Origin of the sequence: Streptococcus parasanguinis (genome assembly GCF_047465465.1) — a bacterium.
Taxonomy (GTDB): Bacteria; Bacillota; Bacilli; order Lactobacillales; family Streptococcaceae; genus Streptococcus; species Streptococcus parasanguinis_AI.
On the sequence record NZ_JASGZU010000007.1, the window covers coordinates 1 to 51,591 of the forward strand.

Annotated in this window: 51 protein-coding genes, 2 tRNA genes and 1 pseudogene; 3 read left to right on the forward strand and 51 right to left on the reverse strand. The window is 41.8% G+C overall.

Annotation, left to right across the window (positions count from 1 at the left end):
* Nucleotides 1–306: 306 nt before the first annotated feature.
* From QM351_RS09735 to QM351_RS09755, 5 genes are all read right to left on the reverse strand, one after another.
* Nucleotides 307–1,233, reverse strand: a complete 927-nt coding sequence (locus QM351_RS09735; RefSeq protein ID WP_003010296.1) for an ATP-binding cassette domain-containing protein — start codon at nt 1,231–1,233, stop codon at nt 307–309.
* A 10-nt stretch (nt 1,234–1,243) separates the two neighbouring features.
* A complete protein-coding gene (locus QM351_RS09740; RefSeq protein ID WP_003010293.1) occupies nt 1,244–2,311 on the reverse strand; it encodes an ABC transporter ATP-binding protein in 1,068 nt (355 codons plus the stop codon).
* Between the two features lie 11 nt (nt 2,312–2,322).
* Nucleotides 2,323–3,249: an oligopeptide ABC transporter permease OppC gene (oppC, locus tag QM351_RS09745; RefSeq protein ID WP_414327265.1), complete on the reverse strand. Its 927-nt coding sequence runs from the start codon at nt 3,247–3,249 to the stop codon at nt 2,323–2,325.
* Nucleotides 3,249–4,748 carry an ABC transporter permease gene (locus QM351_RS09750; RefSeq protein WP_155169260.1) on the reverse strand — a complete coding sequence of 500 codons (1,500 nt, stop codon included), beginning with the start codon at nt 4,746–4,748 and terminating at the stop codon, nt 3,249–3,251. Before QM351_RS09750 ends, oppC begins: the two co-directional genes overlap by 1 nt.
* A gap of 73 nt (nt 4,749–4,821) precedes the next feature.
* On the reverse strand, nt 4,822–6,813 hold the full coding sequence (locus QM351_RS09755) for a peptide ABC transporter substrate-binding protein (RefSeq protein ID WP_155169262.1): 1,992 nt from the start codon (nt 6,811–6,813) through the stop codon (nt 4,822–4,824).
* A 205-nt stretch (nt 6,814–7,018) separates the two neighbouring features.
* Here QM351_RS09755 and QM351_RS09760 point away from each other — a divergent pair, with 205 nt between their 5' ends.
* On the forward strand, nt 7,019–8,260 hold the full coding sequence (locus tag QM351_RS09760) for a serine hydrolase (protein WP_414327266.1): 1,242 nt from the start codon (nt 7,019–7,021) through the stop codon (nt 8,258–8,260).
* Between the two features lie 58 nt (nt 8,261–8,318).
* On the opposite strand, the gene sufB is transcribed toward QM351_RS09760, so the two are convergent.
* The 9 genes from sufB to QM351_RS09805 all read right to left on the reverse strand — a co-directional run bounded on the left by sufB (nt 8,319) and on the right by QM351_RS09805 (nt 18,534).
* Nucleotides 8,319–9,731 carry a Fe-S cluster assembly protein SufB gene (gene sufB / locus QM351_RS09765; RefSeq protein WP_118397432.1) on the reverse strand — a complete coding sequence of 471 codons (1,413 nt, stop codon included), beginning with the start codon at nt 9,729–9,731 and terminating at the stop codon, nt 8,319–8,321.
* Nucleotides 9,732–9,763: 32 nt separating this feature from the next.
* Entirely contained in the window at nt 9,764–10,198 is a 435-nt protein-coding gene (gene sufU / locus QM351_RS09770; protein ID WP_414327267.1) for a Fe-S cluster assembly sulfur transfer protein SufU, read from the reverse strand.
* Nucleotides 10,185–11,411, reverse strand: a complete 1,227-nt coding sequence (locus QM351_RS09775) for a cysteine desulfurase (protein ID WP_024056228.1) — start codon at nt 11,409–11,411, stop codon at nt 10,185–10,187. The genes sufU and QM351_RS09775 overlap by 14 nt, the downstream gene beginning before the upstream one ends.
* A gap of 9 nt (nt 11,412–11,420) precedes the next feature.
* Nucleotides 11,421–12,683: a Fe-S cluster assembly protein SufD gene (sufD, locus tag QM351_RS09780; protein ID WP_277839336.1), complete on the reverse strand. Its 1,263-nt coding sequence runs from the start codon at nt 12,681–12,683 to the stop codon at nt 11,421–11,423.
* Nucleotides 12,684–12,749: 66 nt separating this feature from the next.
* Nucleotides 12,750–13,520: a Fe-S cluster assembly ATPase SufC gene (gene sufC / locus QM351_RS09785; protein ID WP_003004238.1), complete on the reverse strand. Its 771-nt coding sequence runs from the start codon at nt 13,518–13,520 to the stop codon at nt 12,750–12,752.
* Between the two features lie 134 nt (nt 13,521–13,654).
* Nucleotides 13,655–14,812, reverse strand: coding sequence for a glycosyltransferase family 4 protein (locus tag QM351_RS09790; protein ID WP_125826532.1), 1,158 nt, complete (start codon nt 14,810–14,812; stop codon nt 13,655–13,657).
* Nucleotides 14,809–15,546, reverse strand: a complete 738-nt coding sequence (gene mecA / locus QM351_RS09795) for an adaptor protein MecA (protein WP_003004768.1) — start codon at nt 15,544–15,546, stop codon at nt 14,809–14,811. Before mecA ends, QM351_RS09790 begins: the two co-directional genes overlap by 4 nt.
* A 135-nt stretch (nt 15,547–15,681) precedes the next feature.
* A complete protein-coding gene (locus QM351_RS09800) occupies nt 15,682–16,518 on the reverse strand; it encodes an undecaprenyl-diphosphate phosphatase (RefSeq protein WP_003010265.1) in 837 nt (278 codons plus the stop codon).
* Between the two features lie 108 nt (nt 16,519–16,626).
* Nucleotides 16,627–18,534 carry a DUF2207 family protein gene (locus tag QM351_RS09805; protein ID WP_414327268.1) on the reverse strand — a complete coding sequence of 636 codons (1,908 nt, stop codon included), beginning with the start codon at nt 18,532–18,534 and terminating at the stop codon, nt 16,627–16,629.
* 117 nt (nt 18,535–18,651) lie between these two features.
* Between QM351_RS09805 and QM351_RS09810 the strand changes: the two genes are divergently transcribed.
* On the forward strand, nt 18,652–20,214 hold the full coding sequence (locus QM351_RS09810) for an ABC transporter substrate-binding protein/permease (protein ID WP_414327269.1): 1,563 nt from the start codon (nt 18,652–18,654) through the stop codon (nt 20,212–20,214).
* A complete protein-coding gene (locus tag QM351_RS09815; protein ID WP_049473270.1) occupies nt 20,214–20,954 on the forward strand; it encodes an amino acid ABC transporter ATP-binding protein in 741 nt (246 codons plus the stop codon). The genes QM351_RS09810 and QM351_RS09815 overlap by 1 nt, the downstream gene beginning before the upstream one ends.
* A gap of 119 nt (nt 20,955–21,073) precedes the next feature.
* Here the strand turns inward: QM351_RS09815 and QM351_RS09820 are convergent, their stop codons facing one another.
* The 37 genes and pseudogenes from QM351_RS09820 to truA form a co-directional block, all read right to left on the reverse strand.
* The gene (locus QM351_RS09820) at nt 21,074–21,289 is read right to left on the reverse strand and encodes a hypothetical protein (protein WP_003004771.1); all 216 of its coding nucleotides are present in this window, start codon (nt 21,287–21,289) and stop codon (nt 21,074–21,076) included.
* A gap of 108 nt (nt 21,290–21,397) precedes the next feature.
* On the reverse strand, nt 21,398–22,291 hold the full coding sequence (locus tag QM351_RS09825; protein ID WP_414327270.1) for an SPFH domain-containing protein: 894 nt from the start codon (nt 22,289–22,291) through the stop codon (nt 21,398–21,400).
* A 110-nt stretch (nt 22,292–22,401) separates the two neighbouring features.
* Nucleotides 22,402–23,652, reverse strand: a complete 1,251-nt coding sequence (gene ilvA / locus QM351_RS09830) for a threonine ammonia-lyase IlvA (protein ID WP_414327271.1) — start codon at nt 23,650–23,652, stop codon at nt 22,402–22,404.
* 76 nt (nt 23,653–23,728) lie between these two features.
* Nucleotides 23,729–24,751, reverse strand: coding sequence for a ketol-acid reductoisomerase (ilvC, locus tag QM351_RS09835; protein WP_003010246.1), 1,023 nt, complete (start codon nt 24,749–24,751; stop codon nt 23,729–23,731).
* A 68-nt stretch (nt 24,752–24,819) separates the two neighbouring features.
* Nucleotides 24,820–25,296 (reverse strand): acetolactate synthase small subunit, encoded by a 477-nt coding sequence (gene ilvN, locus QM351_RS09840; protein ID WP_003010242.1) that lies wholly within the window; start codon nt 25,294–25,296, stop codon nt 24,820–24,822.
* On the reverse strand, nt 25,289–26,989 hold the full coding sequence (locus tag QM351_RS09845) for an acetolactate synthase large subunit (RefSeq protein ID WP_414327272.1): 1,701 nt from the start codon (nt 26,987–26,989) through the stop codon (nt 25,289–25,291). Before QM351_RS09845 ends, ilvN begins: the two co-directional genes overlap by 8 nt.
* A 186-nt stretch (nt 26,990–27,175) precedes the next feature.
* Nucleotides 27,176–27,775 carry a response regulator transcription factor gene (locus tag QM351_RS09850; RefSeq protein WP_126403787.1) on the reverse strand — a complete coding sequence of 200 codons (600 nt, stop codon included), beginning with the start codon at nt 27,773–27,775 and terminating at the stop codon, nt 27,176–27,178.
* Nucleotide 27,776: 1 nt separating this feature from the next.
* A complete protein-coding gene (locus tag QM351_RS09855) occupies nt 27,777–28,874 on the reverse strand; it encodes a sensor histidine kinase (RefSeq protein WP_048714776.1) in 1,098 nt (365 codons plus the stop codon).
* Complete coding sequence (locus QM351_RS09860) at nt 28,871–29,611, reverse strand: ABC transporter permease (RefSeq protein WP_031576461.1); 741 nt, start codon at nt 29,609–29,611, stop codon at nt 28,871–28,873. The genes QM351_RS09855 and QM351_RS09860 overlap by 4 nt, the downstream gene beginning before the upstream one ends.
* On the reverse strand, nt 29,580–30,497 hold the full coding sequence (locus QM351_RS09865; protein WP_414327273.1) for an ABC transporter ATP-binding protein: 918 nt from the start codon (nt 30,495–30,497) through the stop codon (nt 29,580–29,582). Before QM351_RS09865 ends, QM351_RS09860 begins: the two co-directional genes overlap by 32 nt.
* On the reverse strand, nt 30,484–30,681 hold the full coding sequence (locus QM351_RS09870; RefSeq protein ID WP_031576466.1) for a hypothetical protein: 198 nt from the start codon (nt 30,679–30,681) through the stop codon (nt 30,484–30,486). Before QM351_RS09870 ends, QM351_RS09865 begins: the two co-directional genes overlap by 14 nt.
* Complete coding sequence (locus QM351_RS09875) at nt 30,678–30,869, reverse strand: hypothetical protein (RefSeq protein ID WP_414327274.1); 192 nt, start codon at nt 30,867–30,869, stop codon at nt 30,678–30,680. Before QM351_RS09875 ends, QM351_RS09870 begins: the two co-directional genes overlap by 4 nt.
* 134 nt (nt 30,870–31,003) lie before the next feature.
* Nucleotides 31,004–31,558, reverse strand: a complete 555-nt coding sequence (locus tag QM351_RS09880) for an SP0191 family lipoprotein (protein WP_003013879.1) — start codon at nt 31,556–31,558, stop codon at nt 31,004–31,006.
* A 285-nt stretch (nt 31,559–31,843) separates the two neighbouring features.
* The gene (locus QM351_RS09885) at nt 31,844–33,508 is read right to left on the reverse strand and encodes a DAK2 domain-containing protein (protein WP_414327275.1); all 1,665 of its coding nucleotides are present in this window, start codon (nt 33,506–33,508) and stop codon (nt 31,844–31,846) included.
* 2 nt (nt 33,509–33,510) lie between these two features.
* The gene (locus QM351_RS09890) at nt 33,511–33,876 is read right to left on the reverse strand and encodes an Asp23/Gls24 family envelope stress response protein (RefSeq protein ID WP_003004393.1); all 366 of its coding nucleotides are present in this window, start codon (nt 33,874–33,876) and stop codon (nt 33,511–33,513) included.
* Nucleotides 33,877–34,186: 310 nt separating this feature from the next.
* The gene (gene rpmB / locus QM351_RS09895) at nt 34,187–34,375 is read right to left on the reverse strand and encodes a 50S ribosomal protein L28 (protein WP_001140948.1); all 189 of its coding nucleotides are present in this window, start codon (nt 34,373–34,375) and stop codon (nt 34,187–34,189) included.
* 118 nt (nt 34,376–34,493) lie between these two features.
* Nucleotides 34,494–35,189: a LiaF transmembrane domain-containing protein gene (locus QM351_RS09900; RefSeq protein ID WP_049503954.1), complete on the reverse strand. Its 696-nt coding sequence runs from the start codon at nt 35,187–35,189 to the stop codon at nt 34,494–34,496.
* Between the two features lie 4 nt (nt 35,190–35,193).
* Nucleotides 35,194–35,640, reverse strand: coding sequence for a LytTR family DNA-binding domain-containing protein (locus QM351_RS09905; protein ID WP_003004160.1), 447 nt, complete (start codon nt 35,638–35,640; stop codon nt 35,194–35,196).
* A gap of 143 nt (nt 35,641–35,783) precedes the next feature.
* Nucleotides 35,784–36,095 carry a LiaF transmembrane domain-containing protein gene (locus QM351_RS09910; RefSeq protein WP_155127034.1) on the reverse strand — a complete coding sequence of 104 codons (312 nt, stop codon included), beginning with the start codon at nt 36,093–36,095 and terminating at the stop codon, nt 35,784–35,786.
* Nucleotides 36,096–36,292: 197 nt separating this feature from the next.
* Nucleotides 36,293–36,365: transfer RNA gene (locus tag QM351_RS09915), tRNA-Thr, on the reverse strand.
* 46 nt (nt 36,366–36,411) lie between these two features.
* Nucleotides 36,412–36,873 (reverse strand): annotated as a pseudogene (locus tag QM351_RS09920) (GNAT family N-acetyltransferase).
* A gap of 38 nt (nt 36,874–36,911) precedes the next feature.
* Nucleotides 36,912–37,697 (reverse strand): ABC transporter permease, encoded by a 786-nt coding sequence (locus tag QM351_RS09925; protein WP_003017328.1) that lies wholly within the window; start codon nt 37,695–37,697, stop codon nt 36,912–36,914.
* Between the two features lies 1 nt (nt 37,698).
* On the reverse strand, nt 37,699–38,517 hold the full coding sequence (locus QM351_RS09930) for an ABC transporter permease (RefSeq protein ID WP_350012214.1): 819 nt from the start codon (nt 38,515–38,517) through the stop codon (nt 37,699–37,701).
* A gap of 1 nt (nt 38,518) precedes the next feature.
* Nucleotides 38,519–39,511, reverse strand: coding sequence for an ATP-binding cassette domain-containing protein (locus QM351_RS09935; RefSeq protein ID WP_013904684.1), 993 nt, complete (start codon nt 39,509–39,511; stop codon nt 38,519–38,521).
* A 360-nt stretch (nt 39,512–39,871) separates the two neighbouring features.
* Nucleotides 39,872–40,804, reverse strand: coding sequence for an alpha/beta fold hydrolase (locus QM351_RS09940; RefSeq protein WP_414327276.1), 933 nt, complete (start codon nt 40,802–40,804; stop codon nt 39,872–39,874).
* A gap of 142 nt (nt 40,805–40,946) precedes the next feature.
* Nucleotides 40,947–41,732: a hypothetical protein gene (locus QM351_RS09945; protein ID WP_065426829.1), complete on the reverse strand. Its 786-nt coding sequence runs from the start codon at nt 41,730–41,732 to the stop codon at nt 40,947–40,949.
* Between the two features lie 345 nt (nt 41,733–42,077).
* Complete coding sequence (locus tag QM351_RS09950) at nt 42,078–42,959, reverse strand: class II fructose-bisphosphate aldolase (protein ID WP_003004573.1); 882 nt, start codon at nt 42,957–42,959, stop codon at nt 42,078–42,080.
* Between the two features lie 191 nt (nt 42,960–43,150).
* Nucleotides 43,151–43,603, reverse strand: a complete 453-nt coding sequence (locus QM351_RS09955) for a hypothetical protein (protein WP_049490439.1) — start codon at nt 43,601–43,603, stop codon at nt 43,151–43,153.
* Nucleotides 43,604–43,683: 80 nt separating this feature from the next.
* A tRNA-Leu gene (locus QM351_RS09960) sits at nt 43,684–43,769 on the reverse strand.
* Between the two features lie 124 nt (nt 43,770–43,893).
* Complete coding sequence (locus QM351_RS09965; RefSeq protein WP_003004055.1) at nt 43,894–45,507, reverse strand: CTP synthase; 1,614 nt, start codon at nt 45,505–45,507, stop codon at nt 43,894–43,896.
* A 173-nt stretch (nt 45,508–45,680) separates the two neighbouring features.
* Nucleotides 45,681–46,376 (reverse strand): B3/4 domain-containing protein, encoded by a 696-nt coding sequence (locus tag QM351_RS09970; RefSeq protein WP_414327277.1) that lies wholly within the window; start codon nt 46,374–46,376, stop codon nt 45,681–45,683.
* Nucleotides 46,377–46,637: 261 nt separating this feature from the next.
* Entirely contained in the window at nt 46,638–47,222 is a 585-nt protein-coding gene (gene rpoE / locus QM351_RS09975; protein ID WP_024054894.1) for a DNA-directed RNA polymerase subunit delta, read from the reverse strand.
* 225 nt (nt 47,223–47,447) lie between these two features.
* Nucleotides 47,448–48,731, reverse strand: coding sequence for a trigger factor (gene tig, locus QM351_RS09980; protein WP_003004508.1), 1,284 nt, complete (start codon nt 48,729–48,731; stop codon nt 47,448–47,450).
* A 128-nt stretch (nt 48,732–48,859) separates the two neighbouring features.
* Nucleotides 48,860–49,423 carry a TIGR01440 family protein gene (locus QM351_RS09985; RefSeq protein ID WP_049491358.1) on the reverse strand — a complete coding sequence of 188 codons (564 nt, stop codon included), beginning with the start codon at nt 49,421–49,423 and terminating at the stop codon, nt 48,860–48,862.
* Nucleotides 49,424–49,426: 3 nt separating this feature from the next.
* Complete coding sequence (locus tag QM351_RS09990) at nt 49,427–49,897, reverse strand: ECF transporter S component (RefSeq protein ID WP_049491359.1); 471 nt, start codon at nt 49,895–49,897, stop codon at nt 49,427–49,429.
* Entirely contained in the window at nt 49,887–50,648 is a 762-nt protein-coding gene (locus tag QM351_RS09995) for a bifunctional hydroxymethylpyrimidine kinase/phosphomethylpyrimidine kinase (protein ID WP_049491361.1), read from the reverse strand. Before QM351_RS09995 ends, QM351_RS09990 begins: the two co-directional genes overlap by 11 nt.
* Nucleotides 50,641–51,387, reverse strand: coding sequence for a tRNA pseudouridine(38-40) synthase TruA (gene truA / locus QM351_RS10000; RefSeq protein ID WP_414327278.1), 747 nt, complete (start codon nt 51,385–51,387; stop codon nt 50,641–50,643). Before truA ends, QM351_RS09995 begins: the two co-directional genes overlap by 8 nt.
* Nucleotides 51,388–51,591: the final 204 nt, after the last annotated feature.

The window sequence follows — 51,591 nt, forward strand, 5'->3', positions numbered from 1 at the left end:
ATGTATTAGGCACGCCGCCAGCGTTCATCCTGAGCCAGGATCAAACTCTCATTAAAATAATTGTTTGTCTTAAACTCATTCTGTCACTGACAGATTTATTGTTTTTTTATTGTTCAGTTACTATAACCTTAGTTATAGCGCCCTGCACATTGGTTCGTCTTGTTCAGTTTTCAAAGGTCTTTGTCGCTCTCGCGCGACAACTATATTAGTATATCATGACCTCTCCTTACTGTCAACACTTTTTTCCAAAAAATTTTATTTTTTTGAAAGTTTTTTTAAATAAAGAAAATAGAGAGGGAATCCTCTCTATTTATATTCTTGTCTGTATTTGTTTTCTTCAGCTTTGTTAGCCCATACATAATGACCTGGTTTAATTTCAACCATTTGTGGTTTATCTTCAGAGTAATCATGTTGTTCTGGATCGTAGATTTTTAGAACTTTTTTACGTTCTAGAATTGGATCTGGAATTGGGACCGCTGAAAGTAGGGATTGTGTGTACGGATGGATTGGGTGGTTAAATAGCTCTTCAGTTTCTGCCACTTCTACAATAACCCCTTTATAGATAACTGCAATACGGTCAGAAATGAAGCGCACAACTGACAAGTCATGGGCGATAAAGAGGTAGGTCAAGCCTAATTCTCTTTGGAATTTTTTCAACAGGTTCAAGACCTGCGCACGTACTGAAACGTCAAGGGCTGAGATTGGTTCATCCGCAATGACAAATTCTGGTTCCATGACAAGTGCACGTGCAATACCGATCCGTTGACGTTGACCACCTGAGAATTCGTGAGGATAACGTGTCAAATGTTCTGCAAGAAGCCCGACTTCATGCATAATATTTTTTACTTTTTCCTGACGTTCTTCTTCGCTGTTAAACAAATGGTGATTGATCAAACCTTCAGAGATAATATAATCAACTGTTGCACGTTCATTCAAACTCGCTGCTGGGTCTTGGAAGATCATTTGAATTTTACGGATCAACTCTGATTTTTCACTATGAGAGTTTTTTCCGTTGATCTTGCGACCGTCATAAATAATTTCTCCAGCACTTGTATCATTCAGACCGATGATCGCACGTCCAATTGTTGTCTTCCCACTTCCTGATTCACCAACAAGAGAGAACGTTTCTCCCTTATTAATGAAGAAGTTGGCGTTCTTTACAGCAACGAATTTTTTACTTCCTTCACCGAAGGAAATTTCTAAATCTTTAATTTCAACTAATTTTTCAGTCATTTCCTTCCTCCTATTCTGTAATGTGAGTGAAGCCCATTTTTGAGCCAATCTTTTCGTGAAGGTTTTCGATTACTTCTGGTTTATGAACTGTTGGTGCATCTGGATGGAGCAACCATGTCTTAGCCCAGTGAGTATCGGTCACTTTGAAAGCGGGTGCCTCTTCTTCAAAATCAATCTGCATCGCATAATCTGAACGAAGTGCGAAGGCATCTCCTTTGATTGGAGCATACAATGATGGCGGAGTCCCTGGAATAGAGTAAAGATCACCATCTGAGGTTGACAATTGAGGCAAGCTTGAAAGCAAGCTCCATGTGTATGGATGTTTTGGATCGTAGAAAATTTCTTCTACTTTACCAAACTCAACAATTTCTCCAGCATACATAACGGCTACTTTATCTGCAATACTTGCAACCACACCTAAGTCGTGGGTGATAAAGATAACTGTAAATTGGTATTCTTTTTGAAGGGATTTCAACAAATCAATGATTTGCGCTTGAATGGTTACGTCAAGGGCTGTTGTTGGTTCGTCACAGATTAAAATATCTGGACGGCAGGCCAAGGCGATGGCAATAACGATCCGTTGACGCATCCCACCTGAATATTGGAATGGATACTCATCAAAACGACGTTCAGCATCTGGAATTCCAACTTTCTCCATATAGTCCAAAGCCATTTCTTTGGCTTCTTTAGCTGTTTTCCCTTGGTGTTTGATAATGACTTCTGTAATTTGTGAACCAATTGTGTTGATTGGGTCCAAACTTGTCATTGGGTCTTGGAAAATTGTAGCGATCTTAGATCCACGAATATTTTCCCAATCTTTATTCGATTTCAAATCTGTCAATTCTTGACCACGGTATTTAATCGAACCTTGGGCAATACGGCCGTTATCTTCTAACATTCCGGTGAACGTTTTTGTCAAAACTGATTTTCCTGAACCCGACTCACCAACTAAGGCAAGAACTTCACCTTCTTCTAGCTCAAGCGATACGCCACGAATAGCTGTCAATACGCGATCGCGCACGTCAAATTCCACTACGATATCTTGAGCAGATAAAATAATATTGTTATTTGATGTCATATCTACTCCTCCTATCTATGTGTACGTGGGTCGCTGGCATCGGCCAAGTTTTGTCCGACGATAAAGAATGACAAGGATACTAAAATCAAAACAGTAAGCGGAATCCAGAATAGGTAGGCATTTGTAGTTACGTTTTGAGAATAGTCAGAAATCAACCGTCCCAAACTTGGAACTGTGATTGGAAGACCAAGTCCGAAGAAGGAAAGGAAGGCTTCATAAGAAATAAAGCTTGGAAGTAACTGTGATGTTTGTGTCACGATAACAGATACCAATTGAGGCAAAATATTTTTCGTAACAATTTTCAAAGTTGGTGTTCCTAATGTTCGGCTGGCAAGGTTGTACTCCAAATCACGGTAACGCATGATTTGGACACGAATGGTATAGGCAATTCCGATCCATCCAGTTAAGGACATGGCAAGAATCAAGTTCCAGAAACCAGATCCCATTGAGTAAGTCAAGACGATAACGATCAACATAAATGGAATGTTTGAAATAACGTTATAAACTTCCATCATGATACGGTCGATGGATTTTGAGATCCCCCAAATTCCACCAACGATAACTCCGACAACCACGTTAATAACAGTGGCGATGAAAGAAATGATAATGGAATTCCGAGCACCAAACCAAACTCCATCAAAGAGGGATTTACCGTTATTATCTGTACCAAAGAAAGCTTTGGCACTTGGTGGATTCAAACGTGCTGAAAAGTCATTTACCTTACTTACGTCGTTGTAATCAAAATTTGAAAACATCGGGTAGACAAAACTCATCAAGAGAATCCCAATCAAAATAGCAAGCATAATGATCGTGGTTCTTTTTTTCAAGAATTGTCTGAATACAGATTTCCAGTATGAATACGCTGGAGCATCGATTACTTCAGAGGCAAAGTCATCGCGTTTTACAAACTGAAATTTATTTTTTTCGATTGTAGCCATTATTTGCCTCCTTTCGTATTCGTTAATTTAATCCGTGGATCAAGCACTGTCATCAAGATATCACCTAACATGGCAGCAAAGATACCAAGTGATGTGAAGATGAAGACAAGTCCGATGACCATGGTGTTGTTTGATGCTTTAATAGAGTCAATCAACATTTTACCCATACCTGGGAAAGCGAAGACTGTTTCAGTCAACGTCGCACCTGAGATAACTCCAATGATAGCCCCTGGAATTCCAGAAACTAGTGGAACCATCGCATTTTTGAAGATGTGTTTTCTTGAGATCTCACGTTCTGACAATCCTTTTGAACGAGCAAAACGGACGAAATCTTGCGAATGGATATCGATCATATAACGACGAATCCAAACGGCGATAAATGGCGCACTCAATAAACCAAGAATCAGAGACGGCAATACATATGAACGCCAGTCCTGTGCTCCAAGTACTGGGAATGAGTCTGGAAGTCCAAAGAATGAACCTGCTAGACGCACGATATAGACAAGGGCAATGGTTGGGAGAGACATCATAAATGTCAAGACCGCAGTAGAGATGCTATCAAACCATGAGTCCTTGAAAAGAGCCATATAAGATCCTAGTGGGATCGCAATCAAGTAGGCAATCGCAATACCAATCAAACCAATGATTGAAGAAGATGCAATCATGGATGGATTCTCATAGTTGCTCAACGTTGCTGTATAGGCATCCCCTTTACCAAATCGACTGATATCTTGTGAATCTGCCTTACTTGGTGATTTGTAGGTACGTGAGTAGATATCGATGGAAGATGTCTTTTTACCTGTTGGGAAGTTCACTTCAGTCTTCTTAGTCGTTCCTTGTCCTTGGGTAATAACTTGAAGAACAGGGGTATTTGAATAAGTTGGATATGAATTTCCAAGGTTTAAGGTTACAAAGTTTTGGTGTACATATGGGAACTGACCATTAAAGTACAAGAGGTATTTGTGTTTCGTACCAGAACCCACTACAGACCATCCAATAGATGGATCATTTTCAATACGGATATAGCGTTTGAGATTTGGATTTGAGGCATCTTTCACCCAACCTGGATGATCAAACTGAATCAAATTCGCATAGAAGCTGATGACACGTTCAAAAACCGGAATTTCACGCACCGCATAGAAAGACTTACTCTCTGGGAAACGTTTCAACTGCCAACCATGACCTAATTTTTCAATATATTTTTTGTAGATCTTTTCATTAGCAGTTGTCGCATCAACCGTTACGGAAGAATCTTCTTTACTTGCTTTTTGTTGCAAGCTCTTTGAATCCATGTATTCCAAATAACCCATGCGATCGTAGACAGTATTTTCGTAGTTGATCTTCGAATCTTTTGTCTTCGCTACTTTATTGTAGTTGGGGTCATTTTTAAAGATGAGATTTCTCGGTGTTAGCGTATAGATAATCATGTAGGTTAATGTCGTGACGAGAAAGATCGACACTAACGAACGCAAAATACGCATAAAAACATATTTTTTCATATTTCATTCCTTTAATGTCCAAAAGAACTTTCTCCCCTAGAAGAGAAAGTTCTAATGAAAAGCAATAATTTAATTATTTAACGTGTTTTTCAAGATCTTGTTGAGCTTTTTTGTTTGACTCAGCTTTTTCTTTTTGCCATTTTTCACGTGCTTGTTCGTATTGTTTCTTAGTAACTGGCTCATCTTGAACTTCAACGTATTTCAAGTATGTTGAACCTTTGTTACCTGTTTGTGATGATGGTTCAGAGAATGGAACTACCTTAGAAACAACTGTTGCAGCACCTGTACTTGACATCGTTGGAATAACAATCGCACTATCTGTCAACCAAGCTTGAGCTGCTGCGTATTTTTCATAACGTTTCACAACATCTTGTGTTTCGTTATTTGCATCGTCAAGAAGTTTAGCGAATTCATCCAAACCGACTGCTTTTGCTGATGGGTTATCTACACCACCTGCAAAACCAAGGTAAACTTTTGTTTGGTCCTCAGAAGCTGGTTGAAGAGTATCAAGGTAAGTTGATGGATCATCATAGTCTGGGTTCCATCCGACCATTCCTTGAAGATCCCAGTCTGCGTCTGCAGCTGATGGCACATTCAAAGTAATATTCAACACTTCGTCTGAGTCCATCATTTGAAGATCAAGAACGACATTGTCTTTACCAAGAGTATCTTCCACAGTTTGTTTCAGAGATTGCATCCGTGAAACAAAGTTTGTAGAATTTTGTGCTACCGGTACATCAATATGAATTGGGAATTGAACACCATCTTTTTGAAGTTCAGCTTTGGCTTTTTCAAGTTGTGCTTTCGCTTTATCTTTGTTGTAAAGACCATCTTGACCATCTTCAAGGTTGATACCCTTCCATTGGTCTCCATAAGTAGTCAACTTATCTGCAACTACATTTCCGAAGTCTTTTCCATCTACTTGGACAAAGGCTGGTGCTGTGTAGGTATTACGGATAGCTGGTTTAGCAAATTCTTTACCATTGACTTGTGCTGAGTAGTTTTCACGGTTCAAGGCAAAAGTGATGGCCTGACGGAAATCTTTGTTCAAGATTGCTTTCTTAGTAGAAGATTTTTCAGCATCTGATTTCTTAGCAGTGTGGTTATAAGATTGGCGATCCAAATTAAATCCGAGTACTGCTACACCTGATCCTGCTGGTGTAGTAAAGATATCGTCTTTATATTTTTTCTCTACAGTTGCAAAGTTTGAACTTGCAGGGAAAAGGCGAGCTTTTGTATAAGCACCATCAGAGAATCCACGTGCCAATGAATCTTGGTCTGATCCATCGTAATAAGTATATTTTACTTCTTTCAGGTGAACGTTTTTCTTATCCCAGTAGTTGTCATTCTTTTCAAATACAACAGATGATTTTGAAGTAATGGATTTCAAAAGGAATGGTCCGTTTGCAAGGATTGACTTCACATCGTTTGGTTGACCAAAATCATCTCCCTTACTCTTCAAGAACTCTGTGCTTATTGGGAACAAAATTCCGTTAGTCGTTTTAGAGTTCCAGAAAGTTTCAGGTTTGTTCAATGTGTATTGAAGTGTGTAATCATCAACCGCTTTGACACCAACTTGGCTGAAGTCTGTGATTTTTCCTTGGACATAATCATCCAAACCTTTGATTGAGCCTTGAACGAGTGGAAGAGTTTCCGATTTTTTATCAGCAGCGTGTTTCAAACCAGTCACGAAGTCTTGAGCAGTCACTTCGCCATGTTCTTCACCATCTGCATCGTACCATTTGACACCTTTACGAATCTTGTAGGTATAAGTCAGACCGTCTTTTGATACAGACCAGTCTTCCGCAAGTGAAGGCACAAGGTTGCCGTATTTATCATTTTCTAACAAACCGTCTACCACATTTGTAGTGATGTCATGGGTAGCAGCTTTAGAAGAAATTGTGTAGTCCAAAGTTGTTGGATCTGAAGTGTAAACATAGCCATAGTTCTTGTCTTCATTTGAACCAGAGCCTGATTTACTTGTGCTTGATCCTGAACATGCAGCTAACAATCCAGCTGCAAGGAGTGTTACTCCGGCAACTGCGAATACTTTACCTTTTTTCATAGGAATTCTCCAATAGTTTTTTTAGATTTGTTTAAGATTATATCACAAGTAGAAAAAAAAGTAAACTAAATTTTCTGAATATTTGCTTCAACCCCATTCAAAAACCTTGCTATGACTGACTTTTTAGCCTAATTGATGATTTTACGATTTTCCATTGATCATTTGTATGATACAATAGAGAGGACTAAGCAACGAGGAAACAACTGTGAAAAAATTCTTTCTTTCTTTTTTAACCTTCATGCTGCTGTTATGCAGTTTACCTTATCAAGTCGTTCTAGCAGATGATCTGGATCTTCCTGCTCAAAGTGCTATTGCTGTTGAAGCTGATACAGGTAAAATCTTATATGAGAAGGATTCGGAGAAAAAGCGAGATGTGGGGGGGCTATCTACACTCTTGACCACTTATCTGATTTTCGAAGCCATTCATGAAAAAAAACTTTCTCTGAAAGATCCTATTAAATTGTCTGAGAAAGCTCTGGCCTTAAATGATATCGAAGGTGCTGGTACTCTTCCTATGGAGGCGAACCAATATACGGTTGATCAGTTATTGACTGCTCTTTTAGTTGGAAATTCTAGCACCGCTGCCTTGGCCTTAGCTGAGAAAGTGGGTGGCTCTGAGAAAAGCTTCGTTGAAAAAATGAAGCAGAAACTTTCTGAATGGGGCATTCAATCTCCTCATTTAATCAATGCTACCGGATTAAATACTCAAACCATCAGTGGAGATCCTGACGGGAAAGAAGACGAAAATCAATTGAGTGCTTATGATATTGCTGTTATTGCCAAGCACTTACTCCAGGATTTTCCTGAAGTGACCAAATATACTTCAAAGCCCACTGCTCTTTTTTCAAACACGCAGATTGAAAACCCCAACCTGATGCTAGAAGGCATGCCGAATTACCGTTCGGGCGTTGACGGCCTTCGGGTCAGCAACTCTACCAAAGGTGGCATCACCTTTGCTGCATCGACGACGCAAAATGGTATCCATATGATCACAGTTGTCCTAGGAGTTGAGGCAGTTGACGGTGATCCATACGCACGCTTTGTGGCTACTTCTTCTCTGATGAACTACGTGGTACGGACCTTTGTTTCTTCCATCGTCGTCAAAAAAGGAGATCCCTACGGAAAAAGTAAGGCAACTATCATGGATGGGAAGTCAGAGACTGTTTTAGCTGTTGCAAAAAAAGACTTCTATATCGTCGAAAAGCAAGGCAGCCAAGCGGAACCAAAAATTAAATTCAAGAGTGACCAAGAATCATTCCGAGCACCTGTCAAATCAGGCACAAGTCTTGGAAAATTACACTACACTGATCCAGATAAAATCGGACGTGGCTACTTAGAAGATCAAGAACCAACAGTCGATATGGTAGCAGGAAGAACCATTGAGAAAAGCTTTTTCTTAAAGGTTTGGTGGAATGAATTCGTCCGTTATGTCAACGAAAAATTATAAGCAAAAAAATCATAATGGAGTCAAATCCATTGTGATTTTATTTTGCTATTAAAACGAATTATCCTACAGATCCTTCCATTTCGTAGCTAATAAGTCGGTTTAACTCAACGGCATATTCCATTGGAAGTTCTTTTGTAAAGGGTTCTACAAATCCCATGACAATCATTTCTGTCGCTTCTGATTCAGACAGACCACGACTCATCAAATAATAAAGTTGCTCTTCTGAGATTTTTGAAACCTTAGCTTCGTGCTCCAAAGCAACTTGTGAGTTGTGGATTTCATTAAATGGAATCGTGTCTGATGAAGATAAATCATCCATGATAATAGTGTCACACTCAATGTGAGAAACTGATTTCTTAGAGTTCTTGTTGAAGGTCACTTGTCCACGGTAGTCTACCTTTCCGCCACCCTTCGCGATGGATTTGGATACGATAGACGAGCTAGTGTGAGGGGCATTGTGGATCATCTTGGCACCTGTATCTTGGTGTTGACCTGCATTCGCAAAGGCAATGGACAACATGGTCCCACGCGCTCCTTCTCCATCCAGATAAACAGATGGGTACTTCATGGTTGTCTTCGCTCCTAAGTTCCCGTCGATCCACTCAACTGTGGCATCTTTTTGAGCTTTGGCCCGCTTGGTGACCAAGTTGTAGACATTGTCCGACCAGTTTTGGATGGTCGTGTAACGCATATAAGCACCATCTAAGGCAAAGATCTCAACAATCGCTGCATGCAGGCTATTGCTTGAGTAGGTCGGCGCTGTACAGCCTTCCACATAGTGAACACTTGCTCCCTCATCCACGATAATCAACGTGCGCTCAAACTGACCTGTATTTTCATTGTTGATACGGAAGTAAGTTTGAAGGGGGACATCTACTTTTACGCCTTTTGGTACATAAATGAAGGTTCCACCAGACCAGACTGCTGAGTTGAGGGCAGCCAATTTGTTATCCGTTGGTGGCACTAACTTCGCAAAATACTGTTTGAACAGGTCTGGATATTCTTTTAGGGCAGAATCCGTATCGGTAAAGATAATCCCCAACTTTTCAAACTCTTCTTTCATATTGTGGTAAACCACTTCTGATTCATACTGAGCAGAAGCCCCCGCTAAGTAAGCACGTTCTGCTTCAGGAATCCCGATACGCTCAAAGGTTTCCTTGATTTTCTCTGGAACTTCGTCCCATGAACGGGCAGGTTTATCCGAAGGTTTTTGATAATAGATCAAATCATCAAAGTCAATCTCTGATAGATCGGCTCCCCAGGTTTGCATGGGCATCTTTTTGAAGGTTTCAAAAGATTTCAAACGGAATTCGAGCATCCATTCGGGTTCATTTTTTGCTGCAGACAATTCACGAATAACCGCTTCATTCAATCCCTTCCCGGTAGAGAGAATGGGTTGAACATCATCGTGAAATCCAAATTTATATTCACCGAGATCAATTGGTTTCGGTTCGACTCTTTCTTCAGCCATAATTTCCTTTCTTTCTCTGTTTCTTCTTTTAACTATTTGCTACGTTCGATCGCTTTTTTAAGAGCATTCCATGAGAGGGTCGCACATTTAATCCGTTGTGGGAATTTTGAGACTCCAGATAAGAAGGCTGCGTCTCCCAATTCCTCTTGGCGAGGATCTGACTGGCCTTGGACCATTTCTGAAAAGACCTGCGCCAATTCTTCGACTTCATCTTTTGTTTTTCCCATTACAGCATCCGTCATCATACTAGCTGAAGCGGTTGAGATCGTACATCCTGAATTAACAAAGGCGATATCTTCCACCCTGTCATTCTCATCAAATTTCACACTTAACTGGATCACATCTCCACAAGTTGGATTGTTGAGTTGGATCTGATCAACATCTTCAATCTGGCCCTGATGGTGAGGGTGTTTTGAATGGTCAGCTACGACCGCCATGTACAGCGAATCTAATTTAGAAAGTGCCATTGAAAAACTCCTTTGCTTTGATCAATGCCTCAATTAATTTATCACAGTCCGCTTTGGTGTTGTAGATATAAAAACTTGCTCTCGTTGTCGCTGGAACTTGTAGGTATTGAAGGAGCGGTTGTGCACAGTGGTGACCTGCACGAACAGCAATCCCTTCATAATCTAATGCTGTTGCTAAGTCATGCGGATGGAGATCTCCTAGATTGAAGGAAATGACGCCAGAACGTTTTGCTAAGTCTTGGGAACCATAAATGGTCAAGCCTTCGATCGCCTGTAATTTTGGAAACACATAGGCAATCAATTCTTGCTCATGCGCTTCTACCTGGTCCATCCCCAGCTCTTCTAAGTAATCGATTGCTGCACCGAGACCAATTGCTCCCGCCATATTAGGTGTTCCAGCTTCAAATTTCCAAGGCAATTCCTTCCAAGAGGCAGATTGTTCGTAAACAAAGTCAATCATCTCGCCCCCAAACTCGATCGGAGACATTTGCTCTAAGATTTCTTCCTTCCCATAGAGGACACCAATCCCTGTTGGTGCAGCCATCTTATGGCCAGAAAAAGCAAAGAAATCCGCATCTAAGTCTTGTACATCAATGGCCATATGAGGGGTTGATTGAGCCCCATCTACGACCATGATCGCTCCAACTTCATGAGCTAATCGAGCAATTTCCTTGATCGGATTGACCACCCCTAAGACATTCGAAGCATGGGTGATGGAGACAAATTTTGTCTTCTCACTAAGCTTGCTCTTTAAGTCCTGCATATCCAGTAAGCCATCTTTTAGATAGACATAGACCAGTTTTGCTCCTGTCTTCTTGCAGGCTTGCTGCCAAGGAATGATATTGGAGTGATGTTCCATGATGGAAATCAGGACTTCATCCCCTTCCTTTAGGACTTCTTCTGCATAGCGGGCTACCCAGTTGAGTCCAGTCGTTGTCCCTCTTGTAAAGAGCACTTCCTTGGTTGATGAAGCGTTGATAAATTTTCTGACTTTCTCACGCGCCGCCTCATAGGCTGCTGTCGCTCGTTCAGCCAAAGTATGGACTCCACGATGGACATTGGCGTTATCTTGCAAATAATAGTGATTAACTGCTTCAAGAACACGTTTAGGTTTTTGCGTCGTCGCTGCATTATCTAGATAAACCAAAGGCTCATCATGGACTAGTTGATCGAGAATGGGAAAATCTTGAGCAATTGTATTTTTATCTAGCATTGTTTCTCCTTAGCGTTGAGATAACTTTTCTTCAATGGTGCCAATCATTTCATCACGTACTTCTTTAACTGGGATTTCAACAATAACAGATCCCAAGAAACCACGCACCACTAAGCGTTCCGCTGTGTGTTGATCCAGACCACGACTCATGAGGTAATACATATCTTCTGGGTCCACTTGACCGATCGATGCAGCATGGCCTGCTGTGACGTCATTTTCATCAATCAAGAGGATTGGGTTGGCATCTGAACGTGCTTGATCCGATAACATCAAGACACGGCTTTCTTGCTGAGCATCTGCTCCTTTAGCCCCCTTGATAATATGACCAATTCCATTGAAGGTCAAGGTTCCTTTTTCAAGAATAACCCCGTGTTGCAAGATATTTCCGATCGAGTTGCAACCAAAGTTGGTCACGCGGGTGTCAATTCCTTGAACCTGACGACCGCTTGATAAAGCAACGACTTTCAAATCTGCATGACTTCCGTTTCCAACCAAGTCACTGTCAAAGTCTGCAACCACGTTACCTTCGTTCATAACACCGATAGCCCAATCAATGCTGGCATCCTGACCTAGTTTCCCACGTCGACTGATGTAGGCTGTGACATTTTCACCCAGACGGTCAATCGCCGCAAATTTCACTTGGGCACCTGAGCGGGCGATCACCTCAACCGTCACATTCGCAGTTGCTGTTGCTGAGCCTTCACCTTTTGATTCTAGGCGTTCCAAATAGCTAAACTTGCTGTTTTTGCCTGCAATAATCAAAATGTGTTTATTAAAAGGTACATCACTATCACTATCCTGGTAGAAAATACCTTCGATGGGTTCTGAAATTTCGACATTTTCTGGAATATAAAGGACAGCCCCACTATTAAAATAAGCCGTGTGGTATGCTGCTAGCTTGTCGTCATCGTATTTGACTGAAGACATGAAGTAGTCTTCTACCACCTTCGGAATTTCTTCTAGGGCAGAATGGAAATCTGTGAAAAGAACTCCTTGGTCTGCCAAGGCTTGTGGCACCTGTTCAAATACAGTTTGGGTTCCAACTTGGACTAATTTTAAATTTGAATCGAGGGCTGTAAAATCGGGAACATTGGCAGAAGCCTCGCTTTCTGTGATCGTCCCATCTCCAAGATTCCAGCGGTGGAATTTGACACGTTCAATGGCTGGCAATTCCAACTGATCGATCTTGTCAAAAGCTTTTTTTCGTAAATCTTGCAGCCAGCTTGGCTCAGCATGCAGTTCCGAAAAGAGGGTAATATTTTCAATACTCATTTTTTTCTCCTAATAAAGATACTATCTGTTTGATTTTATGACAACATTAGATCACTTGTCATCAGGTTATAGTTCTTCTTTATAGTCGTAACCGAGTTCTTCTGCGAGTTGGGCATATCCTTCACGTTCCAAGCGTGCAGCCAATTCTGGTCCACCTGAAAGCACGACACGACCTTCCATCATCACATGAACGACGTCAGGAGTAATATAGTTCAACAAACGTTGGTAGTGGGTGATGATCATCGCTCCAAAACCTTCACCCCGCATTGCATTAACCCCTTTAGATACGACCTTAAGAGCATCGATATCCAAACCAGAGTCAATTTCATCCAAAAGGGCAAATGTTGGTTCCAACATCAACAATTGAAGGATTTCATTGCGTTTTTTCTCACCACCAGAGAAGCCTTCGTTCAAATAGCGTTCTGCCATTTCTTCTTTCATGTTGAGCAGTTCCATCTTTTCATCCAATTTTTTGATGAAATCACGAATAGAGATCTTCTCGTCCTCTTCTTTACCAGCATTCATGGCTGCACGTAAAAATTCTGCATTGGTAATTCCTGGGATTTCTGAAGGGTACTGCATAGCAAGGAACAAGCCCATCCGTGCACGTTCGTCTACTTCCAATTCCAAGATGTTGACACCATCAAAGAGAATCTCCCCTTTGGTTACTTCATAATTTGGGTTTCCCATAATGGCAGCTGACAGAGTAGATTTCCCTGTTCCATTTGGTCCCATGATGGCTGCGATCTCACCAGTTTTTAGGGTCAGGTTTACACCTTTTAAAATTTCTTTGCCTTCAATTTCAACGTGAAGGTCTTTAATTTCTAATGTCGACATTGCATTCCCTTTCTTTTTACTTTGAAGTCTAGAAGGTTCTCAAAGCATCGATTCCTTCATCACAAAGTATTTTTTTACCTTTCAAGTATATCAAAAAAAAGCCTAAATGGCTTTTCTTTTGATTAGAACTATTCTTATTTAGTTTTTTCTTTTCGTTTTTGACGAACTTCCTCCCGATAGGAAGAATTCCCTATATAGCGCAGAACATTTAACAAAGGACTATGATGTGGCCCTAAAACCCCAATCAATTCTGCTAACAACTCTACTCCAAACAAGAGCCCGATCACAAGTAGGACACCCCCAATACGACTCGAGATGTTGAGCAAGAGAGAAATCAAGGAGAAAATCATCGAAATCCCATAGATCACCAATACAGTTCCCCGATGTGTCAAGCCCAGAGAAAGAAGTCGGTGGTGCAAGTGATTGCGATCCGGTTTATAAAATTTTTGACCAGATAGGGTCCGACGGATAATGGCTAAAAAGGTATCTGTAATCGGTACTCCGAGGATAATCATTGGTGTGACTACCGCAACAGCTGTCGCATTTTTCAAACCTTGCAAGGACAAAACAGAAATCATGAATCCGATAAACAAGGCACCGGTGTCTCCCAAATAGAGAATGGCCGGATGGTAGTTAAAGGGAAAGAAACCTGCGATGGACGCAACCAAGACAAAGATCGTCATGGTCAGAAAGAGATTGGGGACTGGTAGAAAGAAATAGGACACAATCCCCATTGTCACTAGGGAAATAATAGAGACCCCACTCACCAAGCCATCTAATCCATCAATCAGATTGACCGCATTGGTAATAGAAACAATCCAAATCACCGTCAAAAGATACGATAGCCATGGTTCAAAATGAAGTAAGGGACCACCGAATGGAATCTTAAAATCATTCAGCCGAAAATCTGTCAAAAACCAGACCAGACTCGCTGCCAGCAGGATGCCGATCATCTTTTTCTTGGCAGACAACTCTTTTACATCATCGATCAAGCCTGTGAGAGCGATAATCCATCCTGCGCCCACGACCGGCAAGGTATAAGATAGGTAACTTTTGATTGGTGCGGTAGTGGATGTCAGCATAGGAATAAAGATGAGAGTCGCAATTGAAAAAGCAATCACAATAGACAGTCCACCCGCGCTTGGCATGGGCTTGGTATTGATCCGACGCGCATTCGGATAATCTACGGCATCAATCTTAAAGGAGAACAAGCGAACCAAGGGCGTCAATACCAAGGCAATCATAAAAGTTCCAATCAGCACCAGAACAAATTGCAAGGAAAAAGACATCATAAGCTAGCAACTTTCTTCAAATTCTCAATCGCACCAGACACCATTAGTAAGTGACCATGTTCCTGCAGAACAGCTCGTGTCACTTCTGAATCATCCGCATACTCCCGAATGATGGCAAGTAACCAGGTTGGATATTGATTTGGTTGATCCTCTGTATCGATCAAGACGGTTAAATAATAATCAGATCCCATTTTGTATAATTCAGAGGTATCCACTGGAAAGCTGACCGTTTTTGAAAAGGCAACTGCTTGCTGGATATTTGAAAAACGCAAAATGTAATAAATATACTGACTTACTGGTGCTTCAGATGTAGGATCTTGTTCTTGATTGTCCCGCAACTCTTCTTGTTCCAAATGGTGAATGGCTTCTGCATCCCCTTTTGTCTTATCAGAGATTGTTTTTTCCAGGGTTTTGATAAATTCATCTGGCGTCATGCGCGACAACTCTTCCATATCAGGAAGATCTGACAAATCCTCAAAATCCAATTGTTGGTCAATTTTTGATTTGGTAACAAAAACATCCAATTTGTCTGGTTTTGGTGTCACACGAAAACTCAGCATCCCGCTATCCAGGAAGCTTTCTGGCATTTCGAGTTCATCCAAAATAGCGTAGAAAAATTCTTCTGTTTTTTCTTGTGGGACAAGGAAATCAGCAATTTCCATTCCACGTTCTTCTAAGTCTTCTAGTTGGATTGTGATCTTAATTGTTGAATCACTAATTTGCTTCATCTTCATAGCATAACCTCATACTTCTAGTCTTACTATTATACTAAAAAATTGGATAGAATTCAAAAAAAGGATGCATCGAAAAGAGGTCGGGACAAAAGTCTCCAACCTCGAAAAATAATTTGATCGAGTTCAACCGATCTCTTAGAAAATAACACGGAAGAGTCCATACAATAGCAAGATGGAACCAAGAACGATCCGGTATTTCCCAAAGACGGTGAAATCATGATTTTTCACATAATCTGTCAAGAAGCGGATGGCGTACATGCTGACCACAAAGGCCACTCCCATCGCTACCAGTAGAATAAAGAGTTGCCCCAGTGCTAGTGAATGCCCGCCAAGAGCGAATTTCCCAACCTTTAAGAGGCTAGCGCCAAACATGGCTGGGATCCCCAAATAAAAGGTAAATTCTGTCACCACTGGGCGGCTAACACCATTGATCAAGCCACCTACAATCGTAGCACCTGAACGGCTTGTTCCTGGAAATAGCGATAAAACTTGGAAGAGTCCGATATAAAGAGCTGTTCGATAAGGTAGCTTATGCAATTCCGTTACTGCTGGCTCAACTTGTTCCCGTCTTTCCAGATAGATAAAGGCAATCCCGTAGGTGATCAACATAATCGCAACGGAAATCGAATTGTGAAAATGCGCCTCAAACCAATCATCTAATTTAAAAACAAAGACAAGCGGGAGCGTTGCAACCGCAACTTTTGCCCATAATTGCCAGGTCCGCCGTACTTCGATTGGAGATTTACCAGGTTTGAAGGGATACAATTTATCGAAATAAATCACCACAACCGCTAGAATCGCACCCAATTGGATCACGACATTGAACATCTCCATAAAGGCTGGATCTTGATTTTTAAACTGCACAAAATCCTGTAACAGAATCAAGTGACCTGTACTTGAGATCGGCAACCATTCTGTAATCCCCTCGACAATCCCAAAAAGAACCGCCTTGATTAATTCGATCAGAAACATCTTTTTCTCCTAAACTTACATTTGCTCTATTATATCATAAATCTATGGACTGGACCAGGCCTTCTAAACTAGAAGGGAAAGAGCGACCAAGACCATTCTTAGTGCTACTTAGAAGGCACCAAAGCCTCCTCCGCCTCCTCCGCCAGAGAAACCTCCTCCACTACCAGAGGAAACTGTGAAATGACTAGCTGTCGATGCTGTCGATCCATAAGTAGACATGGCATGACTTGAGTGGGTCACATCATGATAGAACGGGGTGTAAACGAAGGCGTTTAAGGCTTGATTTTCTAAATGAATATTCCGAAGCTTCATGACCTTTGTGACCTGATCAGCTACACCATACAAGGCCGCATAGACCAATAAGCGATTCCATAGGACCAGAGACTGCAACTCTGCATCGTTGAGGTGGGCAATCTCTTTCAACATCCGACCAAAACTATCCCAGTAATAGCGTTGCTCAGCACCCGCAAGATTGACAACCCCATCTCGTAGGTAGGCTTTAAAGACACCATTGAAGCGCACTGGCATAAACCAAAGTATGAGGATCCCTATCAAACAAGGAACAGAGAACCAACCCATCCCAAAGATAGCAAATAATTCTGCTCCAAGAGCGATAAACCAAGCAGCCCAACCAAAGAAGAGACTTCGTCTAGCTTGCGCTTCTTCTTTTGCCTCTAAAGGGCGATAGTAGCTTGGCAAATGGAGATCTTCCACCTTGCGATGAACATCTCGGGCCACTTGGTTGACAGCCGTATCAAAACGAGCCTGAGCCTTACTTCCTAGTGAACGAATCGCATCTTGATCTGCTTTTTTGGCATGTTTGTATACATCATCACTGAATTCATAATTCTCAAAGAGACGGTTAACAGGACAGGAAACTTGATCCCCAAAAGCCATATTCATAAAGGAGCGTTCAAAATCATCCACATGTCCATGAGACTTTCTGGTCAAAACGACTTCATTTCCTTGTTGCTCGTAGACAATCACTCCACGATCCATCAGATCCAGCAAAGTAGCTTGAAGCATTTTTTCAAATGTGAATACTGGCGGAGTCGCCTTCTCTTTATTGGTTGGGGAAGCCTCGTCTAATTCGGCTGAATAAACAACCGAGCTCATAACAAGAGGTGCAATATCCTGTGGAATCTCATAAAGACGAGTATCAGTCGGATAAGTCACACCAGGCCAAATCATTTTTTTGAACCGTTTGCGACCCAAGAGAGAAAGAAGCCAGAGTGCAATAATGAAGGCTGGCAAGATCCAGTTCCAAAACATGTGTGTCCAGTATTTTTCCTGTTCAATTTTAGCTTGGTTCTTGTGAAATTCATCCAATTTGGTCAATCCTGTATTTCGACCAGAATCATATAAGGTAGTTAGGTCTGACTTCAACCAGTAACCATACAACTCCACAGCCTTTCCTTTACCTAGGTTATAGAAAGTAGCAGAATAGATTCCATCTTCTTTCTTTACAGTCACATCCGGTCCCATAAAGGCTGTATGGATATACAGTTCCGATTGGGCATTAGCTGGTGCAAACTTAGGAATAACACGAAATTGAACCTCGTCCACCTTCTGATCACCATCTGTGATCGGTTTCCAGTTCAACTCCAAGATATCCTTGTGTGAATAGAGGAGATTTTTTAATTTCCATGTAACTTTAATTTTGACAGTATCTGTCGCTACACCACTGTTATAAATTTTCACTCGGTAGCCATCACCTAGATTCGTAATCTCGGGTTCTCTTTGAAGCTCACGACCTTCCACCTCAACCTTTGGCGGTATCTCAATCGCAAAGCCTTGTGGCATGTTCCCTGCCGTTCCTAGGCTAACATACTGCCCTCTATAAGAATCTTTGAAATAATAAACCAGTTCTTCCTCATAGGTGGCGTCGTCCCAGGTGTCCAAGGTCAAGGTTCCACCATAGTAAAGTACATCATAAGATGGGCTAGATGCATGGACGTTCTGACTAACAAAAAGGCAGGCCAGAAAGGCGAAAATAACATACAAATACTTTTTCATTTGATCACGCTCCTTTGTATTATTATAGCATTTTTTAAATAAAAAGAGGACCATGTTTGAAATGCAGCCTATTTTACTGTACAATAGGAGAAGTTAAAATAAGGAAGAGGAGAAAAAATGAAAAAAACATTATTCGCGCTCTTAACAGGGCTTTTCATTTGCCTGGGGATCACACAGGTTGTTCATGCAGATGACTATTTACGAATCGGAATGGAAGCAGCCTACGCTCCTTTCAACTGGACCCAAGAAGATGATGCAAATGGAGCTGTTAAAATTGACGGTACCAATCAATATGCCAATGGGTACGATGTCCAAATCGCCAAAAAAGTTGCTGAGGAGTTAGGTAAAAAACCTCTGATCGTAAAAACATCTTGGAACGGTTTAATTCCAGCCCTCACTTCTGGTAAAATCGATATGATTATCGCTGGGATGAGTCCAACCGCTGAACGTAAAAAAGAGGTCGCCTTCTCCAAGAGCTACTATACCAGTGAACCGGTCATGCTCGTTCGTAAAGATGGAAACTATGCAAATGCTACTACCTTAGATGACTTTAAGGATGCAAAGGTCACCTCTCAACAAGGGGTCTACCTCTATTCTCTCATTTCCCAACTCAAGGGTGCGAAACAAGAAACTGCAATGGGTGATTTTGCCCAGATGCGTCAAGCTTTAGAATCGGGTGTTATTGATGCCTATGTTTCTGAACGTCCCGAAGCCCTAACCGCCGAGTCCGCTAATTCTAAATTTAAGATGATTCAATTCAAAAAAGGATTTGAAGTTGGGGAAGAAGATGCGACTATCGCTATCGGGATGAAGAAAGGTGACACTAGAATTGACCAAGTCAATGCCGCACTAGCTAAGATTTCGTCTGAAGACCAAGTTAAACTCATGGATGATATGATTAAGAAGCAACCAGCTTCCAGTGATGCTAGTGATGATAAGCAGACATTCTTTAGCCAAATGATGAAGATTTTAAAGGATAATGGCCCACAGTTCTTACGGGGAACTGGAATGACCCTCTTAATCTCTATGACTGGAACTATCGCTGGGTTGATTATCGGTTTGTTAATCGGTGTCTTCCGGACAGCTCCGAAGGCTAAAAATAAATTCCTTGCTGGATGCCAAACTGCCTTTGGTTGGTTCCTCAATGTCTACATTGAAATCTTCCGTGGAACTCCGATGATCGTTCAATCCATGGTCATTTTCTACGGTTCCGCCCAAGCCTTTAACATTTCCTTGGATCGTACCTGGGCCGCCATCTTTATCGTATCCATCAATACCGGAGCTTATATGAGTGAGATTGTTCGTGGTGGGATCTTAGCAGTGGATCCAGGTCAGTTTGAAGCAGCGACTGCTCTAGGAATGACCCATGGACAAACCATGCGCAAGGTCGTCCTTCCACAGGTTGTTCGCAATATCTTACCAGCAACAGGGAATGAATTTGTTATTAACATCAAGGATACATCTGTTTTGAATGTTATCTCTGTAGTTGAACTGTACTTTACAGGAAATACGGTCGCAACTCAAAACTACCAATACTTCCCAACCTTTACGATCATCGCTGTGATTTACTTCGTTCTCACCTTTACTATCACACGAATCCTTCGCTACATCGAACGTCGCTTAGATTCTGATACTTATACTACAGGTGCAAATCAAATGCAAGTCAAAGAGGTGAAATAATGGCAGAAAAAATTCTTGAAATCCAACATTTAAAAAAATCTTACGGTCAAAATGAAGTCTTGAAAGATATTTCGCTCACCGTTGAAAAAGGAGAGGTGATCTCCATCATCGGGAGCTCTGGTAGCGGAAAATCAACCTTCCTTCGCTCCATCAATCTTCTAGAGACTCCCACAGCTGGAGAGATTCTCTATCGTGGGCAAAATGTTCTTGATCCTGAGTATGATCTTACCCACTACCGCGAGAAATTAGGAATGGTTTTCCAAAGCTTTAATCTCTTCGAAAATTTAAACGTCTTGGAAAATACCATTGTGGCACAAACGACCGTCCTCAAGCGCGATCGTAAAACTGCAGAGAAAGTTGCCAAAGAAAACCTTGAAAAAGTCGGTATGGGTTCTCAATATTGGGCTGCCCGTCCGAAACAACTTTCAGGTGGTCAAAAGCAGCGGGTCGCCATCGCACGCGCCCTTTCTATGGATCCTGATGCCATTCTCTTCGATGAACCAACTTCTGCCCTAGACCCAGAAATGGTTGGGGAAGTCTTGAAAATCATGCAGGATCTGGCAAAAGAAGGACTCACCATGATTGTCGTCACCCACGAAATGGAATTTGCCCGCGATGTCTCTAGCCGGGTCATCTTCATGGACAAGGGTGTCATCGCTGAGCAAGGAGATCCAAAAGAAATCTTTAGCAATCCAAAAGAAGAACGGACCAAGGAATTCCTTCAACGCTTCTTACATTAATCTCTTGAAACAGTTTGCTTACCAGTATGGAAGCAAGCTGTTTTTTGTATCGCTTCTGCTTTTGAGGCATCGAAAAAAACCAGAGAGCAAACTCTCTGGTTTTCAATTGGAACAACAAATTAATCTTCGAATTTTTGATGATTTTTATCATAAAAATCAATCAATCCAAGTGCCGTTTCGAACGAGATGTTCTTCACTTTTGCACGTCCTTGAGCCAAGGCAATGATAGACATTTCACGGGCATTTGTTTCCTTACTGATACGATACCCTGTGATTTTCTTATCACGTACCCATCCAACAACTGATTCTACTTTTTCAAAGTTCGATTTAGCCATGATCTTTCTCCTATATTATTATTTCCAATACTAATATAAATTTTTTTGCACATTTTGTCAACTAAAATCGCTGAAAATACGAACCTTTTTTAAAAAATGAAAAAAAGTTTACTTTGCTTTCAAGGCTGATAATATTTGTGTACGAATGTTTTCGACGCCATCTGGGTTTGCTGGTAGGAAAATCGTATTATTCCCTTCTTTATCTGCAAAATTATTTAAGGTATCCAAGTATTGGTTGGTTAAGAGAATAGACATGATTTGTTCTTCGGTTAAATCTACATTCGCACCTTTTAACTCTTTAATAGAGTCTGCCAATCCATCGACAATGGCCTTCCGTTGCTCGGCAATACCAACCCCGTGCAAACGGTCTTTTTCCGCCTCTGCTTCGGCAGCAGTAACGATCTTGATCTTGTCTGCTTCTGCCAATTCCTGAGCTGCCACGCGTTTTCTTTGCGCCGCATTGATCTCGTTCATGGATTGTTTCACTTCGGCATCTGGCTCAACTTTGGTGATCAAGGTTTTAACAATAATATATCCATAAGTTGACATTTCTTCTGCTACTTGTTTTTGAACTTCAAGGGCGATTTCATCTTTTTTCTCAAATAATTCATCCAAGGTCAACTTAGGCACAGAAGAACGAAGAGCATCTTCAATGTATGATTTAATCTGTGATTCTGGACGCATGAGTTTGTAGTAGGCATCCTTTACGTTGCTTTCGTTCACTCGGTATTGCGTCGCCACATTCATGGTAACGAACACGTTATCCTGAGTTTTTGTTTCAACCACGATCTCACTCTGCAAGACGCGCAATTGAACACGTGCTACAATTTTATCGATGCCAAAAGGCGCTCTCATATGAATTCCACTGTCGCTAATTTTTTGATAACGTCCGAATCGCTCGATGATGGCAACTGATTGTTGCTTGACCACATATAGTGAGCTAATCACAATGAATCCTGCAACCATTAGCAAGAATAAAATAAAGATAAAAAATCCAGGCATAAAAAGTTCCTCCTTTTAATTTACGCATATCATATCACAAGTCTTCATAAAAAAGCAATATATTCCATAAAAATATATTGCTTAAATAGTCGATTATTTCTTCATGATACTCAGACCAGCATATTATAGAGAGTTTCATTTCCGTTCAAGTTAATGAAAGACGGATCAAAACGCTCAATACGATTGACCAAACCTGCATAGTCATGCTTATTGGCCAAAGTAACCCCAATCAAGACAGGGCCTGTTCCTTTACTAGCACGCTTGATGTATTCAAAACGTGTAATATCATCATTTGGCCCTAAGATATCATTTACAAATTCACGAAGGGCACCTGGACGTTGTGGGAAATTGACGATAAAGTAGTGTTTGACCCCATCGTAGATCAAGGCACGTTCTTCCATCTCAGGCATACGGTTGATATCATTATTCCCACCTGAGATAATACAACAAATGGTTTTCCCCTTGATGTATTCGCGCAAGATTTCAAGGGATGCCACACTGGCCGCTCCTGCTGGTTCAGCTACGATCCCTTGTTTGGAATAAAGATCAATCAAAGTCTCTGAAATCAAGCCTTCATCGACCCCAACCAAAGTTTCCACATGTTGACGGGTCACTTCATAAGTCAATTGTCCCACTTTTTGCACAGCAATCCCGTCTGCAAACTTATCGATTTCTGGCAATTTGACGGGACCACCTGCTTCAAAAGCAGCCTTCATAGAGCGCGCTCCTTCGGCCTCTACCCCAATGACTTCAATCCGAGGATCCGTTTCTTTGATATAGGTAGAAACACCTGAAATGAGGCCTCCTCCACCGACAGGGACAAGGATAGCATCAAAGGCAATCGATTCTTTTCGAGCTTCCTCAAGAATTTCATAGGCCACTGTCCCTTGGCCAGCCTGTACATGTGGATCATCAAACGGGTCAATAAAGGTCCGTTTTTCTGCAAGAGTAAATTCTTGGGCCGCCTTCGCTGATGCATCAAAGGTATCCCCGACCAACTTAATCGTTACATAGTCCCCACCAAAGAATCGGACTTGGCCGATCTTTTGTTGCGGTGTTGTAATCGGCATGAAGATGGTCGCTGGAATCTTCATTTCATTACAAGTATAAGCAACTCCTTGCGCATGGTTTCCCGCAGAAGCACACACTACCCCACGTTCCCGCTCTTCTTTTGAGAGTTGAGAAATTGCAAAATACGCTCCACGAATCTTGAACGAACGAACACGTTGGGCGTTTTCTTTTTTCAAATAAATCTTTGCCCCATATTTTTCAGATAAATAGTGGTCGTATTCAAGGGGCGTATTGACAACGACTCCACTTAATATTTTATGGGCCTTGGCCACATCTTTTGCTGTTATCATTTCATACCTCTGTTGCTGTGTATTGATCAAAAAAGCAAGCCAGGGTGTCCCAACTTGCTTAGTCTTCTACAGACAATTAGTTGTAGATTTTGAAGGCGTCATCGTCGTTTTGACCAACGAATGGCATCGCTTTACGCAATTCAGCACCAACTTTTTCAATTTCAAGGTTAGCAGCTTGTTCACGGTAAGCAGTTAATTTTGGACGTCCAGCTTTGTAGTCGTTAACAAAGTCGTTAGCGAAGTTACCATTTTGAATGTCAGCAAGAACAGCTTTCATATTTTCTTTCACTTGTTCAGTGATTACACGTGGGCCTGATACATAGTCACCATATTCAGCAGTGTTAGAGATTGATTGACGCATTTTCTTGAAGCCACCTTCGTAGATCAAGTCCACAATCAATTTCATTTCGTGAAGAACTTCAAAGTATGCCAATTCTGGAGCATAACCGGCTTCAGTCAATACTTCAAAACCAGCTTCGATAAGGGCAGTCAAACCACCACAAAGTACAGCTTGTTCTCCGAACAAATCTTCTTCCGTTTCTTCTTTGTAGGTTGTTTCAAGAAGACCAACGCGTGCCGCACCAACACCTTTACACCAGTCCATAGCGATATCTTTCGCATTACCTGTAGCATCTTGATAGACAGCGTAAAGTGCTGGTACACCAAATCCTTCAGTGTAAGTACGACGTACCAAGTGACCTGGTCCTTTTGGAGCACACATAAAGACATCGACATCTGCTGGAACCTTGATGAATTCGAAATGGATATTAAATCCATGCGCAAAACCAACCGCATTACCAGCTTCCAAGTTTGGCGCAATTTCTGTTTCGTACAATTCTTGTTGGATTTCATCTGGTGCCAAAATCATGATGACATCAGCCAATTTAGTCGCTTCTGCTACTGTATAGGTATCAAAACCATCTTCTTTTGCTTTATCGAATGATTTACCTGGACGTACACCGATGATGACATCATGACCTGAGTCACGCAAGTTTTGTGCATGCGCATGTCCTTGTGAACCATAACCGATCACAGCAATTTTCTTACCGTTTAATGCTGCAACTTTAACGTCTTTTTCGTATTCCATTTGAACTGCCATAAGTAAAATCTCTTTTCTATTTTATTATTTGCCTTTTTAAGGCGGAGTTAACAATGTTAAGGTGAGAATTAATCTCGAGTAAATCCAGTTGCACCGGTGCGGGCGATGTTTTTAATCCCATACGGCCGAATGACACGAATGAGGGCTTCGCTCTTTTCTGCATTTCCCGTCATTTGAACGGTGATAGAGCTTGGGGCTACATCGACCACGGTCGCACGGAAAGGTTGAATAATGGCCAAGATTTCCGCCCGCTTCTCAGCAGGTGCAGAAACTTTCACCAGGATCACTTCGCGCTCCAAGTGTGGTTTATCAGTGATATCCCGGACACGGATCACATCCACTTGGCGGTTGAGCTGTTTGATGATTTGCTCTACTTCATCATGCGAAGCAACATCAATGATAATGGTAATCCGCGATACATTAGGATTTTCTGTTGCGCCAACAGAGATACTTTCGATATTGACTTGACGTCTCGACAAGACTCCAGTAAAGCGGTTCAGAACACCTGATCGGTTTTGAAGTTTGGCTGTTAACATTCTACGCATTAAACTTCACCCCCAACATCTCATGATTACTCTTACCAGCTGGTACCATCGGCAAGACATGCTCTTTCCGAGAAATGTCTACTTCGATGAACATTGGTACATCTTCTGTGATGACTTCCAAATCCTTCTCAAGAGTTTCAGGATTATCAAATTTATAATTCTTGATCCCGTAAGCTTGCGCCATCAATTGGAAATCCGGAAGGCTATCAAAGACTGACTCTGACGTCCGACCATCATAGAAGGCTTCTTGCCATTGACGGACCATTCCAAGCGAGTGGTTGTTGAGCATAACGACCTTGATCGGAACCTTATAAATATTTAAGATTGCCAATTCTTGATTGGTCATTTGGAAACCACCATCTCCGACAAAGAGAACAACTTCTTTATCTGGATTGGCAATTTTCGCTCCGATAGCTGCAGGAACACCGAATCCCATCGTTCCTAGACCACCAGATGTTACCAATTGGCGCTCATTTTGGTAAGGATAGTATTGAGCTGCCCACATTTGGTGTTGTCCAACGTCTGTGACGACAATAGCGTCTCCCTTGGTCAACTCTCCAATGCGTTCAATCACAGCTTGTGGTTGCACAACCCGTTCCTTCTTATCGTAAGAACGAACCCGGTTCTTATCTTGGGTCACCTTTTCGATCCACTTTTCAGTGTTATTATGAACCGTTGGCTCTGCTAGCAACTGTTGCAAGGCTTTCTTTGCATCGCCAACCACAGGAATGTCGACAGCAATGATCTTACCAATCTCTGCAGGATCAATGTCGATATGGGCAACCTTAGCATTTTTAGCGAAAGTCTTTGGATTCCCTGTCAAACGGTCGTCAAATCGACAACCAACACTGATCATGAAATCCGTCTCTGTCATAGCGATATTGGCCGCGAAGGATCCATGCATGCCTCCCATCCCTAGGAAAAGAGGATGACTGGTTGCAATCGTTCCTTGGCCTAACAGACTGGTCACTACCGGAATTTGATAGCGCTCTGCTAGAGCAATCAACTCTTTTGCAGCTCCAGCGTAACTCACCCCACCACCAGCCAAAAGGACTGGTTTCTTAGCCTTGCCCAATTGCTTCAAGATTTTCTTAATCTGCAATTCATTTGGCTCAATGGTCGGTTGGTAACTTGGAATGTTGATTGCTGGGTTGAATATATAATCTGTTTCTAAGGCAGAGACATCTTTTGGAAGGTCAATGACGACAGGGCCTGGACGACCAGTCGTCGCAATATGGACAGCTTCTGTGATAATTCGTGGAATATCTGCCGTCTCACGTACTTGATAGTTGTACTTGGTGATGGGCATGGTAATTCCCACGATATCCGCTTCTTGAAAGGCGTCTTTCCCGATCCCAGCACGATTGACTTGACCAGTGAAGACTAATAGGGGAACGCTATCGCTCATGGCATCTGCAATCCCTGTAATGGCATTTGTAGCCCCCGGTCCACTAGTGACGACTGCGACACCCAGCTTTCCAGTTGATTTGGCGTAGCCTTCAGCCTCATGCAAGCATCCTTGTTCATGACGACCCAAGATATGCTGGATACCCTCAAAGCTATAGATGGCATCGTATAAAGGCAAAACCGCTCCACCAGGATAACCAAAAATCGTGTCAATGCCCAAATCACGCAGGGTTTCAAGAACGAGCTCTGAACCGGTTTTTGCAGTTTCTAAGGTAATTTTCTCCATGTCTCTCCTTTCCAGTACTTTGTATATCAAATTAGCATGCTACTATCATACCATTTTTGGAAAATATTTCAAGTAAAAATCACAAATTTTCTGAATTTTCTATCCAAATCCGAATAATGAGATATTTCCTGAAAAAAGAACAATCCAATCAAAAAAGTCTCTAGGAATCCTAGAAACTTTGCTTGCTTATAGCCAGCCCCTTTCTTGGGCAATCTTTGCTGCCTCGGTCCGGTTCTCTGCATCCAATTTGGTCAGAATCGCTGACATATAATTGCGGATGGTCCCGTTAGAGAGAAATAAACGATCAGCAATTTCTTGGTTGGAAGCTCCTTTGGCGACTTCTTTTAGGACTGCTTGCTCCTGAGAACTTAGAGGATTGGGATGGGTCAAGATTCCCTCCATTAATTCAGGAGAATATTCTTTTTGACCTGCCAAAACGGTATGCAGGGTGCCCATCAAGTCCGTGATGCGGCGTTCTTTTAAGACATAGGCATCGACTCCAGCCTTCAGGGCCCGCTCAAAGTAACCCGGCCGCTTAAAGGTGGTAACGATGACAACCTTGAGCTGGGGTTGTTGACTTTTGGCCCATTCCAACACTTCTAGCCCTGTTTTGATGGGCATCTCAATATCTAAGATAGCAATATCGACTGGATGGGTTTCGAGTAAGCGAATAGCTTCTTGCCCGTCTCCAGCCTGCAAGACTTCTTCTACATCCTCTTGCAAAAGCAAGAGCTGACAGAGGGCATCGCGTAACATACTTTGGTCTTCAGCAACTAATAAGCGCATCTTATTTCCTTTCTTGATAGGGGATCCGTATTTCTATGCGGGTTGGCTTGTGACGACGACTGATCTCTAACTCTCCTCCCAATAAGGCAATCCGTTCGCGGATCGAGTGCAGATCCTTATCGGAAACTTTACTAAAGCCGATGCCATTGTCTTCTGCAACCATTTCTACACCTGTCTCGGTGGAGCAATAAGAGAGAAAGGCCTGCGTCGCTTTGGCATGTTTGATCATATTAGTGGCTAATTCCAGAGACACCATGGCCAGAGCAGACTCTAGGATCGGCGAGATGCTAGCTGTATCGAGCTCATTCTGAATCTCCACTTTGACTTGCGCCACTTCTAGCATTTGCTGGACAGTTTCTAGCTCTCTTGTCAGGGTTCGCTGCTTCAAGTTCTCCACAATCTCTCGGACTTGGTGCATGGACTCTTGACTGATAGCTTGAATCTCTTGCACCTGCTCCTGCGCCTTCTCAACCTGACCCAATGCTAAGAATTGATCAGCTAGGTCCGCCTTGACACTGAGCATGGCAAAGGTGTGTCCTAGACTGTCATGCAGATCGCGGCCAATCCGATGGCGCTCGTTTTCTGCCAACAAGAGATTGATCTGGGCATTTTGCTTGGCATGGTCAGCTTTCAACTCTTCCACCATCCGAATCCGAATCATGCCGTAGGTCATGGCATGGGTAAAAAAGAAAATAATGATTAAAAATACCCATTCATACTCCATCGCACTCTGTTTGAAAAAGATGGCCCCAAAAAGCAGGAATTGCGATAGAAAAACTGTCCAAAGATAGGGAGAGCGAAAATTGCGAATCTCAAAGTGATAGACCAATAGGTTGCTGATGAAGAAATAAAACCAAAAATAGTTGGCGTTAATAAAAAGAGTATTTCCTGCTACATAGGCTAGGAGGTATAGCCAACAAATCCAGGTCAGCTTTTTGTTTTCAGTAATCAAGACTCCTAGATAGGAAGCAATAAACAAGAGGGCTAAAAAGAAGTGCCAGTAGGGGACCTCCCCTAATAAAATAGAGATAAAGGGAAAGCCCATAAAGACTAGGCTAGCGTAAAACATATAATGGATACGCTTGAGTTTTTCAATCATGAACGAACCTCAGAATGACGACGATAGATGATAACAAGGGCAAACAAGACCAGGGTAAACAAAGTTAAATAGACACTCGCAAAGACATTAACCTGTCCCTTGTTTAAAAAGGTCTTAATCAGTTCCATCAATTGATAGGTTGGTAAGCATTTGCCGATGGCTTGCATCCATTCTGGAAAGACACTAATAGGCATCCATAGGCCACCCATAACAGCCAGTCCCATATAGAGGAGATTGCCTGCAACCGACATCAATTGACTGGAAGGAAGCAAGGTCAAGACCAGACCGATAGCTACAAAAGCTAGACTTCCTAGGATGAGAAGGAAGGCCGCTAAGACCCAATCCTGTAGGGACATATTCACATGGCGCACCACATGGCCCACAGTAAAGACAACTCCAATCGATAGGAGAAAGTCTACAAAGAGACCCGCAACCTTTATTAGATAATATTCTACCATAGATACCGGGGTATGGCGCAAGACTTTTTGCCAATTGTTGAGTCGATCAGTTTCAAGAACTGTTGGAAAAGAAAAGATAGCCGTAGACATCATAGAAAATGCCGTCATAGAAAGGAGATAATCCCTCATAAAGTGAGCAGGTGCTCCTGGTGTTTCCTGGTACATCCCTGAAAAGAAGAGATAAAAGGCCGTTGGCATCCCAATTGATAACAAGTAATAAATGGCTTGGCGTCTAGTCAAATGCCACTCAACCACGCCGAGAGCTTTCATGCGTTTCATCTTCTCTACCTACTTCCTTTGTATTTTCAAAAATAGAATCCAATAAACTTCTATTGGTCACCTCGATCTCTTGGATCGAACAGCCTTCTTCCTGCAATCGCCTCCACAAACGATTGGCATCACCTGTCACAACCTGAAGGGCATCGGGTTTGACCGTCACTTGACCAATCCCTTCCATCTCGGCCACTAGAGCTTTGTAACGCAAAGGAAGGGTGAAATGTTTTTCTACCTCTTCGCTTCGCATGGCTAGAGGCGTCGTATCCCGAAGCAAATGGCCCTGGTGCAAGACCAAAATCCGATCAGCTGTATGCTCTACTTCCTCGATGTAATGGGAAGAATAGACAATAGTCACACCTTGGTCCTTTAAATGCCCGACGATCTCCCAAAAGCGTTGGCGAGTGGACGTATCCATGGCAGCCGTTGGCTCATCCAAAAATAGGAGACTGGGACGACCAATCAAGGTCAACACAAAGGATAAGAGACGCTTTTGCCCACCAGACAGCTTACTGGCTAATTGCTTCTTTTGTTCTGGAGTAAAACGCAATAAATCATCGATGTCATTGACCGTTAAAGGGTTGGGATAAATGGAGCGAAAGAAACTGATCAGTTCCTGCACGGTTAGCTTTTGAACGATGGCATTCTCTTGAGGGAGATAAGAGACACTATCCTTTAACTGAGGATGACCAGGAGCTTTTCCTTCTATTTTAATGATTCCAGAAGTCACCTTCCTATCCCCTAGGAGGCAATCCATCAATGTTGTTTTCCCAGCTCCGTTTGGCCCAATCAAAGCCAAGCAATCCCCTCTCTCAACTGTGAAAGAAAGATCTTCTAGGATCACCTTTCCTTTGATACTTTTGTTCAAGCTCTCTACTCTAATGACACTCATGAGACTCTCCTTTCAACCAGATTTGGCCAGCTGGAATGATGACATAGACGACCAAGGTCACTCCCCAAACCGTTTGGAAAAACCAGCTAGGAAAATGGGCAGAAAACCAGCCCGTCATCATCTCAGTCGCCCAAAGGAGCAAACACAAAACAGCTACCAATCCAATTTCAAGTTTCTTTTTCATTGCTCCATCTCCTTTTTAACAGCCTTGACCATTTTTAGACCTTCTTGAACGGCCCAACTCATGATACCAATTCCAGCAAATAATTCCCAAGGGAAATGGTAATAGAGGCTATCATCCTTTGAAAAGATCAAATAGATGACCATTCCCACCACTGTTAACGTAAACACTTTATAGAACCATTGTTTCATTTTTCCTTACCTCTTACTTTCTGACTATATTATAGCGAAAGAAAATAACAGCCACTAGATAATTTTGTCACTGGCTCACATGACAAAAGTCACTAAAAAAGCCAAGTGACTTCACTCGACTTTTTCTATTCTTCTTACTGACCTTCTTCTTTCATGCCATGCAGTTTCAAGGCCTTGACCAAGGCATCTGCCTTCATGTTTTTCAAATCATTGAGACCAGCATCTTTGAAGTAAGAAATTTCTTCTAGAGACTTGGCGTCAATTAGGTTGATGTCAATCACACTAGTTGAGAGCAATTTCTTTTCTGGTGTGACTGTGTATTCCAAACTAAAACCGGGAACGGTTTTTAGCTTCTTATAGTCTTCATTTTGCTCCAGCAAAGCTTGAATGGCTGCTGTGAGTTCTTCAGGTGATTTCTCTGCTGCAATGGTCCCAAGTTGTTTGGGCAGATCAGCTGTCACTTCGATGCGAAGGTTTTCAACCTTATCTCCCTTAGATTTGATGATATCCCGGTGTTTTGTTCCATTGATATCTCCAACTAAGGTTGTGGTTTTTTCTTCATTTTTTACTTCTTTTTTAACAGAGGAACTGCTAGATGAGCTAGCGGTTGTAGTTTTCTTCGTTTGGGATTGCGAACAACCAGTCAATACCAAAATGGCTAGCCCAAGGGTTACAAAAAATTTCTTCATTTTTATAACTCTCCTTTCACATACTGATACCAGTATAACATATCGCGTCTTTCTTGTCTAAAAACTCCACTTCTCAAACCATTTCCTCCTCTTTTCAAGCTCTTCAATTTGAATAAAAATCTGATGAATATGAGACTTTTTGCAGAAACTCCTTTTTCTCACGAATAAAGCCTCAGTGGAGGGTTCACTTCAGTCTCAAATCCCTCTGAATCACGCTGCTTTCATAGAGAATCTCCTGGTTTTTCTATATACAAAAAAAGGTTCCGAAAGGAACCTTCTGTTCAATTATTCTACACTAAACAAGTATGGGTAGACTGGTTGGCCACCTTGGTGGATTTCCACTTCTACATCCTCATACTTCTCAGCAAGGGCTTGGGCCAATTCATTTGCCAACTCCTCACTGCCGTCTTCACCGACATAGATGGTCACAATTTCACTGTCTTCATCCAACATATGAGCGAATGTTTCTTCCAATGTTTCCATCATATCTGGATTTGAAACAACGATTTTGCCATCGACCATTCCAAGATTATCATTTTCATGGATTTCAAGCCCATCAATAGTGGTATCGCGAACCGCTGTCGTCACACTACCAGACATAACATCGCTCAATGAAGCGCTCATGCGTTCGTAGTTTTCTTCGATCGATTTGCTTTCATCAAAGGCAAGAAGACTAGTCAATCCTTGAGGGATGGTCTTGGTCTCAACAACTGCTGCAGGTTGATCAATCACTTCTGCTGCAGATTGAGCCGCCATCAAGATGTTTTTGTTGTTTGGCAAGATGATGATGTTGCGCGCATTCAACTCTTCAACAGCTTTGACAAAGTCTTCTGTTGAAGGGTTCATGGTTTGACCACCAGAGATGATGTAATCCACTCCTTGCGCTTTAAAGATATCAGCCAATCCATCACCCGCTACAACTGCAATGATGGCATATTCTTTTTCTTCAACTGGTTTGGCTTGACGTTCTTCTTTTTCAACTTGCGCTTCGTGTTGGTTACGCATGTTGTCGACTTTCACCTTGACCAAGCTTCCGTACTTAAGACCTTCTTGCATGACAAGACCTGGATCTTCAGTATGGACGTGGACTTTGACGATTTCGTCATCGTTGACGACTAATAGAGAATCCCCAAGATTGTTCAAGTAGTTACGGAATTCGTCGTAGTCAAAGTCTTTGACGTAGGTTGGACCTTGCTTCAAAGCGACCATGATTTCTGTACAGTAACCAAACTTGATGTCTTCAGTTGCAACATGACCAGCGACTGACTTGTGGTGTTCTGCATTGATCATTTCTGACATGGTTGCAGGTGTTGCTTGGAACTCTTCAGAAGCGATGAATTCACCTGTCAAAGCTGACAAGAATCCTTCATAGATGAAGACCAAACCTTGACCACCAGAGTCTACCACGCCAACTTCTTTCAAGACTGGCAACATATCTGGAGTCTTCGCAAGAGCTGTTTTAGCTCCTTCAAGAGCTGCACGCATAACTTCCACTGCATCGTTGGTAGATTCTGCTTTTTTCTTAGCCCCGATGGCTGCCCCACGAGAAACCGTCAAAATGGTTCCTTCAACTGGCTTCATAACGGCTTTATAAGCGACTTCTACCCCAGACTGGAAGGCTGCCGCAAGCGCTGCTCCATCCAATTCTTCTTTGTCTTTGACACTTTGAGAAAATCCACGGAACAATTGAGAAGTGATAACTCCTGAGTTCCCACGCGCACCCATCAAGAGACCTTTAGCGAAGATCCCTGCCGCTTCTCCAACAGTTGATGCAGAACGGTCAGATACTTCTTTGGCCCCATTTTCGATGGTCATTCCCATATTGGTTCCTGTGTCACCGTCTGGGACAGGAAAGACGTTCAAAGAGTTTACATATTCCGCTTGTTTATTTAAGCGCGTAGCCCCCGCTTGAACCATTTCTTGAAATAAACTTGTAGTAATATTAGCCACGATTATTCTCCCACAATCTTGATATTTTGAATATAGACATTCACAGTATCCGTAGTGATTCCAAGTTGATTTTCCAAACTAAATTTCACACGTTCTTGAATATTTTTTGAGACTTCGCTAATCTTTGTTCCATAGCTCAAAACAGTGTAAACATCAACTGCGATAGTTCCTGCTTCCGTTGTTTTGACAACAACACCTTTAGAGAAGTTTTCTTTCCCTAGGAGGGCTTGGAAATTATCTTTGATCGCATTTTTGCTGGCCATTCCAACCACACCGAAGATCTCAGTAGCGGCACCGCCTACAACAGTTGCGATAACCTCATCAGTCAATTCAATTTGACCGTCCTTTGTATTGATTTTTACTGTCATAATTTCTACCTCAAAAGTATTTTATATTCTATTTTACCATAAAAGAGATCAGCTGTAAAAGGGTAGGGACTATTCTTCTCCCGCTGTGACAGCTGTCTCTAGAGAAAAAGAAAAGGGAGTGGGAAAGAACTCCGTAAAATAAAAAAAGTTGAAAAGGTTCCCCAAACCTTTTCAATTTTCCCACCCCCGCACAGTTGATTAGGAAGTACGAATGTTTCAAACATGAGTAGTTCCAATCAACCACTGCGTCATGCTACTATTCCTAACAAAAGCGAAGGCTGGACACTTTATGCCCAGCCTTCTTTCTTTATTAAACGCGTTCTACTTTACCAGATTTCAATGCACGAGCTGAAGCCCAAACTTTTTTAGGTTTACCATCGATAAGGACAGTTACTTTTTGAAGGTTTGGTTTTACAGCACGTTTTGTTTGGTTCATAGCGTGTGAACGGTTGTTACCTGATACAGTCTTACGACCTGTGAAATAACATACTTTAGCCATTTCTGTGTTTCCTCCTATTAGATCTAATATAACGGATGTGCTAGCACCACATACCGTACTATATTATCAAAAAAAATCTCTCTTGGCAAGCTTTTGGCCAAAGTTTTTCATTTCAGACTTAAGAAAACGAATTCGCTCCGACATAGATAATTTCCAGATTTCCTAAGGAAACATCGCCCGTAATGTAGAAATCCTTGCTTGTCAGAGCACTTGGATTTTCCTGATGTTGGATCGCTGAGAGGGAATTATCCACATTTACATGGACGCGCCAATCGCTTGGTACATAAAGGCTCAGACTCCCAAGGGAAACATCGACAACAAACTGAGCAGAAGGACCCTCAATCCGGCAATTATCAAAATAAACCGATGCTTCTCCCATACTTACATCTGCACTTCCGTGGGTAAAGTGTTGGTCATTGAGATATTTTGTCACCGTTGAAAAAGTGACATCGATGTCATTGCCATCCGACTTATTCATGGATCCAGCAGAATAGGAAGCTAGGCGGGCTTTTGTTTTCTTAGCGGGTTTAAACAAAATGTTGAGCCCAATCACAGCGAGAATTGAGGAAAGGATGACAACTGAATTGGACACCGGAAGGAAATGGTATTGCCCATTGAGACAAAAGAGGGCTAAAAGTCCATAGATGAAGCCCCAACCAAAATGGCGTTTTAAGAAACTAGAGAGGGATAGGACTGCAAGCAAGGTGACCCAAGCCAAGGTCCAGATGCTAATGTCCCATTTTACAAAATAGCCTTGTAAGAGGATTAAGGCTGCTAAAAGGATTAAGAATACTCCAATTAATTTTTTTCTCATGATATTACCTCATTTCATTTAGTCGTTCTTTTAAGAGTTGATAGTAGCGTCTAGATACGTGAACCTGCTTATGGGTCTGATAGAAATTGACCGTGCTGGTCCCTGAAAAAGACTTTTCCAGAGAGTAGATCTGCTTGGCGTTGACAATGGTGGATTTGGATATCCGACAAAAGGCGATGGGAAGCAACTCCTCCAACTCATAGAGCTTCTGCTTGACCTCATAGGCCTCGTCCTTGGTGTGCCCAAAAATCTTCTCCCCGTCCGTCTCAAAAAAGAGGATCGATGCCACATCTAGAAAATACTCACTTCGATCCTTGTAGAAGGCTAAAGGAGCAACCTTTTGTTCTAAGATTCTCTCTTGCAGCTGGGTCAACTCCGGGGTCAAGCGCGGAGCTCGAATCAAGATCTCAGGCTCATCCATTGATGGATCCAATTCGATTCTAACTTTCATAAAACTCCTTTCCCAACGTTTTGATAGTACCATTATAACAGCTGTTGAAAACAAAACAAGGACTTTTCAGTAAGTGGCACATTTCCCCCATCAAGAGGTAGTTTTTGAGAAGTAAAAAAGCTGATCAAGTGACCAGCCTTTCTTTATTTATTGCTTTCCTTGTCCGGTAAAAGAAAACTAAGACCCAGGCAAGCGAGCACACCTGCTGTGATGACCAGACCATTTGAAACCGGCAGGACATCGTAAATCGCATTTGCGATCATAAATGCGATCAAGGCGCAGATAACACTTGCCTTGTAATCTTTTTTCAAGAGATTTTCAAGTGTAAAGAAAGCAAATAAGAGAACAGGGAACAAAGGCCAGATATTCACATCGATCTTTGGAAAGCCAACCATTCCCATTACCACAACTGCAAGAGCAGCAAGAATCAATGCAAGTCCAAGTAATTTTTTCATCATATACCTCATTTTGATTATTCGGAAGTATTTCTTCCTTTGATGATTCTATGATAGCAGAGAGCTCCTACGGAGACAAGGACTTTTGACTAAGCGGTCAAAAATGGTGCCTATGCGGTCAAAAAAAGAAACGAGACCGAACGAATATGTGATGAACATCATTCGTCGTCTCGCTCCTTCAAAGTCGTTTCTTCCTATGCCGATTGCAGGGATCGAACCTGTGACCTACGCGTTACGAGTGCGTTGCTCTACCAACTGAGCTAAATCGGCGATTACCTTCTTAGTATAGCACTCTGATAGCGGATGTCAAGCACTTTTAGTTGATCTTTTTAATCAGAATCTGACATGGATTCTGTGGATCCCATAGTTGCGGAAAAATCTCTAATTTTTTAAAACCAAGACTGCGATAAAAGACATTTGTTCGGTCATAATCTTTATTTGAACCTTCTGCGACTGTTTTGACCTGTAGGTAGGCCACTTGTTTGACTGCTTCTCTTTCTATAGTCGTAACTAATTCCCTTCCAATTCCTTGACCTTGGAATGATTTTTTCACGCCTAGACAGTCAATTTCAGCACAATCTTCACTCGAATATGATAAACTTATAAACCCTACTACATCACTTTCTTGATAAGCAGCTCAAACTCGTAAATCCTTAGCTCCTTCAATGTAGGCTTGCGTGCTTTCTGGTATTCCAAACCATTCTGGCAAATCCCTTAAAATCTCAGCGACAACTGCCATTTTTTGATCTTCACCCTTGACTTCTTTAATTACAAACATCATAAGTTCCTTTCTTGATTTTTGTCTTACTTTAGCTCTTACGAACCAGCACTTTCGTAGGCATCCAATCCCCTGTCCCAAAGTTTGAGGGAAATAACAAAGAAAACAAGGGAAATCAGAATCAAACCACCAATATTAAAGAGTCCATCCTTGTCCTGCAAGAAATAGCTGGCAGGATAGTAGGCCGTAAAGGCGAAAGGTACAATAAAGCTAATTAACCAACGAAGGAGCGAATTGTAAATAGAAATAGGATACTTGGCAAAATCATTAAACATATAGAAAATGTAAATCATGGCACCTGACTGCTTGGTCCAAAAAGCGATGCTGGCTGTTGCAATTTTCAAGGAAGTATAAATCAAGGTCGCAAAAGGAATACAAACTAGAAAAATCAGGAATTTTGGAAGAGTCCAAGCAATGCTAGTCGCCGTTGTCGCTAGTAAAATCCCACCGACCAAAAGTTCACCCAAGGCATCAATCTGAAAGGTCTCAACGAGGATGTGAAAGAGAGGGTTGATAGGACGAGTCAGATACTTGTCAAACTCCCCTTTTCGAACTAGCCGTTGACCTAAAGCCCAGAGATTGTCAAAAAAGAGATGATCTAATCCCTTTGGAATTAAGGAAAATCCATAGATAAAGGCAATCTCTTGAAAGGTCCAACCTTCTAGCGAGGGGATGTGTTGAAAGATGACATTGAGAAACAAGAGGTTCAGGCCTTGAGTCAGAAAGACTCCCAACACACCAACCACAAAATCTACCTTGTATTCCATGATTTGCTTGATGTACTGTCTGATAAAAATCAGATGCATGCGTTGATATTTTTTCATACTAACCTCCCTGAATGGTGATAAATGACTGGACTCGTTTCCAAATCAACTGAGACAAGCCCACCATCACTATAAGCCAGAAAAGCTGAAGCAAAAGTGCTTGAAGAATCTGACTAGCATCGTATTTCCCAACAATAATCATGACCGGAGTGTAAATTAAGGATGAGAAAGGTAAGAAGGACAGAATATCTGAAATGACCTTTGGAAAGAAAGCCAAGGGAATCAAACTTCCAGACATAAAGGCCACTATGGAAGTCTTGAGTAGATTGGAACCCCAAAGATTTTTAAAGACAAATGCTGAAAATCCAAAGCAGATATTAAAGAAAAAGTTAATCAGATAGGCCAGCGTTAAGCTAAAAAGATAAAGGGTAGTTAGTCCCAGCACTTCTACAATCCCTTGCCCAGATAAGGTTTTCATCAAAACAATGACACTTAAAAATGGCAGTCCAACAGAGATAAAAATCAACCACTTGGAACCAAGCTCCGTAAAGAGGTAAGAAGCCGCAAAATGCACTGGTCGCAACAAGCGCATGATAATGGAACCATCCTTGACCTCATCACCAATCATAAAGGAAGAATCCGACCTAGTCAGAAGATTAGTCACAAAACTCATGATGATGTAGAGGGTGATATCCGCCATACTGAAGCCCTGAATCAAAGGCTCCTGGGAGGAATCAAAGACAGCCTTCCATAGATAAAAAGCCACAAAAGCACCCATGACATCGCCAATCCGATAAAGAATAAAGTTGACTCGATAGCTAATCAACTCCTGAATCCCTGCATTGATAAAGGGTTTATAACGTCTCCACAATTTGACCATCTTAGAGCTCCTTTCGATAGAAGCGACGGATAATATCTTCAATATCCGTATCTACCATCTTCAAATCACGGACCTCAAAATCAGATAAGGTTTGCTTGATAATATCGGCCGACTGGTAGCGGGAACTATCGAATTCAATATTGAGAGTATTTCCTTGTCTATCAATGGACATATCAGGCAAGCCCTCATAATGAGAGACTAGATGATTTTGACCTGGCGTCAGGTCAAAGGAGAGAGTTTTCATCTTTCCAAAGGTCTCCTTGAGCTGGCTAACCGTTCCATCAAAAATCTCTTGCCCCTTATCAATCATAAAAATCCGATCACAGAGTTGCTCAATATCACTCAAATCATGAGTAGTCAAGAGAATAGTTGTCTCTTCCTCCTGATTAATCTGGGTAATGGCCCGACGAATGTTGTCCTTGACCGACACATCCAAACCAATAGTCGGTTCATCTAAAAAGAGAACTTTGGGATTGTGAAGCAAGGAAGCCGCAATATCCGCCCGCATCCGTTGACCTAGTGAAAGAGTCCGCACAGGATCCTTGATAAATTCCTTCAAATCCAAAACTTCATTCAAAAAGTCCATGCGCTTATGGAAAAGCGAGTCCGGTACATCATAGATCTCTTTCAAAACCGTGTAGGTCTCTTGCAGAGCCAAATCCCACCATAACTGGGTGCGTTGTCCGAAAACGACTCCAATATCCTTGACATAATCTTGGCGATTATCCTGCGGAATCTTGCCGTTAATCCGACAAAAGCCAGATGTGGGCTTCAAAATTCCTGTCAGCATTTTGATGGTGGTTGACTTCCCAGCACCATTTGCCCCGATAAATCCTAAAATCTGCCCTTTTGGAACTTCAAAAGTTAAATCCTTGACCGCTTCAAAGGTCTGCTTTTCAGGATGAATAAAGGAGCGCAAGGCTCCCTTTAACCCCGGCTCCTTAACTGTCTTCACAAAATTTTTCCGAAGATGTTGCACTTCTATCATTGCCATATCTATCTCCCCTATCGTAAGAAGCAACATTGTATTTTTGACTACAAATATTCTAAATCCTTACTTTCTACACTTACTCAATATTATTACAGAAGGCTTTATACCAACCTATTATAATCCAATAAAAAAAGGAATGCAAGCGTTTGCTTATAGATTATGAAATTAGAGATTTCTCTCTTAAAATGAAACTTTTAATCAAAAATTCTGTTAAATAGTTTCCTTAAGACACCAAAAAACCTGCCCTTAGGGGCAGGCTTATTGTTAAGAAAAAGAATTTTTTTAATCGAGAAAAATAACGATTCTACTGTTAATCCTTCAGCATTTAATTATTATCATCAGTCTCAATGGATTTTTAAGCCCTCAATTATTCTCTAAAAATTCTTTAATACGAGAAACAATAGCATCGCTTTGATAATGATAGAGGTCGTGAGGCGCATCCATATAGTCGACTTGAACATTAGACTGGTCACTTGCAAATCTCTCTGCATAACGTTGCCACTCTGATTGGCTAAAGGTCGTGCCTTCACCGTTAGAAACCAGGAGTAAGGCTGGAATTTTCGGATTAATGCTAGATGGAACTTTCTTGGCATTTTCCTTTGCCAAACGGGATTCATGAAGCATGGCTTGTGACATCAACTGCTTATATGCTAGTAATTTATATTGTTGTCGTTCAGTTTCAGTCAGAGTTGGATTTTTTATATAAAAGGACTCTGGGAAATAACGGAGCAAGCCAATCTTACTCGTCCAATAGGCTAAGGTTATGAGAGTTGGGTGTTCTTTTAAATCTTCATAACTCGCTGGCAAGGCCCAATCCAGGCCAATCAAAGCCTTCACTTCATTTGGATATTTCTCTTGCCAAGCAAGACTCTCTAAACTAGCCATTGAATGCGAAATAATCACATAAGGACCTGAAACATGAGCTTGCGCCAAAGCTTGACGGGTCTCAGAAAGGACCTCCATCACATCTCTTGAACGATCACTATCTTGGCTAAAACCATATCCGGCTCGCTCCACGACAACAACTTTGTATTTTTTTGATAGGGAATCTGATAGATTCTTAAAATCTAGGATAGGAGAGGCAATCCCTGCACCTGAAAGAAGAACGATTGTTTCAGACCCTTCTCCTTTAACAGAGACACTCATTCGATGTCCATTGACTGTAACTTGTTTACCAATGGGTGTGAGAAGCTTGCTTTCATTTCGTAAACTGAATTGATGAAAAACAAATGTAGCACCTAAAAAGAGCAGGAGAAAGCCACAAACGATCCAGCTCCACAGTTTGAATTTTTTCATAGTGTTATTGTACAAGCTTTAGAGTGTTTTAGCAATACGAATGAGATATTTTTATTGCAATAATAAAAGAGATAAATAATAACCTCCAACTCTACAAAAAGGCTTATCCTTACGGATAAACCTCTAGTTCGTATTGCATTACCTATTTTAATTCAGTGAAAATTAATCTAGCATCATCACTCGATACATTATCATCAGTATTATATAAATTGATCGAGACAATTTCTCCCTCTTCTAGTTTCACAGCAACATCTAGATTGCTAGGATCTAACGTTTGGTTTTTAGATGTTTTTGTTAACATATTATATATAGAGAGCGACCAGCCCAAATTTTGAAGCTCTGAATTCATATTAATATTAGTACTTAACCTATATGTACCAGCTTTAACATCGCGACCTACAACATATTCTCCAATTCCCAACTCATTACTCATTTGTACTTTTTCTGGTACTGCATTGAATTTAATCTTGGAAATATTACTAAAATTTAATTTATCTCCTTCAAATAAAACCATTCTTATTTTTGAAGGAGAATCTGTAGATGTTCCTTGAGCTCCTGCTACCCAATTAATAAAAGGCGAAGAAAAATCCTTCCTGTCTCCAAAAATATTGCCACTTCCTCCTGTAATTTCCAAGTCATAAATTCCAGGTTTTACATCTCCGCTCTCGCCTACCACAACATCTCCTGTGACATAGATTTCCTCAGTAGATTTCGATAACTTCGCAAACTTATTCATCTTAACTACAAATGAGTTCTTATCATTAAGATCTTCTTCCGTTGTAGATTTATTAGAGTTTGAAGGAGACTTAGTCTTTACTACAGGATTCTTATCAGAAGAAGCCGTTGTTTTAGACTCATTATTTGTACGACAAGCTGTTAGTAATGAACCAGCTATTAAAACTGTTAATAATAATTTAGTGTTTTTCATTTTACACTCCCTTTTCTATCCCTGAAACTTCAATTTTATTTTATCACAACCTAGTACTAAAAGCAAAAAATTAATTGGATTCATCGAATTAATTTAGTATAAAAGAAACTAATAGTTTGTATAACAGATTTTTATAGAATATAATGATTGCTATGAATTGTATCGACTATAGATATAAATGTAAATAAAAGATAATTCATCTCGATATGTAACCTGTCTTTATTGCATATTCTATTAATAGGTATTCAATCCTAGACCTACTAGAGGAAGTCGTTTGACAGATTTCTATCTTCATATCATATAAAAAAACAAGATCCACATGGGACCTTGCTTTCCTGTTTTTTATTAAGCTTTGCCTTCTGAACCGAATACGTCGATACGTTCTTCAACAGCTGCTGTAATTGCTTCGAAACCTGGTTTCAAGAATTTACGTGGGTCGAAGAGTTTCTTCTTGTCGTATTCTGCTTCGTTTGCATCGTATTCACGTACGAATTGACGAGTAGCATTTGCAAATGCGATTTGGCATTCAGTGTTCACGTTAACTTTCGCAACACCAAGTTTGATCGCTGCTTGGATTTGATCATCAGGGATACCTGATCCACCGTGCAATACGATTGGGAATCCTGGAACAGCTTCAGTCAATTTTTGCAAGTGGTCAAGGTGAAGACCTTTCCAGTTTGCTGGGTAAGGACCGTGGATGTTACCGATACCTGCAGCCAAGAAGTCGATTCCTGTAGCAACCATTGCTTTAGCATCTTCGATTGGTGCCAATTCACCGTCACCGATGATACCGTCTTCTTCACCACCGATAGTACCAACTTCAGCTTCTACTGAGATACCTTTAGCATGAGCTTTTTCAACGACATCTTTCGCCAATTTAAGATTTTCTTCAACTGGAAGGTGTGAACCGTCAAACATGATTGAAGTGTAACCAGCTTCGATACATTCAAGAGCATCGTCGTAGTGACCATGGTCAAGGTGAATAGCAACTGGTACAGTGATACCCATTGATTCTACAAGGTTTTCAATAAGGGCTTTACATACTTTGTAACCACCCATGTATTTAGCAGCACCCATAGAAGTTTGGATAAGTACTGGAGCTTTCTTAGCTTCTGCTGCACGCAAGATAGCTTGAGTCCACTCAAGGTTGTTTGTGTTAAATCCACCAACTGCATAACCATTGTCACGAGCTGCTTGGACAAATTTTTCTGCTGAAACGATTGCCATTAGTCATAGGCCTCCTATATATTTTTGTGGGGCTAATCCCACTTACATTGTTTATTTTATCACTTTTTAGATGAAATTGCTAGTTTTTCCTGTAGCTTTAAGCGATTTCTTCCGATAAATAGGACGGAATCTCCTATCTCCTAAGACTCTCATCCTAGCAAACAAGTAAAAGAAGGGGACTTACACCCCCTTCAATTCTCTTCTTTAAATTTTTTTAGTGAAAGGAGAAAGGCAATCCCGCAAATCACAAGGGATACCGCTGCAACCCATTGAGAATAGAAATAAGCAGCAAATAACTGACTGTCGGTAAATATTTTTCCAAGAAGTCCGTTTAGCACTCCCTCAAGAAAGGGAATATTCTCACACACTGCAAGGATTGACGCAAGAAAGAGTATACTGCCTGCTATCAGAAAAAGATGAAGAATCCATTTTTTGATTCTTTTTTCATCTCTGAGCAGATACTTAGAAGCAATCGCCACTAAAAAAATGAAAACATTCCATATGTTTAAGGCGATAAAATATCTAAAAGTATCCTTGTATGCGCCTATCCCCATCGCTAAAATCAGGATAGGACCGAAAAAATTAATGGCACTTCCCAATAGTGCAAAAAGGCCATCGGCCAATACCAGATCCTTTTTCTTCATGTTCTCACCTCATCTCACACCTATTCTACCACAAAGAAATTTGAAAACAAAAAAAGATAGCCGAAGCTATCTTGATCCGATGCGGAGAGAGGGACTTGAACCCTCACGACCTAAAGCGGTCACAGGATCCTTAGTCCTGCGCGTCTGCCAATTCCGCCATCCCCGCGATTGAGTACTTTACTAGTATATCAATCAACGACTTTTTTGTCAAGATTTTTTTCAAACTTTTTTCAGAGTTTGTCATTTTTTCACAAAAAGGGAGCAGGTCCTTCGACCTGCTCCCTTGATTTTTATTTGCTATCGTGGTTTTCAACTGCCGCTGTGATAAAGGCTGTGTAAAGTCCTTCTGGGCGGTTTGGACGGCTTGACAATTCTGGGTGGTATTGGCAAGCAACAAAGAATTTGTTTTCTGGGATTTCAACGATTTCGACCAAACGGTTGTCTGGTGAAACGCCTGAGAAGACAAATCCTGCTTCTTCGAACTGTTCACGGAAAGCATTGTTAAACTCATAACGGTGACGGTGGCGACGTTGTACCACTTCTTGATTATCATAGGCAGCGGCTGCTTTTGATCCTCGTTTGAGTTTAGATGGGTAAAGACCGAGACGGAGCGTTCCTCCCATGTCTTCCACATCAATTTGGTCCCGCATGATATCGATAATTGGATACTTGGTTTCTGGATCCAATTCGGATGAATTGGCCCCTTCCAAGCCTAAAACGTGACGGGCAAATTCGATACAGGTTAACTGCATACCCAAGCAGACACCCAACATTGGGACGTCTTGTTCACGCGCATACTTGATGGCTTGAATTTTTCCTTCTGTCCCCCGTTGACCAAAACCACCTGGGACGATGATCCCATCCGCATCTCCAAGGAGTTCTGCCACATTTTCAGCTGTCACATCATTGGCATTGACCCAATTAATCTTGACCTCTGCATCATTGGCATACCCTGAGTGCTTCAAGGCCTCAACGACAGAAATGTAGGCATCTTGCAATTCTACGTATTTTCCAACCAAGGAAATCTTGACCTGCTTCTTGAGGTTCATGACCTTGTCGACCATCGCAGACCATTCTGTCATATCTGCTGCAGGAACATCCAATTTCAAATGGTCACAAACGATTTGGTCCATATTTTGTGCTTGCAAGTTCAATGGGATTTGGTACAAATGTTCCACATCAAGTGACTCGATGACAGCTTCTGGTGCCACATCACAGAATTGAGCCAACTTGTTCTTAATTCCTTGACCAGCTGGTTTTTCTGTACGGATGACCAACATATTTGGTTGAATTCCAAGACCACGCAATTCTTTCACAGAGTGTTGGGTCGGCTTGGTTTTCATTTCTCCCGCAGCCTTCAAGTAAGGTAGAAGAGTGGTGTGGATGTACATAACGTTTTCAGCACCAACATCTGCCTTCATTTGACGAAGAGCTTCAAGGAAAGGAAGGGACTCAATGTCTCCAACTGTTCCCCCGACTTCTGTGATGATGACATCTGAATCCGTCGTCGTCGCTGCTCGTTTGATCTTTTCTTTTAAGGCATCTGTAATATGAGGAATAACCTGTACAGTCGCGCCCAAGTATTCTCCGCGACGTTCCTTGCGAAGGACTTCGCTATAAATTTTCCCTGTCGTCACATTTGAGTACTTATTCAGATTGATATCAATGAAGCGTTCATAGTGACCAAGGTCCAAGTCTGTCTCTGCGCCATCGTCTGTGACAAATACTTCCCCGTGTTGGTAAGGGCTCATCGTCCCTGGGTCAATATTGATATAAGGGTCAAATTTTTGGATGGTCACTTTCAATCCACGATTTTTGAGCAAGCGACCAAGACTTGCTGCGACAATCCCTTTTCCGATGGATGATACGACACCACCCGTGACAAAAATATATTTTGTTGACATGTGCTTTCCTCTTCTTCTAATGTTGTAGAGGCCATTCCTCTTTGCAGAAAAAACAAAAATAGCTCCCTAATCCTTAGGGAGCTCCGACCTCAAAATGAGGTGCCCGAACAATATCTTACCGCAAATGGTCTACTTTGTCAAATTGAAAATTTCATGAAAATGATTTTCGCTGTTTACAAAACTTTTCCCACTCCATTTTGTGTGACGAGAAATTTCTCAAATTGAAGCTGAGGCATGCAAAGAGCAAGGTCCTTGTGGATTCGTTCTAGCGCTTCTAAACGCATCTCGACTGACGTCTCGGTATTTCCTTGGATGACAAAGAGGGCGTTTTGCGTAGTCTCCTCAAATTTGTAATGGTCACTATCGCGTACATCCAACCAAGCCAAAACTCCTTTTTGATCCCGGTAGACAGGATCTGTCGGTGCGACATGTTTTTCACTAGAAAGGATCGGGAGGAAAAGATCGTCTCTTTGACTCACTGTAAATTCAATCGGTCCCTCAATCTTATCTAGGTCATGTCCTCCGATCGCGAGAAAAGACTTCAGAGATTCGACATTATAGATATCGATGATGCTATTGATCTGAGGAAGAGCTCCTCGATGCTGGATGTTTCGGATAAGAGCTAGGACTGTTGGTGGATTTTTCTTGATGCTACGCCCTACTGTTTGCAAAAGATCTGTATACCCTTTGATGACAGGAGATGCCACTACTTCTTCTGTCTGACACTGGAGCGCCCATTGTTCAAGCTCTTTCTTCTTTTCAAGAAAAGAAGGGGGCAAAACCGCTTGAGGATCCACATTTCTAGCAATTCCGACCACAACCGTATCAATACCAAGAGCTACTAAACTTTGATCTAAACGAAAGTCCATCTGGAACACCTCCTATTGGGAAACCTTACACGTTTATCATACGCCATTTCATCACTTTTTTCAATGCAAACAAAAAGAGAGTGGGACAGAAATCGGTAATTCGTTAGAATTCGATTTCGTCGTCCCACCTCCGTACAGTTGAGTAGGGCTGTAAAAGCTGATGAAATCAGCGTAGTAGAGCCCACTCAACCACTGCGTCTTGCTCGACAATCCAAAAATAATTGAGAGGCTAGGACTTTTGTCCCAGCCTCTTTTTATGATTTATTCTTCTTCCTCGTCTTCAGAATCCTCTTCTTCGTCGTCTTCTTCGCTTAATTCAACTTCCTCACCCAAATCATCTGGTACGATTTCATTGATTTCAGCATCGTAAGCTTCGACTTCACTCTTTTCATCGTCTGGATTTTCTTCATCATATGAAAGAGCTGGATCTGCTTCGTAAACTTCTTCGTCTTCTGGATCGTCGTCGTTGTAGTCGATCGCATCTTCGTCTCCATCCATAAAGGCATTGACACGTTTTTTCTTCCGTTTCTTAGGAGTTTCATCTTCGTCTGTTTCTTCAAGAGCGATGATTTCTTCGTCAACTTCATCGATGGCATACCATGAACGAAGGCCCCATTTGTTATCTCCAAGTGGGATAAAGCTTCCATCTACATTCAATTCTGTGTAGAACAATGGAAGAGCTTCACGGATCTCGCTGTTTGATTTTTCAAGGTAAATTTGAATTTCATTTACAAGATCGCTAAAGTACATTTCATGGTCACGTCCGCGTAATTCCAAAATCGCACGCGCCACTTCAATCATAGAAAGTTCACTTTTTTCTTGTCCAGCAAATACTTCTAATTCCAAGGGTAAATCTCCTTATGTTTCATTTCCTAAATGGAGAAGGATCCGGTCTTAAACCTCATCCTATCCTCAATGATAGATTGAAAACTTCTCGCCACTAAATCTATCACGCATTTTATCGTTACACTCTATTGTACGATAAATTTCCCCTTTCGTCAAAGGAAAATTCCAGGATTCTCCATGAAATCAAAAAAAGAAGAGCCTCACGGCTCTTCTTTTTTATCTAAATTATTTTACTTTTGCTGTGCTTGTGATCACGTTCACTGCTTTCTTCACTGTAATGTCATGTTTCAACATTTCTGGTGAAAGAAGGTTGCGAACTTGTTCAACTGGCATGTTGTAATCTGCTGCCAATTGTTCGATTTCAGCGTTGATTTCTTCTTCAGTTGCTTCGAAGCCTTCTGCTTTCGCTACTGCTTCAACCACAAGGTTTGTCTTCGTACGGCTTTCAGCTTCTGCTTCGTATTGTTTGTGAAGATCTTCTTGAGTTGTTCCTGTGATTTGGAAGTACATTTCAGGTGAGATACCTTGACGTTGCATGTTTCCAAGGAACTCGTTGATTGAACGATGTACTTCTTCGTGGATCATTTCTTCTGGAAGGTCAACGATTTCAGCGTTTTCAACTGCAAGATCGATTGCTGCTGCTTCTACTGCATCGTTGTATGCTTCTTCTTTAGCTGCTGCCAATTCTTTGCGGTATTTTTCTTTCAATTCGTCAAGAGTTTCAACTTCTTCGTCGATGTCTTTTGCCAATTCATCGTCAAGAGCTGGTACTTCTTTTGCTTTTACTTCGTGGATAGTTGTCACGAATTTCGCTTCTTTACCTGCAAGGTCAGCTGCTTGGTAGTCTTCTGGGAATGTTACGATCACATCAACTGTTTCACCAGCAGAGTGTCCAACCAATTGGTCTTCGAAACCTGGGATGAATTGACCTGAACCAAGTCCAAGTGAGAAGTTGTCACCTTTACCACCATCGAATTCAACACCGTCGATAGAACCTACGAAGTCGATCACAACTGTATCACCTTCTGCTGCAGCACCTTCTTTAACAACCAATTCAGCCAAGTTATTGCGTTCGCGTTCGATACGAGCATCCACATCAGCGTCTGTTACTTCTTTAGAAACTTCTACTGATACTTCAAGGTCTTTGTAAGCACCCAATTTTACTTCAGGTTTTGTGACAACAGCTGCTGTCAATGTCCAGTCTTGACCTTTTTCCATAGATACAACATCGAAAGTTGGTTGTGCAACAACTTCGATTCCAGCTTCTTTAACAGCTGCTTCATATGCTGCTGGAAGAAGATCGTTCAAAGCATCTTGGTAAAGAGCTTCTTCACCGAAACGTTGGTTGAAGATTGGACGTGGAATATGACCTTTACGGAATCCAGGTACGTTCAAGGTTTTCTTAACAGACTCAAACACACGGTCCAAAGCAGGTTTGATTTGCTCTTGGCTGATGGTGAAAGTCAATACACCGTGGTTAGTTTCTTTGTTTTCAAATGATACAGACATTCTGTCTCTCCTTAAAATAATATAGTCATTCCTTATAATTTTACCACAAAACTTTGAAATTGCAAGTTTTAAAACGTTTTTGCCTCTCTTTTCATCCAAAAAAACTAGCCCCTAAAAGCTAGTTCTATTTATGATTTTCGGATAGGATCATCTAGATAGAGAGCACGGGCACCACCGATCAATTTTGGGCGACTAGCGAGGGCTGTGACATGGGCTTCCCCTAGTTCACGTAAGACAGGGCGAATTGGAACTTGCACGTGTTTGACATGCATCCCCACTGAGGTATCTCCGATGTCTAACCCCGCTTGAGCTGTGATAAATTCTACTTCAACAGGATCCTTGAAATACTTGAAAGCAGCGAGTTGTCCAGCTCCCCCTGCATGGAGACTTGGAAGGACATTGACAATTTCTAACTCCTTCTTGTCTGCTAATTCCCGCTCGACCACCAAGGCACGATTGAGGTGCTCACATCCTTGTACCGCTAGATAAATCCCTCTTGGATTCAACTCATCTAGCAAGGTCTGGACAATAGCTTCAGCAATGTCGATGTTGGAGGCCTTTCCAATTTGCCCTCCTGCAACTTCACTTGAAGACATCCCGAGAACTAGAATCTGTCCCTGATGAAGACGGCTTTTTGCCAAAACATCTACCAGGATTTCTTTTGTATCCTTCTTCAGTTGCTCCAGATCCATGAATTAGTTTCCTTTCTTTTGGAAGGCATAATAGACCACATAGCCTAAAGCCATTCCGACAAAATTCTGAGCAAGGTTATTTGGAATGTCCGAGATAGCAGCTCCCCATCCATTGCCTAAAAGGAGGGCAGAAGCTAGTGCGTAACCGCCTACCATCACAACAGTCGCAAGAAGCAAGCCTAGGTAACGAGCTTTTCCCTTGAAGCCAGCGAAGTAACCTTGTCCCCCGTGAAAGAGGAGACTAAAGAACATCCACTGAGGATAGCCTGAAATGAGGTCGAGTAGGAAGGCTCCGACACCACCTACAATCGCACCTTCCTTGCGCCCAAAATAGAAAGCTGTAAAATACACTCCAAGATCTAACAGGGTGACAATCCCTGTCGGAGTTGGGAGTTTGGTATAGTAGCCAAGTACAACTGTCAAGGCTGTCAAAATGGAAAGGCGGGCAATGAGTTGAGTTCGATTAGATGTCATATTGTACTACTCCATACTGGTCTGAATGTTGAATCGCTTGGAAGACAAAGTCTTTAGAGGCTTTAACAGCTTCAAGTGGAGATTTCCCTTGCACCAACTGGCTGGAAATGCTCGACGCAAAGGTACAACCAGCTCCTGTATTGTTCTTTTCTAAGACTGGCTCTTCAATGACGGTGAAGTCTGTCCCATCATAAAAGACATCGATGGCCTTTTCTTTATTGAGACGATTGCCTCCTTTGACCACGACAGTCGCTGCTCCTAATTCGTGGAGCTTGCGCGCTGCCTCCTTCATATCGTCGAGCGATTGAATCTTGCTTTGGGTCAAGATCTCAGCTTCTGGTAAGTTTGGCGTGATGATGGTCACATAAGGGAAGAACTTAATCAATTCGTCTCGAAGAGCTGAAACTTCTACATCATGACTTTCCTTGCAGACCAAGACAGGATCTAGTACCACTGGGATCTCCGCATGGGCTTTGACATAGTCCAAGGCCAAGTCTGCCACTTCAACATCTGGCAAAAGACCGAGTTTAATAGCAGAAAAAGGAACATCCTTGAGAGAGTTGAGCTGTTGAGCAAAGGTCGTCGGATCCACCGGAATCACTTCAAAACCGTTCTCCGTCATAGCGGTCAAACAAGTCACCGCTACAAAACCATGCTGTTTGTTGGTTGTATAGGTTGCAAGGTCTGCATGAAGACCTCCTCCACTAAAAATATCATTTCCTGAAATAGCTAGAATCAATTCATTACTCATAACGGATCTCCTTTAAATATAAGCCATTTGGCGCTGCTGTAGGACCTGCAAGATTGCGGTCCTTCTTTTCTAAAATTAGATCGATCTGCTCGATCGGCATCCGATCATTTCCGATCTTCAACAAAGTTCCCACCATATTGCGGATTTGCTTATAGAGAAAACCATTGCCCGAAAAGGTAAAGACAAGGCGATGATGTTCTGCATCCTCAACCAAGCGAGCCTCTGTAATCGTACGAACCTTATCTTCCACACTGGTTCCCGAAGCGGTGAAACCGGTGAAATCATGGGTTCCCTCCAACTTTTGGATGGCTACTTGCATCTTTTCCACATCCAAAGGATAAGGATAGTGGGTGGCATAGTGGCGCATCATGGGGTTCTTGGGACGACCATAATCCACGATAAATTCATAGGTTTTGCTGTGCTTCTTATAGCGTGAGTGAAAGTCATCTGCTACTTGCTCTACTCGGATGAAATCAATATCCTCTGGGGTTTGGGTATCGAGGGCAAAGCGGAGCTTTTCCTCGTCCCGCGCTTGGGGGAGATCAAAATGAATCACCTGCCCAAGAGCATGGACACCTGAATCCGTTCGCCCCGCTCCATGAATGGTAACAGGGGTTCCTTGATTGAGGCGCGTCAAGGTCTTCTCGATTTCTTCTTGCACACTGCGGGCATGCGGTTGACGTTGAAACCCTGCAAACAAGGTACCGTCATATGAAATGGTTGCTTTGTATCGTGTCATGGTTTTATTTTAACAGGATATAGAAGGAGTTACAAGAGTGAAAAACCCAAACTGTCCGGGTACAGTTTTGCAAGCACAAAAAGAGGCTGGGACAAAAGTCCTAGCCTCTCAATTATTTTTGGATTGTCGAGCAAGACGCAGTGGTTGAGTGGGCTCTACTACGCTGATTTCATCAGCTTTTACAGCCCTACTCAACTGTGCGGA

Bases quoted from the DNA above. Each gene is read 5' to 3' on its own strand.
- QM351_RS09845 (WP_414327272.1), bottom strand. From the start codon at position 26,989: ATGGAGAAAATTACCTTAGAAACTGCAAAAACCGGTTCAGAGCTCGTT.
- QM351_RS09875 (WP_414327274.1), bottom strand. From the start codon at position 30,869: ATGAAACAATGGTTCTATAAAGTGTTTACGTTAACAGTGGTGGGAATG.
- QM351_RS09820 (WP_003004771.1), bottom strand. From the start codon at position 21,289: ATGGCTAAATCGAACTTTGAAAAAGTAGAATCAGTTGTTGGATGGGTA.
- rpmB (WP_001140948.1), bottom strand. From the start codon at position 34,375: ATGGCTAAAGTATGTTATTTCACAGGTCGTAAGACTGTATCAGGTAAC.
- QM351_RS09990 (WP_049491359.1), bottom strand. From the start codon at position 49,897: ATGACATCTAATCGAACTCAACTCATTGCCCGCCTTTCCATTTTGACA.
- QM351_RS09910 (WP_155127034.1), bottom strand. From the start codon at position 36,095: ATGAAAAAATTACTTGGACTTGCATTGATTCTTGCTGCTCTTGCAGTT.
- ilvC (WP_003010246.1), bottom strand. From the start codon at position 24,751: ATGGCAGTTCAAATGGAATACGAAAAAGACGTTAAAGTTGCAGCATTA.
- mecA (WP_003004768.1), bottom strand. From the start codon at position 15,546: ATGAAGATGAAGCAAATTAGTGATTCAACAATTAAGATCACAATCCAA.
- QM351_RS09945 (WP_065426829.1), bottom strand. From the start codon at position 41,732: ATGAAAAACACTAAATTATTATTAACAGTTTTAATAGCTGGTTCATTA.
- QM351_RS09810 (WP_414327269.1), top strand. From the start codon at position 18,652: ATGAAAAAAACATTATTCGCGCTCTTAACAGGGCTTTTCATTTGCCTG.
- ilvN (WP_003010242.1), bottom strand. From the start codon at position 25,296: ATGCGTAGAATGTTAACAGCCAAACTTCAAAACCGATCAGGTGTTCTG.
- QM351_RS09995 (WP_049491361.1), bottom strand. From the start codon at position 50,648: ATGAGTAATGAATTGATTCTAGCTATTTCAGGAAATGATATTTTTAGT.
- ilvA (WP_414327271.1), bottom strand. From the start codon at position 23,652: ATGATAACAGCAAAAGATGTGGCCAAGGCCCATAAAATATTAAGTGGA.
- QM351_RS09870 (WP_031576466.1), bottom strand. From the start codon at position 30,681: ATGAAAAAGAAACTTGAAATTGGATTGGTAGCTGTTTTGTGTTTGCTC.
- QM351_RS09750 (WP_155169260.1), bottom strand. From the start codon at position 4,748: ATGAAAAAATATGTTTTTATGCGTATTTTGCGTTCGTTAGTGTCGATC.
- QM351_RS09965 (WP_003004055.1), bottom strand. From the start codon at position 45,507: ATGTCAACAAAATATATTTTTGTCACGGGTGGTGTCGTATCATCCATC.
- QM351_RS09950 (WP_003004573.1), bottom strand. From the start codon at position 42,959: ATGGCAATCGTTTCAGCAGAAAAATTTGTCCAAGCAGCTCGTGACAAT.
- QM351_RS09740 (WP_003010293.1), bottom strand. From the start codon at position 2,311: ATGACATCAAATAACAATATTATTTTATCTGCTCAAGATATCGTAGTG.
- QM351_RS09735 (WP_003010296.1), bottom strand. From the start codon at position 1,233: ATGACTGAAAAATTAGTTGAAATTAAAGATTTAGAAATTTCCTTCGGT.
- QM351_RS09815 (WP_049473270.1), top strand. From the start codon at position 20,214: ATGGCAGAAAAAATTCTTGAAATCCAACATTTAAAAAAATCTTACGGT.
- QM351_RS09900 (WP_049503954.1), bottom strand. From the start codon at position 35,189: ATGAGAAAAAAATTAATTGGAGTATTCTTAATCCTTTTAGCAGCCTTA.
- QM351_RS09940 (WP_414327276.1), bottom strand. From the start codon at position 40,804: ATGAAAAAATTCAAACTGTGGAGCTGGATCGTTTGTGGCTTTCTCCTG.
- tig (WP_003004508.1), bottom strand. From the start codon at position 48,731: ATGTCTGTATCATTTGAAAACAAAGAAACTAACCACGGTGTATTGACT.
- QM351_RS09800 (WP_003010265.1), bottom strand. From the start codon at position 16,518: ATGTTTCTGATCGAATTAATCAAGGCGGTTCTTTTTGGGATTGTCGAG.
- QM351_RS09865 (WP_414327273.1), bottom strand. From the start codon at position 30,497: ATGAGTGTCATTAGAGTAGAGAGCTTGAACAAAAGTATCAAAGGAAAG.
- QM351_RS09890 (WP_003004393.1), bottom strand. From the start codon at position 33,876: ATGACAGTAAAAATCAATACAAAGGACGGTCAAATTGAATTGACTGAT.
- QM351_RS09880 (WP_003013879.1), bottom strand. From the start codon at position 31,558: ATGAAGAAATTTTTTGTAACCCTTGGGCTAGCCATTTTGGTATTGACT.
- sufC (WP_003004238.1), bottom strand. From the start codon at position 13,520: ATGTCGACATTAGAAATTAAAGACCTTCACGTTGAAATTGAAGGCAAA.
- oppC (WP_414327265.1), bottom strand. From the start codon at position 3,249: ATGGCTACAATCGAAAAAAATAAATTTCAGTTTGTAAAACGCGATGAC.
- QM351_RS09925 (WP_003017328.1), bottom strand. From the start codon at position 37,697: ATGAAAAAATATCAACGCATGCATCTGATTTTTATCAGACAGTACATC.
- QM351_RS09850 (WP_126403787.1), bottom strand. From the start codon at position 27,775: ATGCGCTTATTAGTTGCTGAAGACCAAAGTATGTTACGCGATGCCCTC.
- QM351_RS09805 (WP_414327268.1), bottom strand. From the start codon at position 18,534: ATGAAAAAGTATTTGTATGTTATTTTCGCCTTTCTGGCCTGCCTTTTT.
- QM351_RS09955 (WP_049490439.1), bottom strand. From the start codon at position 43,603: ATGAAGAAAAAGGATCTGGTATTGGCCGATGGCCTTTTTGCACTATTG.
- QM351_RS09855 (WP_048714776.1), bottom strand. From the start codon at position 28,874: ATGATTGAAAAACTCAAGCGTATCCATTATATGTTTTACGCTAGCCTA.
- truA (WP_414327278.1), bottom strand. From the start codon at position 51,387: ATGACACGATACAAAGCAACCATTTCATATGACGGTACCTTGTTTGCA.
- QM351_RS09905 (WP_003004160.1), bottom strand. From the start codon at position 35,640: ATGAAAGTTAGAATCGAATTGGATCCATCAATGGATGAGCCTGAGATC.
- QM351_RS09935 (WP_013904684.1), bottom strand. From the start codon at position 39,511: ATGGCAATGATAGAAGTGCAACATCTTCGGAAAAATTTTGTGAAGACA.
- QM351_RS09970 (WP_414327277.1), bottom strand. From the start codon at position 46,376: ATGGACTTTCGTTTAGATCAAAGTTTAGTAGCTCTTGGTATTGATACG.
- sufD (WP_277839336.1), bottom strand. From the start codon at position 12,683: ATGAGTATTGAAAATATTACCCTCTTTTCGGAACTGCATGCTGAGCCA.
- QM351_RS09790 (WP_125826532.1), bottom strand. From the start codon at position 14,812: ATGATGTCTTTTTCCTTGCAATTTGTTCTGGTGCTGATTGGAACTTTT.
- sufB (WP_118397432.1), bottom strand. From the start codon at position 9,731: ATGGCTGAAGAAAGAGTCGAACCGAAACCAATTGATCTCGGTGAATAT.
- sufU (WP_414327267.1), bottom strand. From the start codon at position 10,198: ATGGCACTTTCTAAATTAGATTCGCTGTACATGGCGGTCGTAGCTGAC.
- QM351_RS09985 (WP_049491358.1), bottom strand. From the start codon at position 49,423: ATGGATCTGGAGCAACTGAAGAAGGATACAAAAGAAATCCTGGTAGAT.
- QM351_RS09775 (WP_024056228.1), bottom strand. From the start codon at position 11,411: ATGCTAGATAAAAATACAATTGCTCAAGATTTTCCCATTCTCGATCAA.
- QM351_RS09930 (WP_350012214.1), bottom strand. From the start codon at position 38,517: ATGGTCAAATTGTGGAGACGTTATAAACCCTTTATCAATGCAGGGATT.
- QM351_RS09860 (WP_031576461.1), bottom strand. From the start codon at position 29,611: ATGAAACGCATGAAAGCTCTCGGCGTGGTTGAGTGGCATTTGACTAGA.
- QM351_RS09755 (WP_155169262.1), bottom strand. From the start codon at position 6,813: ATGAAAAAAGGTAAAGTATTCGCAGTTGCCGGAGTAACACTCCTTGCA.
- QM351_RS09825 (WP_414327270.1), bottom strand. From the start codon at position 22,291: ATGCCTGGATTTTTTATCTTTATTTTATTCTTGCTAATGGTTGCAGGA.